General features: G+C 62.4%; 56 protein-coding genes, 2 tRNA genes and 1 riboswitch (2 of these 59 running past the window's edge). Of the genes, 31 read left to right on the top strand and 27 right to left on the bottom strand.

What is annotated here, in order from left to right; genetic code table 11:
• Both I6E58_RS11085 and I6E58_RS11080 read right to left on the bottom strand, forming a co-directional pair.
• Positions 1-801: the 5' portion of a BMP family protein gene (locus I6E58_RS11085; RefSeq protein WP_197133562.1), read on the bottom strand. It extends 339 nt beyond the left edge of the window; the window shows 801 of its 1140 coding nt (coding positions 1-801); its start codon is at positions 799-801; the stop codon falls past the left edge of the window.
• 88 nt (positions 802-889) lie between these two features.
• The gene (locus I6E58_RS11080) at positions 890-2011 is read right to left on the bottom strand and encodes a mannose-1-phosphate guanylyltransferase (RefSeq protein ID WP_129073140.1); all 1122 of its coding nucleotides are present in this window, start codon (positions 2009-2011) and stop codon (positions 890-892) included.
• Positions 2012-2100: 89 nt separating this feature from the next.
• Between I6E58_RS11080 and I6E58_RS11075 the strand changes: the two genes are divergently transcribed.
• The 6 genes from I6E58_RS11075 to I6E58_RS11050 all read left to right on the top strand — a co-directional run bounded on the left by I6E58_RS11075 (position 2101) and on the right by I6E58_RS11050 (position 7353).
• Entirely contained in the window at positions 2101-3234 is a 1134-nt protein-coding gene (locus tag I6E58_RS11075; protein ID WP_197133770.1) for a glycosyltransferase family 1 protein, read from the top strand.
• Between the two features lie 25 nt (positions 3235-3259).
• Complete coding sequence (locus I6E58_RS11070; protein WP_197133560.1) at positions 3260-3706, top strand: MerR family transcriptional regulator; 447 nt, start codon at positions 3260-3262, stop codon at positions 3704-3706.
• A 241-nt stretch (positions 3707-3947) separates the two neighbouring features.
• Positions 3948-4331, top strand: a complete 384-nt coding sequence (gene sdhC / locus I6E58_RS11065) for a succinate dehydrogenase, cytochrome b556 subunit (protein WP_256386366.1) — start codon at positions 3948-3950, stop codon at positions 4329-4331.
• 2 nt (positions 4332-4333) lie between these two features.
• On the top strand, positions 4334-4780 hold the full coding sequence (locus I6E58_RS11060; protein WP_129073137.1) for a succinate dehydrogenase hydrophobic membrane anchor subunit: 447 nt from the start codon (positions 4334-4336) through the stop codon (positions 4778-4780).
• A complete protein-coding gene (gene sdhA, locus I6E58_RS11055; RefSeq protein WP_197133558.1) occupies positions 4781-6595 on the top strand; it encodes a succinate dehydrogenase flavoprotein subunit in 1815 nt (604 codons plus the stop codon). It begins immediately after the preceding gene.
• On the top strand, positions 6595-7353 hold the full coding sequence (locus I6E58_RS11050; protein ID WP_197133556.1) for a succinate dehydrogenase iron-sulfur subunit: 759 nt from the start codon (positions 6595-6597) through the stop codon (positions 7351-7353). The genes sdhA and I6E58_RS11050 overlap by 1 nt, the downstream gene beginning before the upstream one ends.
• A 184-nt stretch (positions 7354-7537) precedes the next feature.
• On the opposite strand, the gene I6E58_RS11045 is transcribed toward I6E58_RS11050, so the two are convergent.
• Together I6E58_RS11045 and ptsP are read right to left on the bottom strand one after the other, a co-directional pair.
• Positions 7538-9211, bottom strand: coding sequence for a sigma-70 family RNA polymerase sigma factor (locus I6E58_RS11045; RefSeq protein WP_197133554.1), 1674 nt, complete (start codon positions 9209-9211; stop codon positions 7538-7540).
• Positions 9212-9877: 666 nt separating this feature from the next.
• A complete protein-coding gene (gene ptsP / locus I6E58_RS11040) occupies positions 9878-11467 on the bottom strand; it encodes a phosphoenolpyruvate--protein phosphotransferase (RefSeq protein ID WP_231595514.1) in 1590 nt (529 codons plus the stop codon).
• 111 nt (positions 11468-11578) lie between these two features.
• Here ptsP and I6E58_RS11035 point away from each other — a divergent pair, with 111 nt between their 5' ends.
• The 9 genes from I6E58_RS11035 to ribH all read left to right on the top strand — a co-directional run bounded on the left by I6E58_RS11035 (position 11579) and on the right by ribH (position 19918).
• Positions 11579-12691 carry a YihY/virulence factor BrkB family protein gene (locus I6E58_RS11035; protein ID WP_197133548.1) on the top strand — a complete coding sequence of 371 codons (1113 nt, stop codon included), beginning with the start codon at positions 11579-11581 and terminating at the stop codon, positions 12689-12691.
• A gap of 77 nt (positions 12692-12768) precedes the next feature.
• A complete protein-coding gene (locus tag I6E58_RS11030) occupies positions 12769-13629 on the top strand; it encodes an exodeoxyribonuclease III (protein ID WP_197133545.1) in 861 nt (286 codons plus the stop codon).
• Between the two features lie 12 nt (positions 13630-13641).
• A complete protein-coding gene (gene trpS / locus I6E58_RS11025) occupies positions 13642-14652 on the top strand; it encodes a tryptophan--tRNA ligase (RefSeq protein ID WP_197133542.1) in 1011 nt (336 codons plus the stop codon).
• The gene (locus I6E58_RS11020; RefSeq protein ID WP_197133539.1) at positions 14652-15218 is read left to right on the top strand and encodes a GNAT family N-acetyltransferase; all 567 of its coding nucleotides are present in this window, start codon (positions 14652-14654) and stop codon (positions 15216-15218) included. Before trpS ends, I6E58_RS11020 begins: the two co-directional genes overlap by 1 nt.
• A gap of 19 nt (positions 15219-15237) precedes the next feature.
• Complete coding sequence (locus tag I6E58_RS11015; RefSeq protein ID WP_197133537.1) at positions 15238-15993, top strand: HAD family hydrolase; 756 nt, start codon at positions 15238-15240, stop codon at positions 15991-15993.
• Between the two features lie 145 nt (positions 15994-16138).
• A riboswitch (FMN riboswitch) is annotated at positions 16139-16293 on the top strand.
• 100 nt (positions 16294-16393) lie between these two features.
• Complete coding sequence (gene ribD, locus I6E58_RS11010) at positions 16394-17530, top strand: bifunctional diaminohydroxyphosphoribosylaminopyrimidine deaminase/5-amino-6-(5-phosphoribosylamino)uracil reductase RibD (protein WP_197133534.1); 1137 nt, start codon at positions 16394-16396, stop codon at positions 17528-17530.
• Positions 17531-17532: 2 nt separating this feature from the next.
• Positions 17533-18156, top strand: coding sequence for a riboflavin synthase (locus I6E58_RS11005; protein ID WP_129073122.1), 624 nt, complete (start codon positions 17533-17535; stop codon positions 18154-18156).
• Positions 18153-19445 carry a 3,4-dihydroxy-2-butanone-4-phosphate synthase gene (gene ribB / locus I6E58_RS11000; protein ID WP_197133532.1) on the top strand — a complete coding sequence of 431 codons (1293 nt, stop codon included), beginning with the start codon at positions 18153-18155 and terminating at the stop codon, positions 19443-19445. The genes I6E58_RS11005 and ribB overlap by 4 nt, the downstream gene beginning before the upstream one ends.
• Complete coding sequence (gene ribH, locus I6E58_RS10995; protein ID WP_197125868.1) at positions 19445-19918, top strand: 6,7-dimethyl-8-ribityllumazine synthase; 474 nt, start codon at positions 19445-19447, stop codon at positions 19916-19918. The genes ribB and ribH overlap by 1 nt, the downstream gene beginning before the upstream one ends.
• 57 nt (positions 19919-19975) lie before the next feature.
• On the opposite strand, the gene I6E58_RS10990 is transcribed toward ribH, so the two are convergent.
• Positions 19976-20635: an alpha/beta hydrolase gene (locus tag I6E58_RS10990; RefSeq protein ID WP_197133530.1), complete on the bottom strand. Its 660-nt coding sequence runs from the start codon at positions 20633-20635 to the stop codon at positions 19976-19978.
• A gap of 111 nt (positions 20636-20746) precedes the next feature.
• Here I6E58_RS10990 and I6E58_RS10985 point away from each other — a divergent pair, with 111 nt between their 5' ends.
• The 5 genes from I6E58_RS10985 to I6E58_RS10965 all read left to right on the top strand — a co-directional run bounded on the left by I6E58_RS10985 (position 20747) and on the right by I6E58_RS10965 (position 25283).
• The gene (locus I6E58_RS10985; RefSeq protein WP_197133528.1) at positions 20747-21238 is read left to right on the top strand and encodes a hypothetical protein; all 492 of its coding nucleotides are present in this window, start codon (positions 20747-20749) and stop codon (positions 21236-21238) included.
• A 195-nt stretch (positions 21239-21433) separates the two neighbouring features.
• The gene (locus I6E58_RS10980; protein WP_197133526.1) at positions 21434-22456 is read left to right on the top strand and encodes a hypothetical protein; all 1023 of its coding nucleotides are present in this window, start codon (positions 21434-21436) and stop codon (positions 22454-22456) included.
• Between the two features lie 10 nt (positions 22457-22466).
• Positions 22467-22847: a YidH family protein gene (locus I6E58_RS10975; RefSeq protein ID WP_129073118.1), complete on the top strand. Its 381-nt coding sequence runs from the start codon at positions 22467-22469 to the stop codon at positions 22845-22847.
• Positions 22844-23212 (top strand): DUF202 domain-containing protein, encoded by a 369-nt coding sequence (locus I6E58_RS10970; RefSeq protein ID WP_197133524.1) that lies wholly within the window; start codon positions 22844-22846, stop codon positions 23210-23212. The genes I6E58_RS10975 and I6E58_RS10970 overlap by 4 nt, the downstream gene beginning before the upstream one ends.
• 199 nt (positions 23213-23411) lie before the next feature.
• Positions 23412-25283, top strand: coding sequence for an ABC transporter ATP-binding protein (locus I6E58_RS10965; RefSeq protein WP_197133522.1), 1872 nt, complete (start codon positions 23412-23414; stop codon positions 25281-25283).
• A 96-nt stretch (positions 25284-25379) separates the two neighbouring features.
• On the opposite strand, the gene I6E58_RS10960 is transcribed toward I6E58_RS10965, so the two are convergent.
• The 5 genes from I6E58_RS10960 to I6E58_RS10940 are packed head-to-tail and all read right to left on the bottom strand — an operon-like array spanning position 25380 to position 29730.
• Entirely contained in the window at positions 25380-26180 is an 801-nt protein-coding gene (locus tag I6E58_RS10960) for an RNA methyltransferase (RefSeq protein ID WP_129073114.1), read from the bottom strand.
• Position 26181: 1 nt separating this feature from the next.
• Positions 26182-26781 (bottom strand): hypothetical protein, encoded by a 600-nt coding sequence (locus tag I6E58_RS10955; protein WP_231595513.1) that lies wholly within the window; start codon positions 26779-26781, stop codon positions 26182-26184.
• A complete protein-coding gene (locus I6E58_RS10950) occupies positions 26778-27362 on the bottom strand; it encodes an isochorismatase family protein (protein WP_197133520.1) in 585 nt (194 codons plus the stop codon). Before I6E58_RS10950 ends, I6E58_RS10955 begins: the two co-directional genes overlap by 4 nt.
• A 37-nt stretch (positions 27363-27399) precedes the next feature.
• Positions 27400-28824 (bottom strand): D-alanyl-D-alanine carboxypeptidase, encoded by a 1425-nt coding sequence (locus I6E58_RS10945; RefSeq protein ID WP_197133517.1) that lies wholly within the window; start codon positions 28822-28824, stop codon positions 27400-27402.
• A gap of 45 nt (positions 28825-28869) precedes the next feature.
• On the bottom strand, positions 28870-29730 hold the full coding sequence (locus tag I6E58_RS10940) for a hypothetical protein (RefSeq protein WP_197133514.1): 861 nt from the start codon (positions 29728-29730) through the stop codon (positions 28870-28872).
• 306 nt (positions 29731-30036) lie between these two features.
• Between I6E58_RS10940 and I6E58_RS10935 the strand changes: the two genes are divergently transcribed.
• Entirely contained in the window at positions 30037-30219 is a 183-nt protein-coding gene (locus I6E58_RS10935) for a hypothetical protein (protein WP_197133511.1), read from the top strand.
• Between the two features lie 97 nt (positions 30220-30316).
• On the opposite strand, the gene I6E58_RS10930 is transcribed toward I6E58_RS10935, so the two are convergent.
• The 14 genes from I6E58_RS10930 to I6E58_RS10865 all read right to left on the bottom strand — a co-directional run bounded on the left by I6E58_RS10930 (position 30317) and on the right by I6E58_RS10865 (position 44040).
• Positions 30317-30389, bottom strand: a tRNA-Thr gene (locus I6E58_RS10930).
• Positions 30390-30468: 79 nt separating this feature from the next.
• Positions 30469-32037: an alpha/beta hydrolase gene (locus tag I6E58_RS10925; RefSeq protein WP_197133508.1), complete on the bottom strand. Its 1569-nt coding sequence runs from the start codon at positions 32035-32037 to the stop codon at positions 30469-30471.
• A 16-nt stretch (positions 32038-32053) separates the two neighbouring features.
• The gene (locus tag I6E58_RS10920; RefSeq protein ID WP_129073109.1) at positions 32054-33595 is read right to left on the bottom strand and encodes an alpha/beta hydrolase; all 1542 of its coding nucleotides are present in this window, start codon (positions 33593-33595) and stop codon (positions 32054-32056) included.
• Positions 33592-34758, bottom strand: a complete 1167-nt coding sequence (locus tag I6E58_RS10915) for a DNA polymerase III subunit delta' (RefSeq protein ID WP_129073108.1) — start codon at positions 34756-34758, stop codon at positions 33592-33594. Before I6E58_RS10915 ends, I6E58_RS10920 begins: the two co-directional genes overlap by 4 nt.
• 9 nt (positions 34759-34767) lie before the next feature.
• A complete protein-coding gene (gene tmk / locus I6E58_RS10910) occupies positions 34768-35397 on the bottom strand; it encodes a dTMP kinase (protein ID WP_197133505.1) in 630 nt (209 codons plus the stop codon).
• Between the two features lies 1 nt (position 35398).
• Complete coding sequence (gene topA, locus I6E58_RS10905; RefSeq protein ID WP_197133502.1) at positions 35399-38335, bottom strand: type I DNA topoisomerase; 2937 nt, start codon at positions 38333-38335, stop codon at positions 35399-35401.
• A gap of 82 nt (positions 38336-38417) precedes the next feature.
• The gene (locus I6E58_RS10900) at positions 38418-38807 is read right to left on the bottom strand and encodes an Rv3654c family TadE-like protein (RefSeq protein WP_129073105.1); all 390 of its coding nucleotides are present in this window, start codon (positions 38805-38807) and stop codon (positions 38418-38420) included.
• 26 nt (positions 38808-38833) lie between these two features.
• Complete coding sequence (locus I6E58_RS10895) at positions 38834-39133, bottom strand: TadE family type IV pilus minor pilin (RefSeq protein WP_304610996.1); 300 nt, start codon at positions 39131-39133, stop codon at positions 38834-38836.
• Positions 39134-39233: 100 nt separating this feature from the next.
• On the bottom strand, positions 39234-39494 hold the full coding sequence (locus I6E58_RS10890) for a DUF4244 domain-containing protein (protein ID WP_231595512.1): 261 nt from the start codon (positions 39492-39494) through the stop codon (positions 39234-39236).
• 103 nt (positions 39495-39597) lie between these two features.
• Positions 39598-40515 (bottom strand): type II secretion system F family protein, encoded by a 918-nt coding sequence (locus I6E58_RS10885; protein WP_197133496.1) that lies wholly within the window; start codon positions 40513-40515, stop codon positions 39598-39600.
• Positions 40512-41609 (bottom strand): TadA family conjugal transfer-associated ATPase, encoded by a 1098-nt coding sequence (locus I6E58_RS10880; protein ID WP_307842108.1) that lies wholly within the window; start codon positions 41607-41609, stop codon positions 40512-40514. The genes I6E58_RS10885 and I6E58_RS10880 overlap by 4 nt, the downstream gene beginning before the upstream one ends.
• Before the next feature lie 162 nt (positions 41610-41771).
• Complete coding sequence (locus I6E58_RS10875; RefSeq protein WP_197133493.1) at positions 41772-42194, bottom strand: organic hydroperoxide resistance protein; 423 nt, start codon at positions 42192-42194, stop codon at positions 41772-41774.
• Positions 42194-42685: a MarR family winged helix-turn-helix transcriptional regulator gene (locus I6E58_RS10870; RefSeq protein WP_197133490.1), complete on the bottom strand. Its 492-nt coding sequence runs from the start codon at positions 42683-42685 to the stop codon at positions 42194-42196. Before I6E58_RS10870 ends, I6E58_RS10875 begins: the two co-directional genes overlap by 1 nt.
• A gap of 86 nt (positions 42686-42771) precedes the next feature.
• Entirely contained in the window at positions 42772-44040 is a 1269-nt protein-coding gene (locus tag I6E58_RS10865; protein ID WP_197133487.1) for a response regulator transcription factor family protein, read from the bottom strand.
• Positions 44041-44132: 92 nt separating this feature from the next.
• On the opposite strand from I6E58_RS10865, the gene hxlB reads away from it, so the two are divergent.
• From hxlB to acs, 3 genes are all read left to right on the top strand, one after another.
• Positions 44133-44717 (top strand): 6-phospho-3-hexuloisomerase, encoded by a 585-nt coding sequence (gene hxlB, locus I6E58_RS10860; protein WP_197133484.1) that lies wholly within the window; start codon positions 44133-44135, stop codon positions 44715-44717.
• Positions 44718-44776: 59 nt separating this feature from the next.
• Complete coding sequence (gene hxlA, locus I6E58_RS10855) at positions 44777-45400, top strand: 3-hexulose-6-phosphate synthase (RefSeq protein WP_129073096.1); 624 nt, start codon at positions 44777-44779, stop codon at positions 45398-45400.
• A 339-nt stretch (positions 45401-45739) separates the two neighbouring features.
• A complete protein-coding gene (gene acs, locus I6E58_RS10850) occupies positions 45740-47704 on the top strand; it encodes an acetate--CoA ligase (RefSeq protein WP_197133481.1) in 1965 nt (654 codons plus the stop codon).
• A 79-nt stretch (positions 47705-47783) separates the two neighbouring features.
• Here the strand turns inward: acs and I6E58_RS10845 are convergent, their stop codons facing one another.
• The 3 genes from I6E58_RS10845 to I6E58_RS10835 are packed head-to-tail and all read right to left on the bottom strand — an operon-like array spanning position 47784 to position 49921.
• The gene (locus tag I6E58_RS10845; protein ID WP_197133478.1) at positions 47784-49301 is read right to left on the bottom strand and encodes a UDP-N-acetylmuramoyl-L-alanyl-D-glutamate--2,6-diaminopimelate ligase; all 1518 of its coding nucleotides are present in this window, start codon (positions 49299-49301) and stop codon (positions 47784-47786) included.
• On the bottom strand, positions 49298-49759 hold the full coding sequence (locus I6E58_RS10840) for a RidA family protein (protein ID WP_129073093.1): 462 nt from the start codon (positions 49757-49759) through the stop codon (positions 49298-49300). The genes I6E58_RS10845 and I6E58_RS10840 overlap by 4 nt, the downstream gene beginning before the upstream one ends.
• Positions 49760-49921: a hypothetical protein gene (locus tag I6E58_RS10835; RefSeq protein WP_197133475.1), complete on the bottom strand. Its 162-nt coding sequence runs from the start codon at positions 49919-49921 to the stop codon at positions 49760-49762.
• Between the two features lie 54 nt (positions 49922-49975).
• On the opposite strand from I6E58_RS10835, the gene I6E58_RS10830 reads away from it, so the two are divergent.
• The 7 genes from I6E58_RS10830 to I6E58_RS10800 all read left to right on the top strand — a co-directional run.
• Positions 49976-52528, top strand: a complete 2553-nt coding sequence (locus I6E58_RS10830; protein ID WP_197133472.1) for a transglycosylase domain-containing protein — start codon at positions 49976-49978, stop codon at positions 52526-52528.
• Positions 52525-53493, top strand: a complete 969-nt coding sequence (locus tag I6E58_RS10825) for a metallophosphoesterase (RefSeq protein ID WP_197133468.1) — start codon at positions 52525-52527, stop codon at positions 53491-53493. The genes I6E58_RS10830 and I6E58_RS10825 overlap by 4 nt, the downstream gene beginning before the upstream one ends.
• Positions 53494-53521: 28 nt before the next feature.
• Positions 53522-53595 (top strand) — tRNA-Pro (locus I6E58_RS10820).
• A 206-nt stretch (positions 53596-53801) separates the two neighbouring features.
• Positions 53802-55343 carry an adenosylhomocysteinase gene (locus I6E58_RS10815; protein WP_197133465.1) on the top strand — a complete coding sequence of 514 codons (1542 nt, stop codon included), beginning with the start codon at positions 53802-53804 and terminating at the stop codon, positions 55341-55343.
• Positions 55340-56698, top strand: coding sequence for an amidohydrolase family protein (locus tag I6E58_RS10810; protein WP_231595511.1), 1359 nt, complete (start codon positions 55340-55342; stop codon positions 56696-56698). Before I6E58_RS10815 ends, I6E58_RS10810 begins: the two co-directional genes overlap by 4 nt.
• Positions 56691-57167 (top strand): cupin domain-containing protein, encoded by a 477-nt coding sequence (locus tag I6E58_RS10805; protein WP_197133463.1) that lies wholly within the window; start codon positions 56691-56693, stop codon positions 57165-57167. The genes I6E58_RS10810 and I6E58_RS10805 overlap by 8 nt, the downstream gene beginning before the upstream one ends.
• Positions 57168-57256: 89 nt before the next feature.
• Positions 57257-57671: the 5' portion of an ABC transporter substrate-binding protein gene (locus tag I6E58_RS10800; protein ID WP_197133461.1), read on the top strand. Its footprint extends 434 nt past the window's final position; the window shows 415 of its 849 coding nt (coding positions 1-415); it begins with the start codon at positions 57257-57259; its stop codon lies beyond the right edge, outside the window.

Raw genomic sequence — 57671 nt, 5'->3', positions numbered from 1 at the left:
GATGGGTCCACCGACGGGAAGCAGAACGTCTGCACCCTGGTCGATCAGGTTCTGAGCTGCGGCGCGCGAGTCGGTTCCGGGAGCGAAGCTACCGATGAACGTTCCGTCCTGAGCTGCAGTGTCCCAACCACGAACCGTAACGTCGGTTCCCTTTTCAGCGTTGTAGTACTCGACGCCCTGAGCTGCACCATCCATGAAGATGGAGACGGTGGGGAAGTTCATTCCGCCGTAGGTACCTACGACGCCTGACTTCGAGTAGCTTGCCGACGCGTAGCCAGCGAGGAACGCTGCGCCAGCGGTGTCGAAGAGGATGGGCTTGATGTTGTCGGAGTCAGTCATTCCGTCGAAGTCGTTGTCTGCTGCATCATCGACGATGGCGAAGTTGACGTCGGGGTTTGCCTGAGCAAATTCAACGGTCGCTGCGGAGAGGTTGAATCCAACAGTGACGATCAGGTCGCAACCCTCGGCAATGAGGCTCTCGATGTTGGGCGCATAGTCTGCATCGCTGGTCGACTCGACTGCGTTGAACGTAACACCGAGCTCGTCGGCTGCAGCTTCGATGCCTTCGTAGCCGAGCTGGTTGAACGACTTGTCGTCGAATCCGCCCGAGTCGGAAACCATGCAGGGAAGGAAATCAAGCATTTCGCCCGATCCTGCTTCGGTCTCTTCCGGTGCAGATGCGCAACCGGCGAGTACGAGTGCGCTAGTCGCAACGAGCGCCATGCCGCTGAGTGCGCGGCCGTGAGTGCTGATTCTCAAGGTGTCCTCCAAGATGCTGTCCGACAGAAATTGTCGAAACATAGTGAACCTACGCTACCGAAGAATCAACGGTTCCATTGTGCGAATATGAGCGCCGAAGCCGAATGGTTACAAACGCGAAATCCCCACGTCACAAGACGTCGTTGCGTCCGGAGATTTTTAGAGCATCCACCACAGATTTCACTCTCTGAGCGTTCGCAGTTGTAGTAACCAGCAAAGCGTCCGGTGTATCGACCACGACGATGTTGTTTACCCCAATGAGGGAAATAAGCCGGTCAGTCTGGCTAATCACAACTCCGGTCGACTTATCAGCCAAAACTCGTGCGTTCTCCCCGAGAATGGCCAAGTCAGATTTGCGGCCCCCCGAGTGCAATTTAGCGATCGAGGCGAAATCCCCCACGTCGTCCCAATCGAAGTCGCCGGGAACCACCACGAGCTTGCCTTCTGCTGCTGCCGGCTCGGCCACCGTGTAGTCGATCGCGATCTTGGCGAGATGTGGCCAAACGGCATCGACGACAGCACCCCGCTCAGGGGTGTCCCACACCTCGGCAAGCGCAGTGAGGCCCTCGAGCAACTCCGGCTGCGCTTTACCGAGTTGTTCGAGCAGAACGTCGGCGCGCGAGATGAACATGCCACCGTTCCACAAAAAGTCGCCGCTGGCGACATACGACTGGGCCGTAGCGAAGTCGGGCTTTTCGACAAACGACTTGGCCTTGATCGCGCTCGGCGCACCCTCAATCTCCAGAGCGTCTCCGCAGTGGATGTAGCCAAATCCGATGGCGGGCTCGGTTGGGGTGATGCCGATCGCCGCAATGAACCCGGCGTTCGCGACTGCAATCGATTCGCGCACGCTGCGCTTGAACCCACGGATGTCGCGAATCACATGATCGGCCGCAAACGATCCGATAATCACGTTAGGTTCGCGTTTGAGTAGGATCGCGGCCGCGAGCCCAATGGCTGCGGACGAGTCTTTCGGTTCGCTTTCGAGCACAACGTTGGGGTCGCTGAGCTCTGGCAGCTGCTTCTCGACAGCGGCACGATGCGCACGCCCCGTGACAACCATGATGCGATCCGAACCGGAAAGCGGAGCTAGTCGATCCCATGTGTCACGCAGCAGGGTCTGGCCTGACCCGGTGAGGTCATGCAGAAACTTGGGGGCATCCGCGCGGGACAGCGGCCAGAGACGCGATCCAATGCCGCCGGCCGGGATCACGCTGTAGAAGTTGTCGAACGATCCCTCATGTTGGTTCATGTATCAACCATAGACTTCAGCGCCCGTTAACTCGCCGGATATCCGCGCCTCGTACCGTGAGCATCACGAGACGAACTGAGGTGCTGATTGTGCGAATCGTCATTGTGAGTGAGAGCTTTCTCCCCACCGTCAACGGAGTCACGAATAGCGTGCTCAAAGTGCTCGATTACCTGAGCGCGGAGGGCCACGACGCAATCGTCATTTGCCCCTCGGCCGGAGCGCCACGATCGTACGCGGGCTTCGCTGTTCACGCTGTTCCCGCGCTGGCGTACCGCCAGTTCCCGGTGGGACTTCCGAACCCGCAAGTGCACAAGCTCATAGCCGACTTTCGGCCTGACGTCGTTCACGCGGCAGCACCGTTCCTGCTTGGCGCGCAGGCCATCTCCTCCGCTAACCGCCTCGGCATTCCAACCGTGGCTATTTTTCAGACGGATGTGGCGGGGTACGCCCGCCGCCACCGTCTCGGGCAAGCGACGAAATTGGCCTGGCGCATTGTGCGCTGGATCCACGATGGAGCGCAACTGACACTCGCCCCCTCCAGCACTGCCATGGCCGATCTGAAAGCAATCGGCCTCACGAAGCTCGAGCGCTGGGGCCGCGGGGTCGACCTGGCGATGTACCACCCCGCGAAAAAGCTCTCCCCCGCCACCGCCCGATTGCGCACGCGGCTCGCCCCTCACGGCGAAGTCGTCATCGGTTACGTCGGGCGCATCGCTCCGGAAAAGCAGGTCGAGCGACTTCGCACTCTTCGCGGACTGACCGGAGTGCGCGTGGCGATCGTAGGAGACGGATCTTCGACTGCGCTCGTGAAAAAGGAACTTGCTGGCATCCCCGTTACTTGGCTCGGCAAGCTCGGCGGTGAGGAACTGGCGACGGCTTACGCCGCCTTCGATATCTTCGCCCACACGGGCACGGAGGAGACCTTTGGCCAAACTTTGCAGGAAGCTCACGCTGCCGGTTTGCCCGTAGTTGCCCCTCGCGCCGGCGGGCCGATCGACTTGATCGACCACGGAAACAACGGCTTTCTGTTCGAAGCCGACAACGATGGCGAGCTGCGCGCCTATGTGGAGGCGCTCGCCATCGACCCAGGACTTCGGGCACGCATGGGTGAGGCCGGGCGACGGACTGTGCTCAACAAATCGTGGAGCGGCATCTGCGCTGAGCTGATGGGGCACTACGAGTCGACGATCGCTGCGGTGCCTGTGTTCGCGCCAAAATCTTGACCTAGAGTGCACTCTAGGGAGAACAATGAACACTGCAATGACAAACCACACGGAGCAAGTCCTCAGCATCGGCGAAGTCGCGGAGCACACCGGCGTAACGGTGCACACGCTGCGTTATTACGAGAAGGCCGGACTACTAGTAGTACCCCGCCTCTCTAATGGCCAACGGCGCTACCGCGAGATTGATGTCAAAGCTGTCGAGTTCATCGGCCACCTTCGCCGCACCGGCATGCCCATCCGCTCGATCCTCGAATACGCAGATCTCGTGCGCAGCGATCACGACACCGCTGCCGAACGAATGCGCTTGCTCGAGCAGCATCGCGACAACGTTGCCCGCGAATTGGCCGAGCAGGAACGACACCTTGCTGGCATCACCGCGAAAATTGGCTTGTACCGTGCGGCTCTCAATGAGCACGACACTAGCGACGAGCGACGCGATGTAGCTCTCCTCACCGCGGGGGCCTCTTCGTAAATTGCATGGTTCGCGCTCATCGGTGCTTCTTAAGTTCCGCAATATTCACGAAAACCTTCGTGATTTCTTGCTATTTAGGGTCGACTGGGAAGCGGGCGTCAGTGAGCGGGAATAGAATGGGAAGGTCCGCTTCGCGGACACTCATCGGTCGCGGTGGACGCGACCCAAGACCGCAAGGAGGGTCCTCGTGCCAGAGAAGTCGGCGAGCAACCTAGTGGCGGAGCCGCAGACGCCGCCCAAGATTCGCTCACCCAAGAGACCTGCTGGCACCCTGTACCGGGGTAAAGAGGGCATGTGGTCGTGGGTGCTGCACCGTATTACGGGTGTGGGCATTTACTTCTTCCTCCTCGTGCATATCTTGGACACTGCACTCATCCGCGTAAGCCCTGAGGCTTACAACATCGTCATCGAGTCCTACAAGACGCCGCTCATGGGTCTTGCAGAGATCGGCCTTGTGGCAGCGATCGGCTTCCACGCGGTCAACGGCCTGCGCATCATCCTGATTGACTTCTGGGCTTTCGGCGCCAAGCACCAGCGCACCCTGTTCTGGGTCGTCGTAGGTATCTGGCTTGTGCTGCTCGCCGGATTCATTCCCCGCCAGCTAATGCACGTCTTCGGAGGTTGAGCATGAGTCTCATCGAAGCCCCCCGCACTCCAACCCGTGGCCGTCGTACCGGCGGAATCAACTGGGAAAAATGGGGATGGATCTACATGCGCGCATCTGGCGTCGTTCTTGTGGTTCTCATCTTCGGCCACCTTCTTGTCAATATGTTCTTGGGCGAGGGAGTCAAGGCCATCGACTTCGCATTCGTCGGCGGCAAGCTCTCTGACCCGTTCTGGCGAGTCTGGGACGGCCTCATGTTGTGGCTTGCTCTCATTCACGGCGGCAACGGAATGCGCACGCTGGTCAACGACTATGCAAGCAATCCCAAGGTTCGCAAGATTCTGCTCATTGGAATCGCCGCATCGACCATCATCCTGATCACGCTGGGAACCCTCGTGATCACCACCTTCGACCCCTGCCCAGCCGGTGCTGACCCAGCCCTGCTTGCCAGCATCTGTGAGGGACGCTAATTGTCTACGATCAACACCGGCGATATCGCCGACGGAACCGTCATTGACGGAGTCCATTACCACCAGTTCGACATCGTCATTGTGGGCGCCGGTGGCGCCGGCATGCGTGCCGCTATTGAAGCCGGCCCGCACGCTAAGACCGCAGTGATTTCGAAGCTCTACCCCACTCGCTCGCACACTGGTGCAGCGCAGGGCGGTATGGCTGCTGCCCTCGCGAACGTTGAGGACGACAACTGGGAATGGCACACCTACGACACCGTCAAGGGTGGCGACTACCTCGTCGATCAAGATGCTGCTGAGATCCTCGCCAAAGAGGCAATCGACGCGGTAATCGACTTGGAGAACATGGGTCTCCCGTTCAACCGCACCGAAGACGGAAAGATCGACCAGCGTCGTTTTGGTGGTCACACCCGCGAGCACGGCAAGGCTCCTGTTCGTCGTGCCTGCTACGCGGCCGACCGCACCGGTCACATGATCCTTCAGACGCTGTACCAAAACTGCGTCAAGCTCGGCATCAACTTCTTCAACGAGTTCTATGTTCTCGATCTGGTCATGACCGAGGTCGACGGCATCGAACAGCCCTCTGGCGTTGTGGCGTATGAACTCGCCACCGGCGAGCTGCACGTGTTCCAGTCGAAGGCGATCATCTTCGCCACCGGTGGATTCGGCAAGATCTTCAAGACGACATCCAACGCCCACACCCTCACCGGTGACGGCGTCGGAATCATCTGGCGCAAGGGTCTCCCCCTTGAAGACATGGAGTTCTTCCAGTTCCACCCCACCGGGTTGGCCGGGCTCGGCATTCTGCTCTCTGAAGCTGCTCGAGGCGAAGGCGCTATCTTGCGTAACGCCGAGGGCGAGCGTTTCATGGAGCGCTACACGCCGACGCTCAAGGACCTCGCGCCGCGGGACATCGTTGCGCGTTCCATGGCCACCGAGATTCGTGAAGGCCGCGGAGCTGGCCCTGACAAGGACTACCTGTTCCTTGACATCACCCACCTCGAGCCTGCCGTCATCGACGAAAAGCTGCCGGACATCACGGAGTTCGCTCGCACCTACCTGGGTGTTGAGCCGTACACCGAACCCGTACCCGTACTGCCGACTGCGCACTACGCCATGGGTGGCATCCCGACCAACGTTCAAGCAGAAGTTCTGCGCAACAACACGGATGTCGTCAAGGGTCTCTACGCCGCTGGCGAGTGTGCGTGTGTTTCGGTTCACGGTTCCAACCGTTTGGGCACCAACTCGCTGCTCGACATCAACGTCTTCGGAAAGCGAGCCGGTAAGTCGGCCGTCGCGTACGCCAAGACCGCTGAGTTCGTACCGCTGCCGAAGGACCCCGCCGGGGGCGTCAAGCGCATCCTCGACATGGTTCGCGCCGGTGATGGCACCGAGCGCATTGCCGTAATCCGTAAAGAGTTGCAAGACTCGATGGACCGCAACGCGCAGATCTTCCGCACGGATGAGAGCCTCGAAGAGGTCACCAACCTCATCCAGAAGCTGCGCGCTCGTTACAAGAACATTCAACTGCACGACAAGGGCAAGCGGTTCAACACCGACCTGCTCGAAGCCGTGGAGCTTGGCTTCCTGCTCGACCTCGCCGAAGTACTCGTGTACTCGGCGCGTTCGCGCAAGGAAAGCCGCGGCGGTCACATGCGTGAGGACTACCCCAATCGTGACGACGAGAACTTCCTCGTGCACACGATGGCGTACCTCACGGGCGACCCAGAATCAGAGGAGGCGGGTGACCACATCCGCCTCGACTGGAAGCCGGTAGTGATCACTAACTACCCGCCGATGGAGAGAAAGTACTAATGAGCACTGCCGTCGCTGACAAGAAGCCTGCCGCAGCCGAAGAGATTCCTACCTTCACTGCGACCCTCATCATCCGTCGTTTCGATCCGGATGTTGACGAAGAGCCGCGTTGGGAAGACTTTGACGTCGAGCTATTCGCGACCGACCGTGTTCTCGATGCTCTGCACAAGATCAAGTGGGAACAGGATGGGTCGCTGACCTTCCGTCGCTCGTGCGCGCACGGTATTTGTGGTTCGGATGCCATGCGCATCAACGGCCGCAACCGTCTGGCCTGCAAGACCTTGGTCAAGGACCTCGACATCACCAAGCCGATCTACGTGGAAGCCATCAAGGGTCTGCCGCTCGAGAAGGACTTGATCGTTGACATGGAGCCGTTCTTCGACTCCTACAAAGAGATCAACCCGTTCTTGATGGCAGGCGCCACCAAGAGTGGCAAGGAACGCAAGCAGAGCCCCGTAGAACGTGCTCGCTTCGACGACACCACCAAGTGCATCCTGTGCGCCGCGTGCACGTCGAGCTGCCCCGTGTTCTGGACTGACGGCCAGTACTTCGGCCCGGCAGCCATCGTGAACGCTCACCGCTTCATCTTCGACTCGCGCGATGAGGGCTCGCAGGTTCGCCTCGACATCCTCAACGACAAAGAGGGTGTGTGGCGTTGCCGCACCACCTTCAACTGCACCGACGCTTGCCCTCGCGGCATCCAAGTTACGCAGGCGATTGCTGAAGTGAAGCAGGCCATCATTAGAGGCAAGGCCTAAGCGCCGACTCGTCTTAAACAAGATCGCCCCTGTTGCTACCGCGGTAGCAACAGGGGCGATTTGTTGTGGGCGGCCGTCACCCACGGCGACCGTCCACGCTGAGTATTCGGGTTACTCACTCAAAGAGACTGGTCTACTCGCGAATTATGACGTGGAAGAGCTCAGATCACCCCCGAAATGGGGTTTAACTCAGCAGACGGATGTTCACGCCCTGGTTATTACCCGACGACAGGCTGAGTGGTTTGATGAGGTCGTTGATGAGCCCATCGATCGAACCGAGAAGGCCGCCCAACAATCCGCCGGTGCCGACAAGGCCGCCAAGATAGTCGCGGTCCACTGTTTGCACCAGATCGAGCGAGGATAGCCCGCCGGGAATGCCGGTGACGTTCAGAGTGAACTTTCCGTTGCTTGACACCGTGGTGGTCGCGTAGACAAGACCGCCCGCTTGGAGCGAGAGATGGGCGCCCGGCGTTGCGGTCCCGGTGAGGTTCAGATCGATGTCAGCTGCTACAACCCCGCCGGGTGCAGTGTGGCCCGCTGGAGGTGTTCCGCCGGTGACAGTTCCGACGACCGAGTCCACGAGCCCACCGACAGCGCCGTCGACGACGCCACCCACGAGGCCGCCACCCTGTGAACCGCCAACGCCTGGCGCGACACCGTCGCTGCCATCCGTTACCGCGGTGCCGCCCGTGCCTTGAGTTCCGCCCGCGCCGCCCTCAGCAGCTTCGCCGATTCCGACGGCCGGCACGGTAGGAATAACCAGATTGCTCGGGTCGTCGCGGTCGCCGCCAAGGTTATCCGCGACCCCGGTAGAGACAGAAGCATCAGCTCGAGAGTCATCGGCGAGTTGGCTTGTTGACGTGGTGTCGGTGCTCGCGGACTCCGGCGAAATCGGGGCCAGCGCCACAAACGATCCGGTGAGCGCGATTACTGCCGCGAGTGAGCCTGCGATGGCCACAGGAACAGCGCTCACGCCGACACTACCGGCCACGACGGCCGTTCCGGCACCGGCAACGACGGTTACTGGCATGGCCGGCGCTGCTGCTGCGGTGAGCGACGCTGCGCCGCCGTGCCCGAAGGCACTCAGGAAACCGCCTCCAGCAACGCCGCCCAGCAGCATCGGGATCATCACGAGTGCTAGGCGTGAACCAACTTCGTCAACTTCTTCACACACAATCGCGCAGCGAGCGCACGACGCGAGATGACTACCAATCTTCTTGGCGTCGCGGGCATTCAGGCTTTTGCGAGCATGTTCGCCAAACTTAGACATCGCCCAGCGGCAGTCGCCGGATGCTGTCGCGTCGTTGATGTGAGCCTGCAACCATGCTTTGCGCAGGCCTTCTCGCGCACGGTACGACAGCGCAGCGACGCTGTTAGCGCTCATTCCGAGTAGCGGAGCTACTTCGTGAGGGTCCATGCCCTCCACTTCGGTGTACCAGAGCACCGACTGCCAGCGCTCCGGGAGTTCACGGAAGGCTTTCGCGGTAAGGCTGTGATCGAGGGCGATCGCAATGGGATCGTCGAGAGTGCTCGGATCTTCGAAGTCGGCGATCTCATCCACTTGAACTTCACGGGAGGCAGCGCCCCATGTCGACGCAAGGTTGCGGATCGTCGTATAGAGGTAGGGGCGAAAAGCTCCCTGCGGGCCGCCACCCGCCAGCACACGCTGGTAAATACGCGCGAACGACTCAGACACGAGATCGTCCGCGTCTATCGACGTGTACTGACGGGCAACACATATTCCCGAGCGGTAGTGGCGACTCCAGAGCTCGGCAAAGGCGTTTTGTACCCCCGTACGCGCCTGTGCCAGCAGCTGCTCGTCCGAAGTGGTTAGCTTCGAAGCCACGATTCCGCTCATCCCCCTGATCCATTTCCCGGGCCTCTCTTTGTCCCTTTGGAGTGAAGGTCGTAGACAAACAACCCTCTTACCCAAAGAGACCGAGTTACCCGTTCTCTATGACGCAGACTATCGAATTTTCTCAGAAAACTGTGCCCCCACTAGGGGGGAACAGGTCGTTCTTGCCCTAACAACGCCGGGTTCTAGCGCGTTATCGGGCGGCGTCGACCGTTGTCGCCGCGGCGCGAGCTGTAGACCACCTGCGCCCCCTCTGGTACCCGCTTTCAGCCCAGCGGTCTCGGTAAAACGATTCCGACGTTGACGCAGTGAGGGGTGCACCCACGAACCAGTTTCTGTCGTGCGCCCAACAAATCACACGCTCTAGCGATACCAGCAGTGCGAAGTTCGTGTACCCCGGTCAGGGCGACGAGTGTGTCGCGCCCCAATCCAGCAAAAAGCGTGCACGCTCCCAGAAACTCTGACTCGTCGGCCGGAAACTGGACCACTTACACCGCCATCACGCGTAAGCGTTCGACGGAGACCTCCGGCCACCCGGTGGCAATCCAGCCGCCAATGAATAAAAAACTTTCGTTGCTGCGAAAACTTCGCTGTGCTTTCGCACATTAAGGACGTACTGCCACGATTCCCGAGGGGATCGTGGCAGTACTTCAAAGAGGTACGAACGAGTTAGGCAGCGTTGGCCGCAGCCTCACGAGCGGTCGGCCCGGTCGTCGCGTTGATGGCGGCAGCCGCGCGGGCCTTGGCCTGCTCGAGCGTGACTGTCAGCAGCTCAGCACGTACGTCGGCGAGCGCAGCGGGCGTCATCGAAAGACTTGTCACTCCGAGTCCCACGAGCACGATGGCGAGCTGCGGGTCAGCTGCGGCTTCGCCACAGACGCCGACGGGCTTTCCGGCAGCGGCGCCGGCATCTCCGAGCATCTTGACCATGCGAAGCACGGCAGGGTGCCACGGGTCTTGGAACTTGGCGAGGGTGCCGAGCATCCGGTCTGCAGCCAGCGTGTACTGGGTGAGGTCGTTGGAACCGATTGATACAAAGTCGCTGCGTTCGGCAACCTGGTCGGCGAGAACGGCGAGCGAGGGAACCTCGGCCATGACTCCCACGGTGTTGAGGCCCAGTTCGCGGCCCAGGGCGACGAAGTATTCGGTCTCTTCGGCATCCGACACCATCGGGGCCATGACCCAGAGGTCGGCGTCGGTGGCATTCTGCGCGTTGACGAGAGCAGTGAGCTGGTCGCGCAGGATGTTCTCGTTGACACGGAGCGAGCGAAGGCCGCGCTGACCGAGGGCGGGGTTCACTTCTTCACCCATGTCCATGAAGCTCAGCGGCTTGTCGGCACCGGCATCGAGGGCGCGAACGACGACCTTCTTACCCGGGAAGTGCTGCAACATCTCGGTGTATTCCTTGGTCTGCTCGTCGACCGTCGGCGCGGTCTTGGCATCGAGGAACATGAGCTCGGTGCGGAACAGGCCGACACCTTCTGCGCCAAGCTCAACAGCCTGAGCCGCTTCCGACGGGGTGCCCAAGTTCGCGAGCAGAGGAACGAGAGTTCCGTCCGCGAGCGCACCATCAGTGATGGGTGCGTTTGCTGCGGCGGCGAGCTCCGCGATGCGAGCCTCAGCGGCGGCAACCTGCTCGGCGGTCGGTTCGGTCGTGATGGTGCCGGCACCGGCATCCACGATTACCTCGGTGTCATCAGCGAGATCAAGGGCTTCGGCAACACCCATGATCGCGGGAATTGCCTTCGAACGTGCGAGGATCGCGGTGTGGCTCGTCGGGCCGCCCTGGCGGGTGACGAGCGCAAGTACCTTGTCAAGCTCGAGCAGCGCAGTGTCGGCCGGAGCGAGGTCGTCGGCAACGAGCACGAAAGGCTCGTCGCGCTGCGGAACGCCCGGAGCTTCTACGCCACGGAGGCGAGCCACGACGCGCTGGCTGACGTCGCTGAGGTCAGTGGCACGTTCGGCCATCATGCCTCCCAAGGAGATCAGCATGTCGCGGAACGAAGCGAACGCTTCGAACACAGCGCGCTCGGCAGCTTTGCCGCCGTCAATCAACTCGTTCACGCTGTCGAGAATGGAGGGGTCTTCAGCCATCAGAGCTGTGGCGGTGAGAACCTCGTTGGCTTCGGCATCCGCTTTCTCTGCGCGAGCGCGCAGGTCAGCAGCGACAAAAGTAAGCGCTGATGCTGCGGCCTCTTTCTCAGCGGCAGCATCGCCGGAATGGCGAGCATCTTTCGGTTCCGGAAGAGGGTCAGGCATGCGCACGACCTTCCCGATGGCTACCGATCGTCCAACTCCGACACCTTGAAGTTCCATGTGATGTGACCTCTCCTCTGCAGAACGCACTGTCAGCCTAGCTATTCTTGATGAATGCAGCTTGCGCAACGACTCAAACCAGCCATTGAGTGGGTACTCCAGCTCCGCCCGGTACGGGTATTTATGCACTATGCCGAGAAGCTCGGGCCGCTTCTCTCGTCAGGGCTTTCGTATCAGGCGATCTTCGCCGTGTTTGCCGCGATCTGGGTCGGTTTCGCGGTCGCCGGATTCATCGTGCAGGGCGACCCGGTACTGCTGGAAGCCGTCTACAACTTCATCTCGACCAACATCCCGGGGCTCATCGGTGATGGCAGCGGTAATGGCGCAATCACCCGTGAGACGCTTGCTGACACCAACATTCTGGGCATCACAGGTGTCATAGCGGCATTTGGTTTGGCATTTACGGCCTTGGGGTGGATCGCCTCTGGACGAAGCGCGGTTCGGTCGATGTTCGGCCTCGAGAGCTCGGAGACGAACTTTCTCATCTTGAAACTCAAGGATGCCGGGCTCGCGATCGGTTTTGGTCTCGCCGTGCTTGTATCGGCGGGCGTCTCGGTGCTCAGCTCTGCCGCGTTGAATTGGATTCTCGGTCTCGTGTCGATCGGCGAGGATTCGACGGCCGGCCTCATCGCCACCCGTGGTGTCGCCCTCGTGATCGTACTCATTTTGGATACGGCGACACTCGGCATCTTCTATCGCGTCATCTCCGGCATCAAGATTCCGTTCCGGATACTCGCTCAGGGCACGATCATCGCCGCTGTTGCGCTCGGCGCCCTCAAATTCGGTGGTGGCTTCCTTCTCGAAGGCGCCACCCGCAACCCGCTTCTCGCCTCCTTTGCCGTCATCATCGGTTTGCTGATCTGGTTCAACTTCATCTGCCAGATCATCCTGATTGGCGCAGCATGGATTGCCGTTGCCGCCGACGACGCCGACCTTGACATCAGCGGTGAGAAGCGTGCAGAGGATGCGCCGCGTGCCGTCACCGCGACAAAGGCTGCGGATGACGCTAAGGCCAACAAGGCCGCGAAGAGTGGGCAGAAGGCCAGCAAGAAATCGAGCCGATCGCCCGAGGCGACGCCCGAGGAACAGGGCGAACTCGACAAGGCCAACGAAGTGAAGTTCAAGCGCACTTTCAAGCGGATGATGAAACGCAACAACAAGCGCTAGGCATCGGCGAGCACAGGCGTGCGCCAGAGTCGCTACTCAGTGACGACACGGTCGGTGGGCCTCGGTAGTCTTGTGGCATGGCAACACGTCTTCGCATCGCATCCGTCAACGTCAATGGTGTTCGCGCCGCCTACCGCAAGGGCATGGGCGACTGGCTGGATGCCCGGGACATCGACATTCTGGCGCTGCAAGAGGTTCGGGCCGCTGACGCTGACATCGAAGGGTTGCTCGGCGATGGCTGGAACATCCTGCACGATGCCGCGACGGCAAAGGGTCGCGCGGGCGTCGCTGTGGCCTCACGCAAGGGATCGGCGGCATCCGCCCCTCTTGCTCACCGCGTTGCGCTCGGCGCCGACGATTTCGATAGTGCCGGTCGTTGGCTCGAAGCCGACTTCGATGTCAACGGCACGACCGTCACTGTCGTCAGCACTTACGTTCACTCGGGCGTCGTTGATACCCCCAAGCAAGTCGAGAAGTACAAGTTCTTAGAGGCCATGCTCGTGCGCCTGCCCGAGCTTGCCGCCCACAGCGACCACGCCCTGATCGTCGGCGACCTCAACGTCGGTCACCGCGAACTCGACATCAAGAACTGGCGCGGCAACCGCAAAAAGGCGGGCTTCCTCCTAGAGGAGCGCGCCTACTTCGACCGCTTCTTCGGCGCTGCTGGCGAGACCATCGAATGCGTCGACGGCACCGCCGGCCCCGGCCTCGGCTGGGTGGATGTCGGCCGCCAGTTCGCCGGCGAAGTCGAAGGCCCGTACACCTGGTGGTCGCAGCGCGGCCAAGCTTTTGACAACGACACCGGTTGGCGTATCGACTACCACGTCGCCACCCCCGCGCTTGCAGCCACCGTTGCGGATTACCGCATCGACAAGGCCGGCGCCTGGGATGAGCGCTGGAGCGACCACGCTCCCGTCGTTGTTGACTATTCGATCTGAAAGAATTAGCCCATGAGCACCACACCTCGCCTGTTTTCAGGCATGCAGCCGTCTGCCGATTCGCTCCACGTGGGCAACTACATTGGCGCGCTCCTGCAATGGCGCGAGATGCAGCAGAACTACGACGCCGTGTTCTGCGTTGTCGACATGCACGCCATCACCGTTCCGCAAGACCCCGCGCTGCTACGCGCTCAAACCCGTCGCACCGCCGCGCAATATATCGCCGGCGGCATCGACCCTGAAAGCTCTGTGTTGTTCGTGCAGTCGCAGGTTCCCGCGCACGCTGAACTTGCGTGGGTGCTGAACACCATCACCGGCTTCGGTGAGGCTTCGCGCATGACGCAGTACAAAGACAAGTCCGCCAAGCAGGGATCGGATGCCGCTTCGGTTGGCCTCTTCACCTACCCCATCCTGATGGCCGCCGACATTCTGCTCTACGACACCGCCATCGTGCCGGTCGGCGAAGATCAGCGTCAGCACATCGAGCTCACGCGCGACCTGGCCGCACGCTTCAACTCTCGATTCGGCGACACCTTTGTGATGCCAGAACCGCAGATTCAGAAGGCCACGGCCAAGATTTATGACCTGCAGAACCCCGAGTCGAAGATGAGCAAGTCAGCGACGACGGATGCGGGCGTGCTGTGGTTGCTCGATGAGCCGAATAAGACGGCTAAGAAGATCAAGTCGGCCGTGACCGATGATGAGCGCGAGATTCGCTTCGACCGCGAAGCAAAGCCGGGCGTCTCGAACCTGCTCACGCTGCACTCCACGTTCAGCGGAACATCCGTGGCCGACCTCGAAGAGCACTTCGCGGGCAAAGGCTATGGCGACCTCAAGAAGGAAGTTGCCGAGGTCGTGGTGGCCGAGTTCGCGCCGGTGCGTGAGCGCACCCTCGAACTGCTCGCTGACCCCGCCGAGCTCGACCGCATGCTCAGCAAGAACGCTGAGCGCGCGAACGAGATGGCTCAGAAGACGCTCGACCGCGTCTATGACCGCATCGGCTTCTTGCCGCGGGTGCGCTAATGCAGGTCTTTAATCTGTCGAGCGAACGCCTGACGTTGGATGCCCTCACTGGCGACGATGTCGAACTCATGACCGCCTACTGCCAAGACCCGATCTTTGAGCACACGCTCACGATCCCGTGGCCGTACGTTGCATCGGATGCCGAATTCTTCATCAACAACCTCGTGACGCAGTGGTGGGAAGACGACGACGAATACACCTGGGCGATCCGCGAAACCGGCAAGCCCGAACTGCTCGGCGTCATCAGCTTTCGCCTCTACAACGACACCATCGGCTATTGGATGGGCGAACCCCACCGCGGCAAGGGCTTCATGAAAGAAGCCGTCGCCGAGGTCAGCCGCTGGGTATTCTCGACCGGTCGCCCCGAAGTGCGCTGGGAAGCCCTCGTGGGCAACAAAGCCTCCGCTGCCATCGCGAAGAGCCTCGGCTTCATCTACACCGGCATCGAACCCGCCTCGAGCGAGTATCGCGGTGGCACGCATCCGCCGTCGTGGTGGGCAACGCTCACTGCTCCGGATGAGAACCCCACGTATGAGGTCGAGTCCGGCCAGCCCTGGCCGGTTTAGCGCCTACGGGAATGGCTGAATGACCATCACCGTTGCCCTCTTTGACCTTGACGACACCCTGTTTGCTCACCGGGCATCCGTGGATCTCGGCATTCGTAACCACCGACGCTCGCTGGGGGCTGCATTCGCTGCCGGTCCCAGCGCCGACGGCAGCACGGTGTGGCCCGACGATGCGTCGGAGAGTGTGCGTTGGACGGCGCTTGAGGAGTTTCATTACCACCGCTACCTCAGTGGCGAACTGACCTTCGAAGGCCAACGCCAAGCCCGCGCCCGCGGGTTCGTCGAGCCCTATGGCATGCCCCTCACCGATGCCGAGTCCAGCGTCTGGTTCGACACCTACTTCGAGGCGTACCGCGACGCGTGGCACCTGCACGACGACGCCCTCGCCTGCCTCGACTCGCTGGAGGCCCGCTCCCCCGCCACCCGCCTCGGCATCATCACCAACGGCGAACTCGACTTTCAGACCCGCAAGGTCGAGACCGTCGGCCTCACCGACCGCATCGAGCACCTTGTCGCCAGCGGCGAATTCGGACACACCAAGCCCGACCCGCGCATCTTTCACCACACCTGCGAACTCTTCGGCGTCGAGCCCGCCAACGCGGTCTACATCGGCGACCGGCTAGCGACGGATGCGCTGGGAGCCGCGAATGCCGGACTCACCGGAGTGTGGCTCGACCGCGAGCGCAGCGCGACCACCGACCAGCGTGAGGAAGCTCGTGCGGCTGGCGTTAGTGTCATCCACTCGCTTGATGAATTGGACGGGCTGCTCGACTGAGCTGGCCGCACGCTTCGGCTGCGGCCGTAGCGCGAGGACTCGCCCGAAACAGTCGCGCCAGTCCCTCCCGCCTCGCGTAACAAACTGAGAGGTTGGGGCGGGAATAGTTCGCGGCGAAACGCGTTGAGTAGACTAAGCAAAGCAAAACGTGCTCCGGGGCTCGGTGAGAATCCGAACCGGCGGTTATAGTCCGCGACCCGCGCCGAAGTGAAAACTTCGAAACGGTTGACCTGGTGAAACTCCGGGACCGACGGTAATGAGATCGCAAGATTTCTCAGTCCGGATAAGAGGAAGCACGAGCCGAACCATCTGTAGTGCCCGAAATATGGGCGCCCAGAATGGACCGGCGGGTTTTTCGAACCCACTTTCCCGGAGCGCGTCCCACGAGACGAGAGCCCGGATGACCACACCACAACAGCAGGCACAGCTGGAGAAGCTGATGCGCCATGCGCTGTCGTTGGCGAACCACGGGCCGATCACCGGCGGCAACCCTCAAGTGGGTTGCGTGCTCGTGGATGCCGACGGACAGATAGTGGCTGAGGGTTGGCACCACGGGGCGGGCACTCCGCACGCCGAGGTGGATGCTCTCGCCAAACTCGATGGCATCGCCGCAGGCCTCACCGCCATCGTCACCCTCGAGCCCTGCAACCACCACGGCCGCACCGGTCCCTGCGCTCAAGCCCTGCTCGCTGCAGGTGTGAGCCGCGTCGTTTACGCAGTGCCTGATCCCGGGGCGCATTCCGCTGGTGGCGCCGAACGACTCCGCGCTGGTGGCGTCGAAGTGATCGCCGGCGTCGCTCAGGCCGAGGCCGAGGAGTTTCTGCACTCGTGGCTGACGGCTGCGCGACTGCAGCGTCCGCATGTCACCGTGAAGTGGGCATCCACTCTCGACGGTCGCGCTGCGGCCGCCGATGGCACAAGCCAGTGGATCACCGGCACCGCCGCCCGCCAGCACGTGCACGAGCAACGAGCGCGCGCCGATGCGATCGTCGTGGGCACGGGCACGGTGCTCGCCGATGACCCGAGCCTGACCGCGCGGGGCGACGCCGGCGAACTACTCGAGTCGCAACCGCAGCCGGTGGTGCTCGGTCGGCGCGAGATTCCGGCGGCGGCGAAGCTGCGCCAACACCCCGCAAAACTGCGTCAGATTGACGGGCGCGACCTCGACGCCGCGCTGAGCGAACTGTTCGAGGCGGGCATCCGGCGCGTCTTCGTAGAAGGTGGCCCCACTATCGCGAGCGCCTTCATCGCTGCGGGGCTTGCGGATGAACTGCTCATCTACCTGGCTCCGAAACTGTTGGGCGGCCCCAAGGTGGCGCTCGGCGAACTCGGGGTCACGACCATGGCTGAGGCCAAAGACCTCAGCATCACTGAACTTCGCCCACTGGGCAACGACGTGCTGATCGTCGCCCGCCCGGCGGCCAGCATGACAGCAGCCGCCCGCCCGGCGGCCAGCACGAACGCAGCCGTCCAGCCGGCAACACAGCACACGGCAACACAGCACACGGTCGCCCCGGCGACAGAGACGGACGCGTAACCATGTTTACCGGAATCATTGAAGAGCTCGGCGATGTCGTCGAGCTGGCCGCGACCGATGATGGCGCCCGCCTCACGGTGCGCGCTCCGCAGGCCGTATCGGATGCCGGCCACGGTGACTCGATCAGCGTCAGCGGCGTATGCCTCACCGTTGTCGATCAGGGCGCCGACTGGTTCACGGCCGACGTCATGGGCGTCACTCTCGACATGAGCACGCTCGGCTCGCTCGCTGCGGGCGCCCGGGTGAACATCGAGCGCGCTATGCAGGTTGGCGATCGTCTCGGCGGTCACATCGTGCAGGGTCACATCGACGGCACGAGCACAGTTCTGAGCGTCACCGATGAGGGCAGCTGGAGCATCCTGCGTTTCAGCCTCACCGAAGAACTCGCACCGCTCGTCGCCCGCAAGGGTTCCATCGCGGTGCACGGCGTCTCGCTCACGGTGAGTGCTGTGGGCCGCGACTGGTTTGAGGTCTCGCTGATTCCCGAAACCCTCACCGCTACAACGTTGGGAGCGCTCGCTGTGGGCGACTCCGTCAACATCGAAACCGACATCCTCGCCCGCCATGTGGCCCGGATGGCCGAGTTCACCGACGCTGATCAGCGCCACGAAAGGACCGAGTCATGAGTCTCGCCACCATCCCCGATGCCATTGAGGCGATCCGCGCGGGTCGCCCCGTCATCGTTGCCGACGATGAGGGTCGCGAGAATGAGGGCGATGTCATCATCTCGGCCGAGCTCGCCAGCCAAGAGTGGATCGCGTGGATGGTGCGCCACTCGTCCGGCTTCATCTGCGCCCCGATGACCAACGAAATCGCCGATGCCCTCGCGCTTCCGCCGATGGTTGCTCACAACGAAGACCCCCGCGGCACGGCGTACACCGTCTCCGTGGATGCCGCCAACCGTCTCAGCACCGGCATCAGCGCCTCCGATCGGGCCCACACTCTGCGGGTGCTCGCCGATCCCCTCTCGATGCCGTCGAGTCTGCATCGCCCCGGCCACATCATGCCGCTGCGGGCGGTCGATGGTGGAGTGCGCGAGCGTGACGGCCACACCGAGGCATCCGTCGATCTGATGAAGCTTGCCGGGTTACGCCCCGTCGCCGCGATCTCGGAGATAGTGCTCGACTCGGGCGAGATGATGCGGCTGCCCGAACTGATCGAGTTCGGTGCGCGCGAAGACGTGCTCGTCATCACGATTCTGGACCTCATGCACTGGCTCGAAGAGAACCGTTGCGACACCATCCCGGCACCGATCGAACCGATCCCCGAGATGAGTCGCGTGCAGTTCGAGGTCGAAACCACCATCCCGACCGTGCACGGGTCCTTCACCGTGCGGGCCTACCGCGACAACTCGACGGGTGCAGACCACGTTGCGTTCATCGCGCCCGGAACCCTCGAGCGCATCGGCGACGGCCCCACTCTGGTGCGCGTGCACTCGGAGTGCCTCACCGGTGAAGCGTTCGGTTCGCTCAAGTGCGAGTGCGGCCCCCAGCTCGATAGTGCGCTCGAGACCATCCAACGCGAAGGTGGCGCTGTGATTTACTTGCGCGGCCACGAAGGTCGTGGCATCGGCCTCATCAACAAGCTGCGCGCCTACCGCCTGCAAGAGGATGGGCTCGACACTCTGGATGCGAACCTGGCCCTGGGCCTGCCCGCTGACTCCCGCGATTATGGGGCTGCCGTCGGCATCCTCAAGGATCTTGGAATCTCGTCGGTCAGCCTGCTCAGCAACAACCCCGAGAAGAAGCGTCAGCTTGAAGAGCGCGGCGTGATTGTCGGCGATCTCGTGCCGCTCGTTGTCGGCGTTGGCGCCGGCAATGAGGGTTACCTCGAAACCAAGCGTGACCGTATGGGTCACCAACTCCCCACCACCGCCGTGCTCGCTGAAGCACGACTTACCGCGAAAGGCCTCTGATGAGTGGCGCAGGATCCCCCGAAATCGTTACCGATGCAACTGGCCTGAAGGTCACGATCATCGCTGGTCAGTGGCATGAAGTCATCACCAATGGTCTGCTCGCCGGTGCCCACCGCGCCCTCAATGCGGCCAACGCCGAGGTGACCGAGGTGCGGGTTCCCGGCAGCTTCGAGCTGCCCGTCGCGAGCAAAGCAGCCCTCGATGCTGGGGCGGATGCCGTTGTTGCTCTCGGCGTCATCATCCGTGGCGGAACACCCCACTTTGAATACGTGTCGGATGCCGCCACCAGCGGTCTCACGCAGGTCTCGATCCTGACCGGCAAACCAGTGGGCTTTGGCGTGCTCACGCTCGACGACGAACAGCAGGGCCTTGATCGTGCCGGGCTAGAGGGCTCAAAAGAGGACAAAGGCGAAGAGGCTGCCAACGCCGCTATCGCGACCGCGGTGCTGTTGCGTCAGCTTCGCGGCGAGTAACCGCCGCACGCTCCCCGCGAGCGCATCCGGGAATCAGCGGTATCGCACTCGTCAGTTCTAAACCGCACGAGCCAGAAGACTCGCCACCGTCTTCGGCTCACTGATAAACGGCGAATGGCTCGTCGTGATTTCGACGGCGTCGTCGCAACGATGCGCCATCTCCCGCTGAAGCTCAGGGTCAAGAGCGCGGTCCCGGGTGCAGACGACGTAGGTCGACCGAGTGGAATGCCAGCCAATGTGGCTGGGGACTCCGCGACCGTGCCCCGGAGCTTGACGGCGCAGCAGGGTTGTCGCCCACTCGCTGACCTCTTCCGAACAATCTCCGTAGAGGTACTCCCCCGCCTTCGACGGATCGACCCGGGTAGAACCGTCACTAGCGGTGATGAGAGCCGTCTTTATCAGCGGCTCCGGGCCACCAAGCGAAGCGCTGCTCTCTCCGCTGTCCGGCACGAACGCCGCCACGAATACGAGGTGATGCACGCCCCGCAGCCCGGTGATCACCGATCCACCATAGGAATGTCCCATAACAACCGGCGCACTCGCACAGGCATCGACTGCGTCCTGAACAACCGCGGTATCGGCCCCAAGCGACCCACGGTGCAGCTGCGGTGCAACGACTCGGATGCCATTCTCCCGAAGTTCGCGCGTGACGAGCGACAGGTGCGCTGGCTGGTGCCACAGACCATGCACCAGGATGACCTCCCGCACTTGTTCCATCCCGCGAGCGTAGAGCGTACGAGCGAGAAAACTCCTACAACGAGCGCTATCGGGATGAAACTGTTTCAGAATCCCTAGCCGCTGCCTCAAAACCCGGCCTAGGCTGGCGGTATGCGAAACTCACCACGAATGACGCAGTCTGCTCGATCCCTCGCCGCGCTGGTGATTCTCGGCGTCGCGATTGCGGTTTCCGGATGCACGCCCGGAAGCCCCACCGACGCAGATTCCACTCCGACGCCGACGTTCATCCCGGATGAGGCGAGCGCGTCAGCTTCGGCGGATCCCACGAGCGATCCGATCGAAAGTACGGCACCCGGCAGCGAAGTCGCGTTCCAAATGGTCGACAAGTTCACCCTGTATGAGGACGGACCAGGCACCGTAGTGCTCACAGGCAAAGCCCTCACCGGTGTCTTTCGGGCGGGTGATGGACTTGAAGTTCTCGGCGGTGGCCCCGATACCGGCATCGTGATCCTTGAAATTCGGATGGGGGTGCCGCTCGCCGCAGTCGATTCATTGCCCGCTGGCGAATACGGCAGCATCCTCGTCAACGGCAACTGGGACGATTACGACTTCGACGAGAAGTTTGTGCGGCCGACGGAGTAGTTACGCGACGAGTTTCCTCGGCGGCGACTTCGGCGCACACCCCGCGTTCTCGCTATCGCGATTGAACGCAAACGTAGAACTGGCCCGCACACTTGCGATCACCAGAAATTGATGAAAGCTTTAGTATCCATCGGTCGGGCAAAGAGGGCGCAGCGAGCTGCTGCGCCAAAGCGGGCGTGTATCTGAGGGGGTCACTTGACCAAAAGTACGATGTGGGCACTTTGCGGAGCGGCAAGCGGCGCGGTGTTCGTATTCGTCGCCGGCATCCTCACGATCCAAGCGTCGGGGCTTGCAGCTGGGGCGCAGTACGCCCTCAACAATTCCGTGCAGTCGATCATCACCCCACGCGTGCCGTACCTGATGATGGGCGCCCTAGCGCTACTGGGTCTGGCCGCTATCTTTGCCCTCACCGTCGCGATGCGCCACCGTTCGCGAGCTTCGCAGTTGGCGTTTGCCAGCAGTTTCAGCGCTGCGACGCTGCTGCTCGTCATTGCGTCCTTCGCTCTCGGCGCCACGGGCATGACGCCGGCGACTCCAATGATTGGTGTAGCACCCGGATGGCAAGGCTGGCTCAATCGCGGCGGGAGTAGCTCCGCTGTTCACTTGGTATTCCTCCTCGCTGTTGGACTGCTCTGGATGCGGTCGCGAAAACCCCAACGCGCACCTCACGACGCAACAGCATCGCCACCACAACGTGTGAACACTCTGCTGAGAAGTGCAGTGTGGGGACTGCTGGGGATGCTGATGGGAGTGCTGTTCATCTCCGTCATCGGCATGCTGAGTGCTCAAGTCGCAGCACGCAGATTGGGCGTTGTCCTCGATCTCAACAACATGGTGACCGCCATTGCCTCGTCAACTGTGGGATACCTGCCGATGATCGCGATAGCGCTACTGAGCGCTCTCATGGTGTTCGCGCTGACCGTGGCAGTGCGAAACAGGCTCCGGAAATTTCGGGTGGCCTTAGTGGTGGGGTTCAGTGCTGCGACCATCGTGTTGCTGGCGGCCTCCTTCATTCTCGCTCCGCTGAGAGGACCGAAGGCCGGTCTGTCGATAGGAATCGAGCCGGGATGGCTTGGCTGGCTGGCGGAGGGCAGCTCCACGCCGGCGGTGCATATCGTCGTGCTTGTGGCCGTTGGAGCGTTGTGGGCATCTTTAAGAACTGCACGATCGACGCCGAAACAATCGGAGTCGGCCGCCAACGCTAGAATCGGGGCATGAAGGATCGCTCGTGACCGAACCAGTACAGCCACCTCCTCGCCGCTTTCCGCGTCGTGTCTACGGCGTCGGCACTGAGCCGGATGCCCGCTTCAGCTTGGCAAACGAGCGCACGTTTTTGGCGTGGATCCGCACCGCCCTCGCGCTGATCGCTGCGGGTGTCGCGCTCGAGGCATTCGTGTTGCCGATCGCTCCGGGATTCCGGATCGGGGCATCCGTGTTGCTGATTTTGTTGGGCGTTCTCGCGCCGATTCAGGCCTGGTTTGGCTGGATGAAGGCCGAGCAGTCGCTGCGACTCGGGCGCCCGTTGCCCTCCCCTAACCTTGCTGGCCCCATCGGTGGCGGCGTTGTTGTGGCCGGGCTGCTGCTTGCGATCGGTATCCTCCTCCAGTGACGCGCGCCTTCGACCGTCCATTCGATGCCGGCCTGCAAGCAGAACGCACCGCCCTCGCCTGGCAGCGCACCGTGTTGTCGTTTGCCATCGCCGCGCTCGTCTCCGCACGACTGCTGCTCAACACTGTCAGCATCGGCAGCTACGCCGTGGCCGCTCTTGGCCTCATCATGACCGCCGTGCTGTTCTGGGTGGGGCATCGTAGATACCGCACCGTGCATACGAAGCTCGTCCAGGCATCCACCGATCGCATTCGCCTCACGAGTGCGGCGCCGCTCTTCCTCTGGGCGCTTGCCGTCTTCGTGCTCGCCGTCGTCGGCGCGGTATTCGCTGCACTCGGTATGGTCCCGACTGTTCAATCCCTGTAGCTGCGGCTAAGAGCTTTGTGCTCGTTCCGGACTCCCCGGCGACCTCCCCGCGCAGCAGCTCCCGCAACACGGTTACACCGGATGTTGTACGCAGCGCCCAGACAGAAGGCTTAGTGTTTTAGAGGCTGATTGCTGATGCCGATGCCGCTGAACACTCGCGGCACCTTCGCCCTCCAGTTTTGGGACAACGAGAAACTTCATGAGCTCGACTTCACACACCGCTGCACCGCGTCGCGGACGTTCTGGATCACGCGACAACCCCGACGACGGCCCCCGCGCCAAGTTCAGCGAACTGCTCCCCTACCTCTTCGAGCACCGCAAGGTCATGATCTTCGTGATCATCCTCAGCATCCTCGGCGCTGGCGCTTCGCTCGCCCAGCCCCTACTCGTCAGCCAGGTCATCACGATCGTTGAGGCCGGCGAATCGCTCGGCACTCTCGTGTGGCTACTCATCGGCCTCGTCGTAATCTCGGGCCTCATCAGCGGCTACCAGCACTACCTTCTGCAGCGCACCGGCGAGGGCGTCGTACTCTCCAGCCGACGTCGACTGGTGAGCCGGATGCTCAACCTCCCCATCTCGGAGTTCGACCGTCGCCGCACCGGTGACCTCGTCTCCCGTGTCGGCAGCGACACGACTCTGCTGCGCGCGGTGCTCACGCAGGGACTCGTCGAAGCCATCGGTGGTTCGATCACTTTCATCGGTGCGCTCATCGCGATGCTCATCATCGACCCCGTGCTGCTCGGCCTCACCGTGCTCGTGATCGCCATCGCGGTCGTCACCGTCACAACCCTGTCGAAGCGCATCCGTGTGGCCAGCCAGCGCGCTCAGCGCAAGGTTGGCGACCTGGCCGCCGCCGTGGAACGTGCGATCTCCGCCGTGCGCACACTGCGAGCGTCCAACGCCACCGAGCGTGAAATCGAAGCCGTGAACGAAGACGCCCTCGGCGCCTGGAAGATGGGCATCAGCGTCGCCAAGATCTCAGCGCTTGTTGTTCCGATCGCCGGAATCGCCCTGCAGGTCTCGTTCCTCGTCGTCCTCGGTGTCGGTGGCTACCGCGTGGCCAGTGGCGCCATCGAGATCGCCGACCTCGTCGCGTTCATCCTCTTCCTCTTCCTCATGATCATGCCGCTCGGCCAAGCCTTCGGCGCCGTCACCGCCGTCAACCAGGCACTCGGTGCGCTCGGCCGCATCCAAGAGATCATCAAGCTGCCCAGCGAGCTCGAGTCCGATGCCAATGTTGTTTCCGTTGCCAGCATCGAATCAGATGCCGCAATCACTTTCGACAATGTCGAGTTCTCGTACCCCCGCGACTCGGTGCTCGTGCAAGCCGAAACGGAACTGGCCGCGCTCAAGCACGCCGGCACCGAATCCGATGCCAAAGAAATCGACCTCACCGTTCTGCGTGGAGTCAGCTTCACCGTGAAGCGCGGCGAACGTACCGCCATTGTTGGCCCCTCCGGCGCCGGCAAGAGCACCATTCTGGCCCTCGTCGAGCGCTTCTACGACCCGACCGGTGGTGTTGTACGCCTCGGCGGCGACGACCTCCGTGCCCTCAACCGTGAAGAGTTGCGCGCCCAGATCGGCTACGTCGAGCAAGATGCGCCCGTGCTCGCTGGCACCATCCGCCAGAACCTTCTCATCGGGGCCCCCAATGCCACCGACGAGGAATGCACCAAGGTCATCGCGGCTGTGAACCTCACCGGCGTGCTCGACCGCAACCCTGCCGGTTTGGATGCTGCCGTCGGCGAAGACGGAGTGATGCTCTCCGGTGGTGAGCGTCAGCGTCTCGCGATCGCCCGCACGCTGCTCGCCGCTCCCCCGATTCTGCTGCTCGACGAATCGACCTCCAGCTTGGACGGCCTCAACGAGCAAATGCTCCGCGAAGCCATCGACGCTGTGGCCGAGAACCGCACCCTCATCGTGATCGCGCACCGTCTCTCCACCGTCGTCGACTCCGACCAGATCGTCGTGCTCGACAAGGGCAAGGTTGTGGGCGTCGGAACCCACTCCGAGCTCGTGAAGTCGACCCCGCTCTACAAGGACCTCGCCAAGCACCAGCTGCTCGTTTAGCGGCTCGCGGGTGCGCTGCTTCGGCAGTGCGCCCGCCCGCTAACGCGCTGTCGCTGCTGCCGCTCGGCTCTCCGCTACTGAGCGGGTGCGCTGCCGCTATTCCACCGCGAGCGCGAACATCGCGACCGCGGCGGTCGCCGCAACGTTGAGCGAGTCGATGCCGTGCCGCATCGGAATCTGCACGATCGTGTCGGCAGCATCGATCGCGTCGCGGGTAAGACCGTGGCCCTCGGTGCCGAGCACGAGCGCGACCTTCTCGGGAGCATCCGCCGCATAATCGCGCAGCGACACCGCACCATCCTCGAGAGCGAGCGCCGCAATCTGAAAGCCGGATGCCGTGAGCAGCGCCCGAGTGTCTGTCCAGTTGCCGATGCGTGTCCACGGCACCTGCAGCACGGTTCCCATCGAGACGCGGATCGCGCGGCGGTAGAACGGGTCGGAGCACTGCTCGGTGACGAGTACGGCATCCGCCCCGATCCCGGCGACGGACCGGAAGATCGCGCCGACGTTGGTGGGATCAACGACGTTTTCGAGAATGACGATGCGGCGAGCATCCGCCAGCAACTCGCTCGGAGCAGGAAGCGGCGGGCGGTGCATCGACGCGATAACACCGCGGTGCAGCACGTAGCCGGTCAGCTCGGCGAGCAGCGACCCGTCCCCCGTGAAGATGGGAACGTCGTCGCCCACGAGCTCAACGATCTCGTCCACCGAAGTACCGAGCGCGAGCACCGAACGCACGTGGTGACCGGAGCGCAGAGCGCGCTGCAGCACGAGTGTCGACTCGGCGAGGTAGAGCCCGTGCTCGGTGCCTTGAGCTTTGCGCAGCGCGACGTCCGTCTGATGGGAGTAGTCAGCCAGACGCGGGTCGCTGAGCTCGGTGACGGGGATGACGGGCACGCTACAGCGCCCGACTCACGCGAATAAGAATCACAGTACGGCCATCGGCACGCTGCCCACTCGCCGCCTCGAAGCCGGGGCCGGTAACCGATTCAATACCCTCGTAGAGCAGGAGGTTGTCGAGCCCCAGCGCATCGGCTTCCGCAGCCCACGAGAGCGTGGGAGCCACCCGGTAGTCACCGGAGCGCAAGGGATCAGCAGCGCCATCGGGCAAAACCACCGTGGCGTGCAACAGACCCGCGACATCCTCTACGGTGGCGAACTGAACACTCTCTACCTCGACGCCCTCGGGCAGAGCGATGCTGGAAAATTCTGCAATTTGCTCGGGGGAGACATCACTGCAGGTACCCTCCGAGGCGTCGCACAGCAGATCGTTCGTCGGCCACAACGATGTGAAGAGCACGGCACCGCCCACAAACGCCAGCCCGATTACTAGCCCAATACCCACGAGGAGGGCAAGAAGCCGCAAACCCAGCCCCTTGCTGGGCGGAAGAACATCAGACTCGGCGACAAAACCGGGAAGGTGAAGCTCGTCGCCGTCGGCGCTGTCATCGCTGCCATCGACACCGGCGCTGGGCTCCGGCGCGGACGAGCTGATCACGCGTCGCTCGAGACCAGTGCGATGCCCGTCTCTGCCATCGTCGCGAGAGCCGCTGCGCTCGAGTCGGGGGCAACGCCGGCGACGAGGCCGGTCAATACTGACACGTCGCGGCCGCTGCCCGCCGCATCCAGAGCAGAGGCAAGAACGCAGTAATCGGTGGCTATCCCGGCTACATCGATGGTGTCGATGCCAAGGCGGGTCAGCAGCGCGGGGACGGTTTCGCCGTCGTCGGTCGTGCCCTCAAAGATCGAATACGCCGGAACGCCCTGCCCTTTGCGAACGTGCACGTTCACTAGAGAGGTATCGAGGGCAGCGTGGTAGTCAGCGCCGGGCGTGCCCGCTACGCAGTGGACCGGCCACGTGTCGACAAAGTTGGGTTCGGCATCCGTCGCGAAATGACCACCGTTGCTGTTGTCGGCGTCATGCCAGTCGCGGGAGGCAATGACTACGTCGTAGCGGTCAGGATTCGCCCGCAGGTAATCGGTGATTCCGGCCGCAACAGCGGCACCGCCTTCGACGCCTAAAGCGCCGCCTTCGGTGAAATCATTCTGGACATCAATAACGAATAGCGCAGCAACCACGCTGCCAGTCTAAGTCGCGAGCGCCGAGAGAACAGCGCTAGTAGTCAGAGAGACCATTGCCGCAGGCGTAGACGCCAGCGACAAGGTTATCGATCGCTGTGCGGGCATCGTTGGAGATGCCCTCTCCGATGGCGTAGAACGCAAAGGCGAGTTCCGTGCCGTCTTTGGCTGTGAGCACCCCGCCAAGAGAGTGCTCTTGGTTGGTCCAGCCTGACTTTGCGACGACTTGCCCCTCCACCGCAGCAGCATCGCCTTCGAAGCGGTTATAAAGGTCCCCGCTCTTGCCGCCGATCGGGAGCATCGAAAACGCAGCTCCGAGCGCTCCGCTATCTTCCGAACCCTTAGCCATGAACTGGGCGACGAACAGAGGCGGCACCTGGTTCTTCGGGCTCAGCCCTGAGCCATCAGTAATCGTGATCGTGGCGGCATCCTCGAGTCCGGCATCCGTCAACGAACTTTGAATCGCCTGGTCGAGTGTGTTTGCAGCACCGCTCAAGCCCAGTTTCTTAGAAACAAGACGAGCCAATGCCTCTGCAAGCGAATCGTCGCCGCTAATCAGCATCTGTTCCACCAGCACGTCCACGGGCTGAGATTTCACTTCGGCAAGAACAGTGGTACCGACGGCAGCTCCCGTGGAGAACGTGACAGCGGGAAGCCCGGCAGCTTGAGCGAAGGCTTCCCCGGCGGTCTTCACCGGATCGGTGCCACGCGGGCTGACCGCAATGGTGGCGTCGGCACGATCGCCGTCTACCATCAGGGCCGTCACGGACGAGTGGTAACCGCCGGTGCGCTCACGCTCAGGCCAATTCGAGTCCCAAGCATCGGAGACGTTCCAGAGAGAGGCATCGAGCACGATCTCGGTGATCGGTACGCCAGGGTGCAGTTCTTCGTAACGAGTCATCGCCTGCGAGGCGAGATCAGAAATTTGCGGGGCATCACGATAGTACGAAGCGTTTGTCGTCGCGAGGGTGGGATCGCCGCCGCCGACCAACACGATCACGCCTGGTTGCGAGCCATCGATCACGGTGGTGCTGATGCGAGCATCCGCACCCAAAGTCTGGAGCGCGGCAGCAGCAGTGAACGCGGTCACGATGTGAGCGGGGCTCGCAGCATCTTCTGCCGAACGATCCCACAGCACCTCACCGGAGGCGGCATCCGTCACCACTCCTGCCAAGGAAGGGAAGGTGTCGACGCTGGCAAATGCATCGACCGAACAGGTACGAATCCCGACAGCGTCGGGGGTAACATCCGGTTGGCTCCGCTGTTCGACAGTGACTTCGTCTGGGGTGACATCAACTGCCGAGTCAACAGAGCCAACCGAAATTCCGGCGAATACTGCTACTCCTGCGAGTAGGGCGAATAGTACGGCGGCCACCGTCACCGTGGATGCGGTGGGGTGCTCGGCAATAAACGCGCGTATTCCTCCTGGCGCTTTCGGCTCGCTGCTGGCTGAATCAGTCACCCGGTTATAGTACCCGGATGCACGGACTCGGTGCCTGCGCGCGGCTTAGCAGTACGTCCATCGTGCTGCTGCGCGGGTGAAACTGTAGGGCTCATCGATTCCGCCGTGGGTCATGGCAAAGGCGATGCATACGCCGCCGGTGCTGGCACCGGGCTGGTAGAGCGATGCACGATGTGCACTGGATTCCCACCACTTGGAAGCGACGGTGGCTCCGCTGTTTCCCGAACCTCCTGCGAGGTTTCCGTCGCAACCGCGAGCAGCGACTCCGTCAGAGCGAGTGGTGCCGTTGTGGCCCCAGCCGTCGAGCGGGTTCGAGCTGGGTGATTCGGCCATCCAGAACAAACGCTCCTCCATGCAGGAGTCGTAGCGAAAGTTTGAGAGCGGAATCGGCTGCAAGCAGTTGGCGACGCGGATTGAGTTGTACGCGTAGGCGAACGATGAAAGGTCACCCGAGGTAGTTCCGGCAACGCCCTGCGATGAACTGCGGCTAGGCGCACCGGATACGCCACCGCCGACGTTGCTCGGGCACGCTTGCCCGGCAGCCGCATACGCGGTGCGGATTTGAGCGACGGATGCTGAACCGCCGGTAACCGATTCGACAACGATCGGCTTCGGCTTGGGCACGGCCTTCTGAGCCAAGTGCTCGGAGTCAGAGGTGAGCGACTTTGCTTCGGCCTTCAGTTCGGCAGCGAGGGATTCCTCGGTGATGCGCTCGACACTGGCTACGGCCACGATTTGGGGCTCTTCTTCGATCGGGCCGGTGGCCGTCGATGCGAACAACGGTGAACGAGCGGTCGCGTTAGCGGTTGCGCTTTCGGTGAGTCCTGGTCCGCCTCCCCCGACGAACGGTACAACGCCGACAATCACGACAGTGACTAACGCCGTTAAGAACGGAACTCTCCCCATAAAAAATCGCCCCCCAGACGAATAAACAGGAAGCAGACCCCTCTGCTTCCTGTTGCCAAAACTAGGGGCGAAATCACAGTTAAACAAGGGAAAACCCCCGGGAACACGCGGAAATACCCGTTAAAGGGGGGTCTGGGTGACGGGTCTATCCTCTGTTTAGGGGACACCGCCGTGGCCCGAAATGTCGATTGAAAGGGCTCTTGTGAACGCCGGCCGCGTCGTCAATCGCAGCCGCCACGACTGACGTTTGCTATACATCCTCATGTCCTTGATACTTGAGCAAATACCAGAAGTTGGGGGGATGCTGTGCCGCAATTGACGAGCGACCAGTACAGCACCCTCTTTGTGCTGTCGGTCACCGCCGCGACCGTCGCTCACGTCATCGGCGCGGGCATAGTGCTCGTTTTCGGGATCGCACTCGGTGTCTTCGGTCTGGGCTTTCTGACGATAGTTCTTCTGAACAAGCGCGCCCTCGGCCCCGAGGAATAAGCAGACGCGACGAACCCTGTCTAGCTGGGGCGTCGAACCCGCCGCGATTAAATCGAGGCTGGGAAGAATGCGTTGGCGAAACGCGTGCGGAGAACGGAGCCGCCTATCAGAATCGAACTGATGACCTTCTCATTACGAGTGAGATGCTCTACCGACTGAGCTAAGGCGGCCGGCCACATTTTCATGAGGCACAGCAAGAAAGCTTAGCCGAAGTTTCAGGCTTCTATGACCGACCCAGCAAACTTGACCCTACGCGCCACAATTCGGGTCGGCCTTCGGCACTACTCCGTTGATGAAATAGGCGTCAACAGCCCCATCTACACAGCCCACACCGCCGTTGTACGCAGTGTGCCCCTCACCGTTGTAGGTGATCAGCTGAGCGCTCTGCAGCTGCTCGCTAAGCGCTACGCCCCACTCGTAGGGCGTTGCAGGGTCACCGGTAGTGGAGATGATGAGCACGGGCGGGGCGCCCTCCCCCGTCAGCTCGGTGATTTCCGGCCCAATGTATTGGTACGGCCAGTTGAGACAGGTGAGGTCGCCGGTCGGTGGAAAGTCTCGGTACGTCGTAGGCGAGGCTTGACGCATGAGCTCCTGTTGTTGCACGAGCACCGCAGGATCGGTCTCTACCGGATAGTCGACGCAGTAAATCGCGATGAATGCCTCAAGCGAGTTGTCGGTGTACGACCCGTCGAGATCGCGACTGTAGTAGAAATCCGCGAGGAAGAATGCGGTGTCTGTCTCCCCACGCGCTGCCTCGGAGTACAGGTCGTTGAGGAACTGCCACGAATCTTGGGAGTAAAGAGCGGTGCTCATTGCAATATCGAGCACACCGGCATCCATCATTCGTCCGTCGGCGGCCGCCACCGGGTTTGCGTCGTAGCGATCATAAAGTTCTCGGATGGTCGTGAGAGCTGCATCCACACCGCCAGTGAACGGACAGTCATCGAACATCTCGGGGCACGCCGCGAGGTAGTTCTCCAGAGCGCGCTGGAACCCCGCCGTCTGCACTAAACCAACATCAAATACTGAGATCGAGGAGTCCGTAGCGCCGTCGAGCACAATGCGGCCAACGTTCTGGGGAAAGTTTTCGATGTAGTAAGAACCGATATCGCTGCCGTAGGAGTAGCCGAGATATTGCAGCTTCTCGTCGCCCACAATGGCGCGCAGCATGTCGAGGTCGTGCACTGTGCTCTGGGTATCGATGAACTGCAGGATCGGGCCGGTGTTGTCGAGGCACGCCTGGCCAAAGTCGATGGCTGACTGTTCGCTCTCCGCAAGCCAAGCGTCACTGCCGATCGCGGAATCGGAGATGCCAAAGATGAAGTCGTCGAGGCCTTCATCGTCTAGACAGGTTACGGGTGTCGAACGACCAACGCCGCGTGGATCCCAACCGATAACGTCATAGTTTTCGCGCAGGTTCGCGCTGACAGCAAAGTCAACGTCGTCGTGGATGAGGTCGAAGCCCGATGCGCCTGGCCCACCCGGATTGACGAAAAGCGAGCCCATGCTCTCGCCGGTCGCCTCGTGACGAGCCATGACGATCTCGATGTCGGTCTCTGGGGAGGGATTGGCCCAATCCATCGGTGCCGTCGCCGTGGCGCACTGAGCGCCGTTGTCGCAATCCACCCACGAGAGAACTTGCGAGTAGTAGGGGGCGAGCTCCTCTGAGACCGTTTCGCCGGTGGGCTCCGATTGCTCGCCAAGAAAGTTGGCGAGAATATTGGTGCAACCGCTGAGCAGCAGGGTGAGAGCGAGAGCCGGCACCACGAGGGCGAGCCTGCGAGCGCGGGAGGCGGGGGCAGCAGCGTTGAAGTTCACGGCCCGAGCCTAGCCGCTAGCAGTTCGGGTCGGTGGCCGGAACCTCTCCCCTGAGGAGAAAGTCTTCCACGGCACCATTCACGCACTCGTTCGACTTGTTGTAGGCCGTGTGGCCCTCGCCGTTATACGTGATCAAGTGCCCGGTTTCGAGGTTGTCCGCGACCGTGACCGCCCAGGAGTACGGCGTCGCCGGATCGTTCGTTGTGCCAATCACGAGCATGTCGGCGGCACCCGGCGCTGTGATCGCAGCGCGGTCCCGCTTGGCCTCGACCGGCCAGTTGGCGCAACCGGGGTCGCCGTATGACATCTGCGGCCCGAAAATGGGAGCCGCGGCTGCCAGAGCGGCAGCCTGCTCACGCATGCGTTCGTTGTCAGCGGGCTCGCGGGCATCCAGACAATTGATGGCGATGAACGCTTCCGTCTGGTTCTCGGCATACGTGCCATCCGCGCTGCGACCGTTGTAGTTGTCTGCCAGATCGAAGGCGATCGAGGCATCACCCTTCATGACGGTCGCGAAAAGCTGACGCAGGTAGGCCCAGTTGTCCGGGCTATACAGCGGCAGGATGATCGCCGTAAACATCGTGCTGCTGCCGAGCTTGCGGCCATCGGCATTCGAGAGCGGGCTCTGATCGAGCCGGTCAAGCAGCGTGCGAACCGTCGCGCGAGCCTGATCAACAGACCCCGTGAACGGGCAATCGCTGGCTCCAGCGCAATCGACGAGAAAGGCATCCAACGCCCCCTCGAAGCCTTGAGCTTGCGCCTTGGTCGCCTCGAATTCGGATGCCGCGGGATCAACCGCTCCGTCGAGAACGAGTCGCCCGGTCTTGTCGGGGAACAACTCGGCATAGACCTGACCGAGAAGCGTTCCGTACGAGTAGCCCAAATAGTTGAGCGTGTCGTCGCCAAGCGCAGCGCGCAACATGTCGAGGTCGCGGGCAGCGCTCAGAGTATCGACGAAACCGAGAAGCGGGCCTGTCTCTTCGCTGCAGCGCTGAGCGAACTGAGCCGAAGCGTCGGTAGCGGCGGCAATCCACTCGTCGCTGCCCTTCTCCCCCGGAGTGATTCCATAAATGTAGTCATCGAGCTCAGCCGGATCGGAGTAACAGGACACGGGCGTCGAGCGGTTAACCCCGCGAGGATCGAAACCGACCACATCGAAGCGCGACTGCAGCGCCTCACTCGTCGCGTAATCCACACTGTCAGCGATGAAATCGAAACCGGAACCGCCGGGGCCGCCGGGGTTCACGAGCAAAGAACCGATGCGGTCGTTGCCGCGCGCCGTCTGACGCACGAGCGCCAAATCGATTGTGTCGCCCTCGGGCGCATCCCAGTCGACGGGAGCGATCGCGGTCGCGCACTGCAACTCGTCGCCGCAACTGTTCCACTCAAGAACCTGTTCGTAAAACTTTTCGAGCCCCGAACCAACACCCTCTTCGGTGGGCGTCGACGTAGTCGAGGATTCCGGAGGCATAAACCATGACACGCAGCCGCTCAGCAGCAACGAGGTTGCCACCGCAACGGCTGTTACGGCGCTAGCGCGAGTGCGGCGACGGCTCATGCTCCACGCCCCGACACTGCCACCTTCACGAGCATCGCCTCGAGCGCGAGCGCCGGGGCGACATTGCTCTCGATACGGCGACGAGCCTCAGCGATGCCGTCCATGATGGCCAGCGTCGCGGGTGCTGTGGTGCGGTTCGCTACCGCAGTGAGGTTGTTGACGATGCTGAGGTTAATGAGTTCTCCTGGGGCGCCGATCTGGGTCAAAAGAATGTCGCGATACAGCGACAACAGGTCGACCATGATGCGGTCGATGCCGTCGCGCAAGCTTCGTGTTGCGCGCCGCTTCTGGTCTTCTTCGAGGTTCTTGAGCTGAACGCGAAGAGCGGGAGGAACTGTTCCGCCGGGAGCGACACCGAGCGAGCGCAGAGCGCTTTCACGTTCGCTCGCATCTTTCTCTTCGGTGATAGCAGCGGCATCCGCCTTCGCGAGATCGAGAAGCGACGTTGCCGCGATCACGGCGTCAGAAACGGTGCGGATGTTGAGCACGGTCGTGAGCGCCCGTTCGCGTCGTTCGCGGGCCTCCGCATTGGTGGCAAGACGGTGCGCCATGCCGATGTGGCTTTGTGCTTCTCGCGCGGCCCGCAACGCAATGTCGGGTGCAACGCCATCGCGATCCTGCAGCAGCTGGGCCACATCTTCGATGGCGGGCGTGCGCAGGCGAACGCTGCGTACGCGCGAGCGGATCGTGGGGATGAGGTCTGCTTCGCTCGGCGCGCACAGAATCCAGACGGTTCGCGGCGGCGGTTCTTCGAGCGCCTTCAGGAGAACGTTCGAGGTGCGCTCGACCATGCGGTCGGCATCCTCAATAATCATCACGCGGTAGTGGCCGACCGACGGCGAAAACTGCGATGATGCCACGAGCTTGCGCACCTCATCGATCGAGATAATGACGCGTTCGGTGCTGAGCACCCCCAGATCGGGATGCGTACGGGCGAGAACTTGCTTGTAGACCGACTCTTCGGTTTCATCGCCCCGCGTGCCCAGCAGAGCAGCGGCGAAAGCGTAGGCGATATTGGAGCGGCCCGAACCGGGCGGCCCCGTGATCAACCACGAGTGCGTCATAGACGATTGGCCTGAACTGCCCAACGCCGACGATGAGGCCGCAGCCTCAAGAACGGCGATCGCTTCAGCTTGGCCCGTCAGGCCTTCCCACAACGACATGCGCTCAGTCTAGGCGGGTTGCGGGAGGTGATTCTGGATGCGCTCCCGGATGGCCGTCGCGATCTCAGAGATCTCGAGGGCGGCATCCATCACCAGGATACGTTCGGGTTCTTTCGCCGCTCGTTCGAGGAACGCGTCGCGCACTCGAGTGTGAAATTCTTGCTTCTCCGCTTCGAGGCGATCGTAGCGAGTGCGCGCGCTATCGAGGCGCTTTCGAGAGTCGGCCGGGTCGAGGTCGAGCAACACCGTTACATCGGGCAGAAGACCCTCCGTGGCCCACAGGGAGAGCTCCCGTACTTCGTCGGAGCCGAGCACTCGCCCCGCCCCCTGATAAGCCTCCGAGGAGTCGATATAGCGATCCTGCACGACGATCTCGCCGCGTTCGAGCGCGGGGCGCACAACGGTAGCGATGTGGTGGGCGCGATCGGCGGCGTAGATGAGTGCCTCAGCGCGCGGGTCCATTGCCCCACGGCGGTGGAGCACAATCTCGCGAAGTTCGAGGCCGAGGTCGGTGCCGCCGGGCTCGCGAGTAACAACCACGGTGTGACCGGCCTGCGTGAGCCAATCGACGAGAAGCTGCGCTTGCGTGGTCTTACCCACGCCGTCGCCGCCCTCGAGGGTGATGAAAAGACCGGGCACGCTACTCCGTTTCGGGAGCAGCCGACGCCGCAGGCTTTGCGGCTGGCTTTGCTGCGGCCGGCTTCTTCGCTGCAGGCTTTTTCGCTGCGGGCTTTGTGGCGGCAGTCTTTGTCGCCGCGGCCTTGGTAGCCGTCGCCTTCGCCGCTGTCGTTTTCGCTGCCGTGGTCTTCGTTGCCGTGGTCTTAGCGGCAGGCTTCTTTGCCGCAGGTTTCTTGGCTGCCGGCTTCTTAGCCGCCGGCTTCTTGGCCGCTGGCTTCTTCGCGGCGGGTTTCTTCGCTGCCGTTTTGCGCTTGACCGGTCCCTTGGCACGCTTGTCGGCGAGCAGTTGAACGGCGCGCTCGAAGTCCACGTCTTCCACAGTCTCGCCGCGCGGGATGGTGGCGTTAGTAGTGCCGTCGGTCACGTAAGCCCCGAAGCGGCCGTCCTTGATCTTGATCGGCTTTTCGCTCACCGGGTCAGCGTCGAACTCTTTGAGAGCACTGGATGCTGCGCGGTTGCCGTACTTGGGCTGGGCGTAGAGCTCGACTGCTCCGGCTACATCGATGTCGAAGATGAGGTCTTCACTCGTGAGGGATCGTGTTTCGACGCCCTTCTTGAGGTACGGGCCGTAGCGGCCGTTCTGAGCCGTGATTTCGGCGCCTGACTCGGGGTCGAGGCCGACAACGCGCGGAAGGCTGAGCAGCTTGAGCGCGGTGTCGAGGTCGACGGTGTCGAGGTCCATCGTCTTGAAGATGGATGCCGTGCGCGGCTTCACCGCGGCGACCTTCTTTGGCTTCTTGGCCTTTTTCACTTCGCCGGTCTTGGGGTCGATCTCTTCGACGGGCTCCGGAACGGGCTCGGGTTCTGGCTCAAGCTCAGTCACGTAGGGGCCGAAGCGGCCATCCTTCGCAACGATCTCTTTGCCGTTTTCCGGGTTGACACCGATGACGCGGTCGCCGATAACGGGTGCTTCGATGAGTTCGATCGCCTTGGCGAGCGTGAGTTCATCGGGCGCAAGAGCTTCGGGAATGTTAACGCGGCGCGGCTTCTCCGGGTCGTCACTGGGGGTCTCTAGGTAGGGGCCGTACTTTCCGATGCGCAGGGTCACGTCATCCGACAGTTTCATCGAGTTGATTTCCTTGGCATCAATCTCGCCGAGGTTGTCGATGACGGTGCGAAGGCCCCGGTACTTGTCGTCGCCGAAGTAGAACGACTGCAGCCACTCCACGCGGTTCTGGGTTCCGCCCGCAATGCGGTCGAGGTCGTCTTCCATGCCGGCCGTGAAGTCGTACTGCACGAGATCGCCAAAGTACTCTTCGAGCAAACGGATCACGGAGAACGCGATCCAGTTGGGCACGAGAGCCTGGCCGCGCGGCGTGATGTACCCGCGGTCGATGATCGTAGAAATGATCGACGCGTAGGTCGACGGGCGACCGATACCGAGTTCTTCAAGCTTCTTGACGAGGCTGGCTTCGGTGTAGCGCGGGGGCGGGCTGGTCTCGTGGCCCTTGGCTTCGACGTCGAGAAGCGTGAGCGTTTGGCCTTCCTTGAGCGGAGGCAGTTTCGCTTCTTTGGGCTCGGCGGTGGCGTTGCGCTCTTCGTCTTGGCCTTCTTCGTAGGCCTGCATGAAACCGCGGAAGGTGATGATGGTACCGCTGGCCGAGAATTCGGCAACGGGAGCTTCACCGGCAGCGATCGTGATGGATGCGGTTGATCCCTTAGCGTCGGCCATCTGCGAGGCGACGGTGCGCTTCCAGATCAGTTCGTAGAGCTTGAAGTCGTTTCCGCGCAGTGTCGATTGAAGTTCGCTCGGCGTGCGGAAGGTGTCTCCCGAGGGGCGAATAGCTTCGTGGGCCTCTTGAGCGTTCTTGCTCTTGCTGGCGTACACGCGGGGCTTGTCGGGAACAGCGTCGGCACCGTAAAGGGCGACAGCCTGGGTGCGAGCGGCGGTGATGGCCTGCTGCGAGAGAGACGAGGAGTCGGTTCGCATATAGGTGATGTAGCCGTTTTCGTACAGCGACTGGGCAACGCTCATGGTCTGGCGAGCGGAGTAGCGCAGCTTGCGGCCGGCCTCCTGCTGCAGCGTTGAGGTGGTGAAGGGTGCTGCGGGGCGACGCGTGTATGGCTTGGTCTCGACCGTTTTTACGGTGATGGTGGTGCTCGGCATCCGCAGCGCGTCTGCAAGCGTTTGAGCGGCCTTTTCGTCGAGGGCTACGGCTTCGCCCTTGAGGTTTCCGCGGTCATCGAAGTCGCGGCCAGCGGCAACGCGCTTGCCATCGAGGCGCACGAGCTTGGATTCGAAGCCGTTGGTTTCGCTGTCGGGCGAGAGTTGGGCGATGAGGTCCCAGTAGTTGGCGGTGATGAAAGCGAGTCGTTCGCGTTCGCGCTCAACGACGAGACGAGTAGCGGCGGACTGCACGCGGCCGGCGGAGAGCCCGGGGCCAACTTTGCGCCAGAGCACGGGAGAGATTTCGTAACCGTAGAGGCGGTCGAGGATGCGGCGGGTTTCTTGAGCATCAACGAGGGCCGTGTCGACGTCGCGGGTGTTGTTGATGGCCGCTTCGATGGCGTCTTCGGTGATCTCGTGAAACACCATGCGCTTCACGGGAACTTTGGGCTTCAGCACTTGAAGGAGGTGCCACGCGATGGCTTCACCCTCGCGGTCCTCATCAGTTGCGAGGAAGAGTTCGTTCGCTCCGCTGAGCGCTTTCTTGAGTTCGCTGACGGTTTTCTTCTTAGCGTCGGAGACGACGTAGTACGGCTCGAAGCCGTTGTCGACGTCGACCGAGAACTTGCCGAGCGAACCCTTTTTGAGCTCGGGTGGCAGGTTGCGAGGCTCGACGAGGTCGCGGATGTGACCGACAGAAGAGAGCACGTCGTAGTCGTCACCGAGGTACTTGGCTATCGTCTTGGCCTTAGTGGGCGACTCGACAATGACAAGTTTTTTGGTGCCAGACACGGGACTCCTTGGATGATGACGCACTTGACCGGTGGCAGCGCCACTGTCAGCGACACAATACACACACCGACCGCTCACTTGCCTAATTCGCCCCGGTTGGGGGTGGGCCTGCTGTGGCGCTCGTTGTGACCAGTATGCCGAGGATGCGGCGACTTGCGGTAACTGTCACGATACGCCCATCTACGACGCACTCCTTTATATGGGCGTCATTTACGCCTGCGAGTAGCTCTGCGTTGTCGCAGGGGTAGCCAGCCACCAACCCACTCGCGGTGTCGGCTGCGGCGAGCGCCGCGGCATCCGTTGCTGCGGCGAGCGCGTGTCGAACGCTGAGCGCCCAATAGAGGGGAACAACGAGTGCGGTGATCACAATCACGGTCGCGACAAGGCCGACCATGAGCAGTGTTCCTGCGCCGCGTTCGCCGCCTGTTCGCGCGGCTAGACCACTTCTCCACCGCAGCTGCCCCTTGGCCACACCTCCACTCTCACTGGCCGGGCACACTATTTACCTCCCGCGAGCGCACAGCTGCTGGCGCTCAACGTAATCGGCAAGAGTCCAAGCAGCGCGTTGCGCGCAGGAGCCGTGACAGTGGCGCACACAAGGTTGTCGCGCTGGTGAGAGCTGAGCCGTGCTGACGCGACGAGAGCGGATGCGGTGGCTGCGACGGTGCCGGAGCTTTCGTCTCGGGCCAGGCTGCGTGCCGACGCGGCTGCCGCATCCTGCAGGCGCACTTGCAGCCCGGCAAGTTGCACTCCGTTGAGGCAGCAGACCAGAACCAGCGCCACAGCGGGCATCGCCAATGCGAATTCCGCCGTGACGCTGCCGCGCTCCCCGTTCAGCGCGAGTGACGACGTCCGCCTGTGCTCCGTCACTCGCTGACGTGTGCGGTAGCGCCTGCGCTTACGCGGGGATGGAAAGAGCACTGCGCACAATGTCGGTGAGCATGCCGCGCACTTCTCCCGAGCGCAATACGACCACGAGCAAGCCAGCAAAGCCAACCGCGGCAAGCGTCGTGATGGCATATTCGGCGGTGGCGGCACCGCGCTCAGAGCGGAGACGACCCTGCAGCCGCCGCGAGAGCGCGGTTACTCCGCTGAGTCGCGAGCGCTGTGCGCGCCCCGGTTCGAGGGCGGGAAAGTGGATGAGGTGTGGGTCGTTCATGAGGTACTCCTTCATGCGCTGTACGCAGTCTGCGGCCGAGTGATTCAAGCCTGCCGCGAACAGCACCCGGATGGCGCAGCGGCGACTGATGTGTGGAACACCGCTAGAACCCTTCGACAGTGGAGGAGATAACCGCGACCATGAGCGGCAGCACTCCGAGCACCATGAACGCGGGCAGCACGCACAGCCCGAGCGGGAGCATGAGTTGCACCGAGAGTGCAGCGGCGGCGGTGCGAGCATCCGCATCGGCAGTCAGCCTGAGCTCATCAGCTTCGGCCCGCAGCAGTTCAGCCGCGGGCACGCCCGCCTCGTGGGAAAGCTGCAGCACCTCGTCGAGGTGATCGCCATCACCGGGCAACGAGAAACGCTCGAGCGCCTCCGTCACGATGGCGCGCGCCGGAACCAGCGAGCCCCCGCCCGAGACCGCGACAGCCATAAGCTCGCACTCCAACCCTGGCGCTGCCCGCTTCGGGGTGGCGGAACGCACGAGCCGCCGATTCCACCGCACCGCGGTCAGGATCAGCCCGCCACCCACCACGAGACAGCCCCACCCGATAGGCGTCGTGAACAGCACCCCGAGGGTGTCGAACCCCAGCAGCGCCCCGAAGATGAGCCCCACAGCGGGCAGCGCCAGCACCATACGCGCGGTCGACACCGGAGCCGCTAAGGCGGTGGCGACTTCGCGCTGGCTGTGCACGAGCATCCGCAACGCCCTCGCATGGGTACGCAGCGCTCCCGCCAGCGGCGCTCCCACTTGGCCCGCCACGAACCACGCTGCGGCGAGAGAGTTCCACGCTTGCCGATCCAATACTGCCAACCCCGCGGATGCCCGAAAGATACGTTCTGGTGCCCCTCCCGGTTCGCCGCTCTCCACCGCTACCGCCGCGGCAACGGTGCTCTCGGCGCGGCCGCGCGCAACGTGCTGCCAGGCCGAAGTGGGAGTCAACCCTGCGTGCAGCAGGACGGCCAGTCGCTGGGTTGTGCTGGCAACATCGGGCAGTTGACTCGGCACGGCTTTCATTCGATTTCGGCGACCGTGAGCCGGTCGTTGGCGTCGAGTTCGAGGCGGCCAAGGTGGGTAAGTCTGCGGCGGCCGTCGACGCGATCGATGTGGAGAACGGCTCCGATCGCGCTAACGGCTTGACGGGCGATAGCGGTTGCGTCGAGGCCGGCGAGCGCACCAAGCGCTTCGAGGCGGCTGGGCACGTCGCGGAGTGAATTGGCGTGCAGTGTTCCGGCTCCACCGTCGTGACCGGTGTTGAGGGCGCTCAGGAGTTCGCGAATTTCGGCGCCGCGACATTCGCCGACGACGAGCCGGTCGGGGCGCATCCGAAGGGCTTCGCGTACGAGCGCGGAGAGTCCGTATCCCCCGGCGCCTTCGAGGTTGGCTTGCCGGGCTTCGAGGGAGACGAAGTGGGGGTGTTCGACACGCAGCTCCGCAACGTCTTCGATGGCCACGATCCGTTCGCTTTCTGACGCGGCAGCTAGAAAGGCGCCAAGAAAGGTCGTCTTTCCGGCACCGGAAGCGCCGGAGATCAAGACATTCTCACGCTGTTCAATGAGCGCCTGAATGCGCTCGCGAGGCACGTCATTGAAGAATCCCGCGAAGTCCAACTCAGCGAGCCCCAACGGTTCTCGGCTGGGCACTCGAATCGAGAGCAGTGTTCCGCTGGCAGAGATCGGTGGCAGGACGGCATGGACGCGCACCCCGCCGGTGAGCCGAACATCCACGCACGGAGTTGCTTCGTCGATGTGCCTGCCGCCGAGGCTGATGAGACGCACGGCAAGCGCCCGGAGGTCACCCTCAGTCATGCCGACATCGCCGATGGGTTCGAGGCCCCCACCGCGGTCGATCCACATGTTCTGGGCGCCGTTGACGAACACATCGGTGGTGTTCGGGCGCCCCACGTACGGTGCGAGTGGGCCGAAATCGTGTAGAGCGCCGGCAGAAGCAGAGACTGATCCAGAGGCTATTGCCGAACGCACGGCCGCAGCCCCGACACCCACGCCACCGCGATTGCCCAGCCGCAGCCCCTGAGGGGCATCAGGTTCGGCGGTGAGCCGCCGGCGGGCAACGAAAGGAACAGGGTCAGAGAGGCGCGAAGAATCAGTCACTCCGCCACGGTAGAGATCTCACGCGACCAGAATCGGTGAACACCGCTCGCCCGAAACAAAACACTCCCCCTCGCCGTTGGGGAGGAGGAGTGCTTCAGGTCAGACTCGAGACCCCGTAACCGCTCAGCGGGCAGGGGCACGTCACACGAAGATCAGCGCAGATTAGTCCTGAGCGACCGTGATGGTGACCTCAATGTTGCCGCGCGTTGCGTTGGAGTACGGGCACACCTGGTGGGCGGCATCCGCGAGCGCCTGGGCCTGGTCGGCTGCGACGTTCGGAATGATCACTTCGAGGGTGACGGCGAGTTTGAAGCCGCCGTCTTCGGTGGAAAGAAGGTGAACTGCGCTGCCGACGGAAGAGTGCTCGATGGCAACTTTCTGGTTGCGGGCGACCAGTTGCAGTGCCGAGTGGAAGCACGCGGCATAACCGGCGGCGAAGAGTTCTTCGGGGTTCGATCCGTTGCCCGATCCGCCCATCGCCGTGGGCATGGCGAGATCGAGGTCGACGTTGCCGGATGTTGTCTTGACGTGACCGTTGCGGCCGGCGCCGGTCGAGAGTGCTTCTGCGGTGTAAAGAGCGTCCATTAGTTCTGCCTTTCGATGACATGAACTCCACCAGCGGATGCGGTGGAGAGGTGGGAGGTGACGGCGTGGAGCGTCGACAGGGTGGCGGTAAATTCGGGGAAGGTGATGTTCGTGGCATCCGCAATGCATTCGGGGATGTGCGCCAATTGCTCCCGCATGGCGAGGCCCTGTGCCGTAGCGGTCACGACGACACGGCGCTCATCCGCCACAGATCGCTCACGCGAGAGAAAGCCGCGTTCTTCGAGTCGCTTAACAAGCGGCGAGGTTGTCCCAAGATCGAGCATCAGTTCTTCGGCAAGTTCGCTGATGGTGACCGACCGCTGTTCCCAGAGCACAATGAGCACCAAGTATTGGGGGTAGGTGAGCCCCCAGGGCGCGAGCAGCGCGGTGTAGCGACGATTCATCGCCCGCGCGGCCGCGTAGAGCCCGAAGCAGAGCATGCTGTCGAGGGCAGACGACTCCGCCTCGTTCCCGCTCTGTTCGTCATCCATTCCATAAGCCTCGCACACAAATAATTTGTGCACAAAGTAAAACCTGTGGTGCGCAGCGCATTCCCAGCCTGACTCCCCTGCACCCCTCAGCGATAGGCCGAAACCAGCTCCGCTCGATTCGAGACCCCCGCTTTGCGCAGCAGATTTGCCACGTGAAACTTCACCGTGTTCTCGCTGATCGAAAGCGAGTGAGCGATCGTTTTGTTGCGAGCGCCGGATGCGAGCAACTCAAGAACGTCGTTCTCGCGTTCCGTCACCTGCCACTGCGCCTGGGGAGAACGGTCGAGCCCTTCCGCGCTGAGCGGGAGCACGACGGCCAGCTCCGACCCCCAGCCCGCTGTACCGCTGACAGTGAGCCGCCCGTTGAGGGCAATCGCGCGCTCACTGAGCTGCCGCACCGCCGGATCGTCAAGAGAAACCGTGCCGGGCCCGTCATCCCGAATTCCAATGAGCAAATTCTCTCCATCGCAATCCCACTGAACCCGCAGTCGGGCGACTCCCGGTTGATTGACCAAGGACTGAACGGCGCCGCGGACGATCGCCCGGCCCGCATGCGCAACTTCACCGGGCAAGGCACGCCCGTTTTCGGGAGGATCAACAAACTGAACGTCACACTCTCCGAATCGAACGAGGGGGCGCAAATCGGCTTTCAGCCGTTCGAACGCTTTCGCCACCGGCTCTTCTGCCAACCGCCGATCCCGCTCGGAGACCGCGCGCAAACGCACCAATGCACCGACGGCAAGTTCGGTCGCTTCTTGGCGGGCAGTGGCATCCGCGGCATCCCGTGAGCGCAACGTCGTCAGCAGTTGTTCCAACGTCGTGGAGTGAGCATCGGTGAGATCGGCAATCACTTGAGCACGGTCCTGCGACGCCATTCGCGAGTCCCGCAAATAGTCGGGGCTTGCCACCGCAACCTGCTGCTGGATGCTCACCGCAACGAGTCGCCACAGCGAACCGATCGTAGCGAGCGCTTCATCCTGCCCCACCGAACTGTCGACGAGAACGGGGTCCGTCAGCACGAGCAGGGCACCGGTGGGAGCAATCCACACCGCTGCTGGCCGCTCCTGACGCGCCACGGTGACAGTGAGATCCCAAGCCGGATGCCCGAGTTCGGCGACCACCGCTCGCACGCTATCGAGTTCGGCAATACTCACGTGGTCGGTGATCGTGGGGTCTCCCGCTTTCTTTTGTGGGCGCCCCGTGCAGTCTTCCGTGAAGATCAACAGCGAGGTGTGGGTCACGAGCGGCGCTAGTACCGCCGAGAAGCTGCTGGCGATCTGCAGCAGCGGACTCGACACCACTGAATGAACCGCGTCGATAAGGGGAACGGAGTGCGCCGGAGCAGCGGAGGTCATCCCTCATTTTAGGCACGCCCTACCCGTTCGGATAGCACAAACCGGCCAAAAGGTGGGCTAGTTGCCATCCCGAAGAGTGGCACGGTGGAGTAATGGCCAGCGACAGTTCCCCCTCCACCATCTCCGACGCCCTCCCCTTGGTTCTTGCCGAAAATGCCGCAATGGGCACGGCGATTATCAATGACAGCGCGCCTGCGGTCGACTCTGCTATCGCGCTGATGAGCTCCGCCAATCGAGTGTTCGTGCTCGGCGCGGGCCGCTCCGGCCTTGCTCTTCGAATGTTTGCGATGCGCCTTATGCACCTCGGACTCACCGTGCATGTTGTTGGCGAGGTGACGACCCCGGCGATCGCCGCCGGTGACGTACTGTTCACCGCGAGCGGCTCTGGCACCACCGCCGGCGTCGTCCGTTCTGCAACCACTGCCATCGCCGAAGGAGCGCAGGTGATCGCGGTCACTACAGACCCGACATCCGCTCTGGCCACCATCGCCACCATCAGCATCACGATTCCTGCCGCGCAGAAACAAGATCACGCAGCCACTCTGACTGCTCAGTACTCCGGCGGCCTCTTCGAGCAAGCCGTGCTCCTGCTCGGCGACTCGATGTTCCACGTGATGTGGAAGAACTCCGGCGCCACAGCCGAGGAACTGTGGCCCCGCCACGCCAACCTCGAGTAATCGCTCGACTCGCCACCTCCCTTTCCCCTCATCAACCTCCCCTAAAGAAAGAGAAAAACATGAAGCTTCAAGTTGCAATGGATGTACTCACCACCGAGGCTGCCCTCACACTGGCGGCCCAAGTGGCCCCGCACGTCGACATTCTCGAGCTGGGCACCCCGCTCATCAAGCACGAAGGCGTGAGCGCGATTCGCGCCATCAAGGATGCTCACCCCGACAAGCTCGTCTTCGCCGACCTCAAGACCATGGATGCCGGTGAGCTCGAAGCGGACATGGCATTTGCCGCCGGCGCCGACTACGTCACCGTTCTTGGTGCGGCCGGAGACAGCACCATCAGCGGTGCCGTCACAGCGGCGAAGGCTCACAACAAGGGCATCGTCGTCGACCTGATCGGCGTCGCCGACAAGGTGACTCGCGCCCAAGAGGTCACAGCACTCGGCGCCGTATTCGTCGAGATGCATGCCGGTCTCGACGAGCAGGCTGAACCTGGATTCACCTTCCAGACCCTCCTCAACGACGGCGAAGTCGCCAAGGTGCCGTTCTCGGTTGCCGGCGGCATCAACGCCAGCACAATTGCCTCAGTACAGCGCGCGGGAGCGACCGTTGCGGTGGCTGGCGGATCAATTTACGGAGCTTCTGACCCCGCAGCCGCAGCCGCAGAGTTGAAAGCCGCCATCGTCTAATCACGAGAACGTACTAAAAGGGGGCGCCTTCGGGCGTCCCCTTTTTTGCGTTAAAACGCGAAGCAGCATCGGCTGAAGTAGCGACCACTCAGCGGGCATCGCTTAGAGAGCAACAGGCATCGCTTAAAGAGAGAGGGGCGGCGCCCAGTGGGGGGAAAGGGCGCCGCCACAGCGGCCGACGATTGGGGGGAATCGCATGGGCCGCTTCGCTGGACTCGCGCCCAGCGACTTTCAGTGTAACGCAACGGTATGTGCCCGCAACGGAGGATTTAGAATCGGTGGAATACTTTCAGAAAGAACGTGGTCGAGAACCGCAATCACACGATCGAAGAGGATCACATGACGAGTAATTCTATTGACAGTCTCTTACACGAATCACGACGTTTTGCCCCGTCAGAGGCCTTTTCTGCCGCTTCAGAAGCGAGCGCTGACCTCTACTCCTCGGCCAAGGCTGACCGAGTTGAGTTTTGGGCCGACCAGGCACGGGAGTACGTGCACTGGCACAAGCCATTCACAGAAACACTCGATTGGTCTACCCCTCCCTTTGCCAAGTGGTTCGCCGATGGTGAACTCAACGTCGCGTACAACTGCCTCGACCGCCATGTGCTCGCCGGCAACGGTGACCGCATCGCCATCCACTGGGAGGGCGAGCCCGGCGACAGCCGCAGCATTACGTATGCCGAACTGACGGCAGAAGTAAAACGTGCCGCCAACGCCATGGCCGCTCTTGGCGTCAGCCAGGGTGACGTCGTCGCCATCTATATGCCCCTCGTTCCCGAGGCTGTCATCGCGATGCTCGCCACGGTTCGCCTTGGCGCAGCCCACTCTGTTGTCTTCGGCGGCTTCAGCGCCGAGAGCCTGCGCAGTCGCATCGACGATGCGAGCGCCAAACTTGTTGTCACGGCCGATGGCGGCTGGCGCAAGGGCAAGGTGTTCCCCCTCAAAGCGGCAGTGGATGCCGCACTCGCCAACGGGGAATCCAGCGTCACGAATGTGTTGGTCGTCAAGCGCGGCGACAACGAGGTCGAGTGGACCGAGGGCCGCGACCTGTGGTGGCACGATCAGATTGAGGCAGCCGAGCCCGAGCACGAGGCTCAGGGATTCCCCGCCGAGAACCCTCTCTTCGTGCTCTACACCTCGGGCACCACCGGCAAACCGAAGGGCATCCTGCACACCAGTGGCGGTTACCTCACCCAGGCAGCATTCACGCACAAGAACGTCTTCGACCTCAAGCCGGAAACCGACGTGTACTGGTGCACGGCCGATGTCGGCTGGATCACCGGCCACACCTACGTCACGTACGGCCCCCTCGCGAACGGTGCTACACAGGTGCTCTACGAGGGCACGCCCGATAGCCCGAACCCCGGTCGCTGGTGGGAGATCATCGAGAAGTATCGCGTAAGCATTTTCTACACGGCGCCCACCGCCATCCGTTCCTGCATGAAAGCAGGCCGCCAGATCCCCGAGAAGTACGACCTCACCTCGATTCGCGTTCTGGGTTCGGTGGGCGAGCCCATCAACCCCGAGGCGTGGATTTGGTATCGCGACGTGATCGGCGCCGGAAAGACTCCGATCGTCGACACCTGGTGGCAGACCGAAACGGGCGCGATTATGGTCTCCGCTCTGCCCGGGCTGACGACGCTCAAGCCGGGTTCAGCGCAGGTTCCGATCCCGGGAATCAAGATCGACATCCTCGGTGAAGACGGCACGCGCGTTGACCCGCCCAATGGTGGCTTGCTCGTCGTTTCCGAGCCCTGGCCCGCCATGTTGCGCGGCATCTGGGGTGACCCTGAACGCTTCAAGGAAACGTACTGGTCGAAGTTCCCCCAGCTCGATGGCGATCGGTACTTCGCGGGCGACGGCGCTCACGTTGATGAAGACGGCGACATTTGGCTGCTCGGCCGCGTGGATGACGTCATGAATGTCTCCGGTCACCGCCTCTCGACGACTGAAATCGAGTCCGCTCTCGTCTCCAACCCGATCGTGGCCGAAGCCGCCGTAGTCGGAGCGGCGGATGAGGCCACCGGTCAGGCTGTCGTGGCCTTCGTGATTCTCAAGTCGAACCAAGAGCACGCTCAGACCGCCGCCGAAGCAAGCTCGCTCCTGCGCCAGCACGTCGCGAAGGAGATCGGCGCGATCGCACGTCCGCGCGAAATCTTCATCGTCTCGGAGCTGCCCAAGACGCGGTCAGGCAAGATCATGCGCCGCCTGCTTCAGGATGTCGCGGAGGGTCGCGAAATCGGTGACACCACCACGCTCGCTGACACCACGGTGATGCAGATCATCTCCGACAAGCTCAAGTAGCCCTCGCGCTAACGCTGAAGGCCGGGCTCCCTCACGGGACCCGGCCTTCGACGTTGGTACGCATCACTCCTGCGTTCTGCTACTTCGCGCGCTCCTTGAGCAAGCGAATGGCGGTGTCGATGTCGCTGAACGGCACACGCTCATCACCGATGATTTGATACGGTTCGTGACCCTTGCCCTGCAAGAGCACCACGTCATCCGGATTCGCGGCGTCAATCGCGTAGGCGATGGCAGTCGCCCGGTCGCGAATTTCTACGACACGTTCCGGATGCTCGAACCCGGCCCGAATGTGCGCCACGATCTGGTCGCCATCTTCGTTATGCACGTCGTCGTCGGTGACCACGATCAGGTCGGAGGCCTCTTCAACGATGCGCGCCATGACCGGGCGCTTACCCGGGTCGCGGTCGCCGGTGGCGCCGAAGACCGTCACGATGCGGGCGTGACCCGATTCGCGTAGCGCCGTCACTGCTTGCTGCACCGCGTCGGGGGTGTGGCCAGCATCCACGACGACCAAAGGAAGTTGATCGTTCTCGCGGAGACGGGTCATGCGTCCCAGCACCGGCTGTAGCGGAGCCAAAGCCTCGGCGATCGCTTGCGGCGCGATGCCCTGGGCCCACAGCACCGTCGCGCACGTGAGCAGGTTGTCTACGTTGAAGCGGCCGATGAGACCGCTGGCGACGTGGTGGCTTTCGCCCTCGATCACGAGATCGAATTCGAGTCCCTCGGTCGTAAGCTGCACGTTGTCCGCACGAACACTCGCTTCGGCGTGGCCGCGCGAGGTCATTCCGATCGCGCGCACCCCGGCCGGAACCGTGTGGTGAAAGTGGTCGAGCGCAGCGTCGTCGTCAAGGTTCAACAGCGCCGTCTGGATGCCCGGCAACGTGAAAATCTTGGCCTTCTGAGCCGCGTACTCCTCCATCGACCCGTGGTAGTCGAGGTGGTCGCGCGTGAAGTTCGTGAACGCCACGATGTCAAAGGCCACACCATCAACCCGGCGCTGTTCGAGCGCATGAGAGCTGACCTCCATGGCAACGTTCTGTACGCCGGCTCGGGTGAAGTCATCCAAGAACTGGTGAACAGCCGTCACCTGCGGAGTCGTCATGCCCATGTTGATGCGACGCGAACCGGTGATGCCAGCGCCGAGAGTTCCGATCGTGGCCGACGGCGTGCCGAGCTGGGCCCACGCCTGCGTCAACAAGTGCGCAGTCGAAGTCTTACCGTTGGTGCCGGTAATGCCCACCATCACCATGGCTGCAGATGGATGCCCCAGAAAGACATCCGCCTGAGTACCGACCACGTCGCGCAGGTTCGCGATCGCGTACACACGTTTATCGAGGGCAACGCCCTCCGCCGCCTTCGCGTCCACAAGAACTGCAACAGCACCCTGGGCTAGAGCGGCGTCAATGTACGGCAGAGCCGATGATGCGCTCGTGCCAATGGCAACGAACACGTCATCCGCGCCCGCCTCTCGGCTGTCTTGCACGAGTCGTCGAGCCTCAAGAACGACTCCGCTGTGCGCTGGGTCCCACAGACCGAGGTCTAGTGATCGCAGCGGCGCATTCTCCCCGGCCTGGCCGGGGAACCACACTTCGATCACGCGAACTCGAAAACGAACTCGACTTCAACCGGAGCGTCGAGAGGCAAAACAGCAACACCAACAGCGCTTCGAGCGTGCTTACCGATCTCGCCGAAAATTTCGACGAGAAGCTCAGAAGCTCCGTTGATTACGCCGGGCTGACCCGTGAAGCTGGGGTCGGAGGCGACAAAGCCGACGACTTTAACGACGCGCGTGATGCGGTCGAGTGATCCGATAGCGCCCTTGGCGGCAGCGAGGCCGTTCAAGACGCAGGTCTTGGCGTATTCGTGGGCTGCCGAAGCATCCACTTCAGCACCGACCTTGCCGGTGGCGGGCAGAGCACCATCGACCATCGGGAGCTGGCCCGCCGTGTAGACGAGGTTTCCTGACACCATTGCTGGCAAGTAGGCAGCAAGAGGCTTGGAAGTTTCTGGAACGCTCAAACCCAATTCTGCGAGCCGTGCATCGAGCTGCGACATCTAGTTGCTCTCTTCCTTGATCCGTTTGAAATAAGCGACCGGGCCCCCTTCAGGGCCAGTACCGACTTGCACAAGTTCCCAACCCTCGGAACCCCAATTGTTGAGGATCGCGGTGGAATTGTGCACCATCAGTGGTGTCGTGAGGTACTCCCATTTAGGCATATTTGCGGCTCCCGTTCAGCATGGCGTTATCAATAATCCCCTACTGTTGATCATATGTCTGCCCTAAAAACTCCGCGTCGCGGCATCCTTTCGGCTATTGCCGGACTGATCGGCTTCAGCGCCCTCTCTGGTGTGCTTGTGACCGCCATGGTTGCGCCCGCGCTCGCCGTGACCGGCATCACTGCTTCAAGCACCATCGGCATCTTCGATGGACTCCCCGATTACCTCGAAATTGATCAGCAGCCTGAACGCAACGCGATCTACGCGAAGTACACCGGTCGCGGCAGTGTCGATGGTTACTACCAGATCGCCACGATCTACGACCAGAACCGTCAAGAAGTCAGCTTCGACGAAATTTCGCCCTACGCCGTCGAAGCGGTAGTTGCTGGTGAAGACCGACGTTTCTTCGAGCACGGTGGCGTTGACCTCACCTCGCTCCTTCGTGCCGCAGTCGGCAACGTCGTGTCCTCGGGCATCGAGAGTGGTGCATCCACCCTCACTATGCAGCTCGTCAAAAATACTTTCATCTCGGCCGCCGAATCTCTGCCCAACGAAGACGATCGTGCCGCTGCCTACGAGAACGCGATTCGTACGTCGTTCGACCGCAAGCTCAAAGAAATGAAGCTCGCGATCGGTCTCGAGAAGCGATACACGAAGAAGGAAATCCTCACCGCGTACTTGAACATCGCGAACTTCGGTAACGCTACTTACGGAATCCAGGCCGCTGCGCAGCGCTATTACAGCGTCGATGCGAAAGATCTGAACCTTGAGCAGTCCGCGAGTCTCATTGCCATCGTGCAGGAGCCGAGCATCCGCAACCTGTCAGACCCCGAATACTTCGCGGCCAACCAAGACCGTCGTGACGTGATTCTCTCGGCGATGCTCGACGTTGGGTCCATCGATCGTGCAGAGTACGACGAGGCAGTAGCGATCCCGGTTGATGAAGAGACCGTCATTCCTTCCTCGCCGAACAACGGCTGCATCGCAGCAAACCAGTTCTCTAAATGGTTCTGTGATTACGTCGTCAAGAGCGTGCCCGACTTTGAGTTCTTAGGAGCCACGGTCGAGGAACGCGAAAGTAACTGGGAAAAGGGCGGGTACAAGCTCTACACGACGCTCGATCTCAACGCGCAGATTGCCGCCCAGCAGGCGACATGGAAGTACGCACCCAACGACGTCACCTCGTTCCAGCTCGGAAGCGCGACATCCACGGTAGAAGCGGGAACCGGTCGAGTGCTCGTCATGGCGGAGAACAAACTCTTCAATGACACCGCAGAAGGCGGCGGCAAGACCAGCACCGCGGTCAACTACAACACGAGCTACGACTACGGCGGGTCCAGCGGCTTCCAGCCCGGATCGACATACAAGGTGTTCACTCTGATCGAGTGGCTCAACCAGGGTAAGGGCATCTACGACCGTCTCGAAGGTACTGCTCGCACGATGGACGGCTCTCAATTCGTCGACTCGTGCAATGGACCCTATTCCGGCCCTGTCGTATTCGGCAACAACGCTAACGAAACCGGAACGTACACAGTCGCTGAAGGTACCGCCGAATCGGTTAACGGTGTGTTCTTCTCGATGGCAAGCCAACTCGATCAGTGCAACATTCGAAACGTTGCGGCCAGCATGGGCGTCGAGCGCGCCGACGGTGACGAGCTCCAGAGCTATCCGTCATCAATCATCGGAACTAACGACGTCACACCGCTGAGCATGGCCTCTGCCTACGCTGCGATCGGTGCGGGCGGGCTCTGGTGCGAGCCGATCATCATCGATAAGGCCATCGACGCCAAGAACAACGATCTGGGCGGCCAAGAGAAGAACTGCCGTCAGGCCATTTCGCCCGAGGTTGCAGCAACCACCGCCTTCGTGCTCACAGAGGTACTCAAGCGCGGAAACGCTGCGTACTCCGACCCCAACGACGGAATCCCGATCTTTGGTAAGACGGGTACCACCGACGGCGCTGTGCACACCTGGATGGCCAGTGGTACTACTCGATACGGCACGGCAACCTGGGTAGGTAACATCTCGGGATTCCAGGACATCAGCGATGTCTACTACGCCGATGTCGACGGTTATAAGCTGCGTCACTACATCACGAACGCCACCGATACAGCGCTTAACAAGAAGTACCCGGGTAAGGCGCTGCCAGAGCCCGATTCGAAGTTGCTCACTGGTTCTGGAACTGACGTTCCCGATGTGAGCCTGCAGTCGTTGGAGCAGGCACGTTCGGTGCTGACCAGTCTGGGATTCAGTTTCGCCGACGGCGGCCAAGTTGACTCCGAATTGCCGGCGGGTCAAGTCGTGAACACGAACCCTAGTGCCGGAACGCAGTCTGCATTTGGCGCCACGGTTACGGTCTACACCAGCAAGGGAAACAAGGTCGAGGTTCCCGATGTGGTCGGAGACGGCAAGTCGACTGACGTGGCGACAGCCCAGAGCATCCTCAATAACGCCGGTTTCAATAATCTGAATCAGGCATGTGAAGCGGTTCCTCCGGGTGACCCCCGCGACGGCTTTGTCACCGCGATGAATCCGGGTGCCGGCTCATTCGCTAAGCCAGACGCCACAGTGACCGTCACGGTCGCGCAGTCCACACCGTGCCCATGAGTAAAGCAATCTCTCCCGCAGCTACCGCACTTGGTGCGGTAGCTGCGGCAGGGGTCGCCGCGTTCGCGTGGGGCGCTCTTGTGGAACGCAATGCGTTCACCGTGCGGCACGAGACTCTGCCGATTCTCGATCCCAGCGCTCGCGATATCACCGTGTTGCATTTCTCCGATCTGCATATGGCCCCGTGGCAAACACGCAAACAAGACTGGGTTCGATCGCTTGCGATGTACGAACCTGACCTCATAATCAACACGGGTGACAACCTCGGGCACACCGATGGCCTGCTTGGCATCAAACGTGCCTTCGAGCCCTTCGAAGGCATTCCTGGTGTTTTCGTACACGGATCGAACGACTACTACGGCCCCCAGTTCAAGAATCCCTTCACGTATTTCACGGGCCCGTCATCGGGGCACACTCCGGTTGAACACCTCGACACCGACGCCCTCAACGCATTCTTCGAAGACGATCTCGGCTGGCTGTCGCTCAATAACCACGCGCGTGCCATCGAATTGCGTGGTTCGCGACTAGAGCTCTTCGGCACGGCTGATGCGCACCGCGGCTGGGAGCGACTCGATCGCCTCCCCGCCAACGTCGAGGAGATGCGTGAGAATGTGGGCTGGGCGGATGACCCGCACGGCCCCGAAACTGTGGCGATCGGCGTCACACACGCCCCTTACCGCCGCGTGCTCGATGCCCTCGTCAACAATGGCGCCGACGCAATTTTCGCGGGCCACACTCACGGTGGCCAAGTTCGAATCCCCGGAATGGCGGCCGCGCTCGTCGCGAATTGTGACATTCCGCGGGAGCAAGCACGCGGTCTCAGCATCTGGCATCACCTGCGTCGGGCGGCGTTCCTGAACGTCAGCGCGGGCCTCGGAACGTCGATTTATGCGCCCGTTCGCTTCGCCTGCAAGCCCGAAGCGGTGGTAGTGACGCTCACTGCCGGAGATATCGGCTATTCTTGATTTGTTCGTCGCGTAAGTGACGGGTGATCGGGGTGTGGCGCAGCTTGGTAGCGCGCTTCGTTCGGGACGAAGAGGTCGTGGGTTCAAATCCCGCTACCCCGACAAACCACTGGCTTTGAGCCGCAGAACTGCGATTCTCAGAGGCAGTCCACTAATCGCTCTCCTTCGGGAGGGCGATTTGTGTTTTCAGCGCTGCACTCCGTGGCGCGGCGCGCTCCGTGGTGCAGTACGGGATCCGCCGTGCGATGTTGGTTCCGGCGAAGAAGCGTCGTTCAGTGGTCCCCCGAATGGTGCCCTACTCTTGACAAGTGGCCGACGTAACACTAATAGCCGAGCGAATCATTCGCCGTTTTGCCCGCGACACCAACCTCTTGGTCGCTGGCCGTAGCGTGCGCATCAGCGCGTCTCCGCCCGAGGCTTCTCAGCTCATCGCCGCTTCTCGCGAACTAACGCGAATGCTCAGTGCGCTGGGTGCCCACGTTGTGCACGCTGGCCGTGACGATGCCGCCGCTGCCTCCGCCCAGCTCCTCGACATCCAGTTGGAAGCCGCTGGCCCCGACTCGGAGATCACCGCCCTGTTCCGCCTCGGCGGCGCTCCCCTGCCCGCTCGCGGCGATGCCGACGGCCGCATCGATTTCGCCGGGGAACACATGCCCGTTTCGCGACTCGTGGCAGAAGGCCTCGGCGAGCGCGGCTCGGTGCAGGGCCTCCGCATCGGTATCGCGATGGTGCTCGAGCCCAAGACAGCCCAATTGGCGCTCTTGCTTGCTGCTGCGGGTGCCGACGTGGCGGTCTATGCGCATCCGGATGAAATCGACGCTTCGGTTGCCGAGGCGCTGCGGGCGCGCGGCGTCGCGGTCGATGGCTCCGAGACACTGAGCGGGCAGGCCGAGCGCGCTGCTGCGCTGGCTTTCCTTGAACGCGGCTTCGACATCCTGCTCGACGATGGTTCACACCTCATCCGCCTCGCTCACGAAGATGCTCCGCACCTGGTGAAGAACTGGATCGGCACCAATGAGGAGACGACGAGCGGTTTGACGCCACTTCGTCAGATGAGTGCTCTGGGCATCCTCGGCACCGCCGTGTTTGCGGTCAATGACGCTCACATGAAAACGCGTTTCGATAACCGTTACGGCACGGGCCAGTCGTGTGTGTTCGCGATCGCGGATGCTCTCGACCGAGTGGGGGTGACGGTGCGCGATCAGCCCGCTCTCGTGATCGGTTATGGCCCCGTGGGTGAGGGTGTCGCCGCTCACTTGGCGGCACTCGGAGCCACGGTGCGCGTGGCCGAAGTCGACCCCGTGCTCGCTCTTCGCGCCGCCCATGATGGTTACGAGATCGGCGAGGCTGCCCTGCTCGGCGCCGGCGCCCTCATCGTCTCCAGTACCGGTGTTGCCCACACGATCAGCGCTGACCTGGCTCGCGCCGCACGGGCGGTGGCAGTGGCGGGTGGCGTGCCCGGAGAGCTCGATCTCGATGGACTGCTCACGGGTGACCCCGTGGAACAGCTGACTTCTCTCGCCGCGCACGTTGAACGCGCCGATCCCGCGGGCACCCTCGTGCTCGACCGCGGCGGCTGCATCAACATCACCGCGGCCGAAGGCAACCCGATTGAGATCATGGATCTCTCGTTCGCCGTTCAACTTGCCGCTGTTGAAGAACTTGTTGTCACGCGACCACCCGTTGGGGTCCACGAACTCCCGTCAAACATTGATGACACCGTCGCTCGCGCTGCCCTCGCTGCTCGCGGTGAGCGCATCGACACTCCCGCCGACGCGCAAATCGCGGCAGCCCACGACTGGCGCTCCCGCCGCTACCTCAGCTCTTCACCGAATCAGGAAACCCGATGAGTAACCTCCATACCGCGGCATCCATGCTCACCTCGACCGATGCCGACCACCCGGTGGTGTTGTACACCGCCAATCTCGTTATTCCCATCACCGCTCCCCCACTGCTGAACGGCGCCATTGCCGTGCGCGACGGTCGCATTCTGCACGTCGGCGAGCGCGATTGGGTTCGCCGTTCTCTCGCCGATCGTGGGATCGGTGCGCGCGAGATCCACTGGCCCGGTGTTCTCATGCCCGGCCTCGTGAACGCGCACACCCACCTGCAGTACACCGGCATGGCCGAGGTCGGCCGCGGGCAGTACGAGGGCTTCGACGACTGGTCCACCGCGTTCAACCCCGTGTACGAGCAACCCCACGACTGGGCTGCGGATGCCGCGGCAGGCGCTCAGCTCATGATCGAAGCCGGCACCACCGCCGTCGCCGACATCGTGACCGACGGTGAGGCATCCGCTGCGCTGCACAATGCGGGATTACACGGCATCACGTACTGGGAAGTGATGAGCTGGACCAATGACGACTGGGCCCGCACCGGGCGCCAGCAGGTTGAGGCTGCTCTGGATGCCCTGCCGTCCCCTCCCGGAACCGGGCTGTCGCCGCACGCACCGTACTCGCTCGAGGTCGTGCCTCTGCTCGAAATCCCCGACATCGTTCGTGAGCGCGGAAGCCGTCTTCACCTGCACCTGGGCGAAGCAGCGTTCGAGCGCGAGTTTCACCACGAGCACGGCGACCCGTGGCACGGCCGCGAACTGGGCAGCTTTCGTGAACTGCGCGCCGCGGGTTTCGGCACCGGCGCCACCGAATTCGTCGACCAGCTTGGCGTGCTCGGGCCCGACTGCCATATCGCCCATGGAATCTACATGACCGCGCGTGATCGCGCCCTTCTGCGGGCTCGCGGCACAAGCGTGGCGCTCTGCCCCCGCTCCAACGCCGTTATCGGTCTTGACGAGCCTCCCGTGGCCGCGTATCTGGCCGAGGGCAACGCGCTGGCCATCGGCACCGACTCGCTGTCATCGAGCCCCTCGCTCGACCTCATGGCGGATGTCGCTGAGCTTTCGCGCATCGCTCATTCTCAGGGCCACACGATGCGCGATTTACCCGAGCGACTGCTGCGCGCGGCCACACTCGGCGGCGCGCACGCGATGGGGATCGACGTCGGCCCCGACCGCACGGGTCACCTCGCCGTTGGGGCGCTCGCTGACCTCGCTTTCTTCGACATCCCCGTCACCACCATCGACGACACGATCGCTACGCTCGTCGAATCAGGCGCTGGGCGCGCCGCCGCCACGCTCGTCTCCGGGCGCGTCAGATTTGCCAGCACCAACTTCACGAACAAGACCGGAGTGACCGCTCATGACTGATCCCACTGTTTCTTCCGATGCCGCTAACGTTGCCGGCGATACCCGCCCGGTAACCGCGCAGCTTCTCAACCTCGAGTCGCATCCCGAGGGCGGTTGGTTCCGCCGCACCTGGGCGGGCACCAGCCCGGTCGAGACTCCGAATGGCGCACGCCCGTCAGCCACCTGCATCCACTACCTGCTGGTTCCCGGCGAGCACAGTGACTGGCACGTCGTAGCCAACGATGAAATCTGGCTGTGGCACGGCCCCGGAACGCTGGAGCTTTCGCTCGGTGGCAACGGTGATCTGCCCGACGAAGCACACGCCGAGCGTCTCGTGCTCGGCCCTGATCTCGCCAACGGGCACGTCGCCCAAGTCGTCGTTCCGGCTGGCGTCTGGCAGGCCGGTCGCCTGACCGCGGACACCGAGGTGCTGGTGAGTTGCTTTGTGTCGCCCGGTTTCGACTTCGCCGACTGGCGACTTGTAAACTAGCAAGTCTGCACCCCCTTTCTCCGCCCGAGTACAGCACTACTCGGGTGACGTTTGTTCAACCACCTCACGCACAGCAACAGGAGACTTCCATGACCTCATCACGGCATTTTCGTCGGGCCCTCGTCGCCACCGCAGCAGCAGCTGTTCTGGCTTTAACCGCCTGCACCGCAGACACCACCACTGACAGCAGCACGACCGTCGACGACGGATCGCTGCCCACCCTCACCGCGGGCAAGCTCACCATTGCCACCGGCGAGCCCGCCTACGCGCCCTGGGTCGTCGACAACGAGCCCTCGAACGGCGAAGGCTTCGAAGCTGCCGTGGCCTACGCCTTGGCCGACGAACTCGGCTTCACCGCGGATGACGTTGTCTGGGTTCGCTCGAGCTTCGACAGTGCGATCGCACCGGGCCCCAAGGACTGGGACCTCAACATGCAGCAATTCTCGATTACCGAAGACCGCAAGCAAGCCGTCGACTTCTCCAGCCCGTACTACACGACCACTC

Origin of the sequence: Salinibacterium sp. SWN1162 (assembly GCF_015864675.1) — a bacterium.
Lineage (GTDB): Bacteria > Actinomycetota > Actinomycetes > Actinomycetales > Microbacteriaceae > Rhodoglobus.
This window is presented reverse-complemented; position numbering and strand designations above follow the sequence as displayed.

Bases quoted from the DNA above. Each gene is read 5' to 3' on its own strand.
- I6E58_RS11035 (WP_197133548.1), top strand. From the start codon at position 11,579: ATGCAGCTTGCGCAACGACTCAAACCAGCCATTGAGTGGGTACTCCAG.
- ribH (WP_197125868.1), top strand. From the start codon at position 19,445: ATGAGTGGCGCAGGATCCCCCGAAATCGTTACCGATGCAACTGGCCTG.
- ptsP (WP_231595514.1), bottom strand. From the start codon at position 11,467: ATGCCTGACCCTCTTCCGGAACCGAAAGATGCTCGCCATTCCGGCGAT.
- I6E58_RS11020 (WP_197133539.1), top strand. From the start codon at position 14,652: ATGCAGGTCTTTAATCTGTCGAGCGAACGCCTGACGTTGGATGCCCTC.
- I6E58_RS10940 (WP_197133514.1), bottom strand. From the start codon at position 29,730: ATGGGGAGAGTTCCGTTCTTAACGGCGTTAGTCACTGTCGTGATTGTC.
- I6E58_RS10915 (WP_129073108.1), bottom strand. From the start codon at position 34,758: ATGTCGTTGTGGGAAGGCCTGACGGGCCAAGCTGAAGCGATCGCCGTT.
- I6E58_RS11030 (WP_197133545.1), top strand. From the start codon at position 12,769: ATGGCAACACGTCTTCGCATCGCATCCGTCAACGTCAATGGTGTTCGC.
- I6E58_RS10805 (WP_197133463.1), top strand. From the start codon at position 56,691: ATGACTGATCCCACTGTTTCTTCCGATGCCGCTAACGTTGCCGGCGAT.
- I6E58_RS11015 (WP_197133537.1), top strand. From the start codon at position 15,238: ATGACCATCACCGTTGCCCTCTTTGACCTTGACGACACCCTGTTTGCT.
- hxlA (WP_129073096.1), top strand. From the start codon at position 44,777: ATGAAGCTTCAAGTTGCAATGGATGTACTCACCACCGAGGCTGCCCTC.
- I6E58_RS10835 (WP_197133475.1), bottom strand. From the start codon at position 49,921: ATGCCTAAATGGGAGTACCTCACGACACCACTGATGGTGCACAATTCC.
- I6E58_RS10840 (WP_129073093.1), bottom strand. From the start codon at position 49,759: ATGTCGCAGCTCGATGCACGGCTCGCAGAATTGGGTTTGAGCGTTCCA.
- I6E58_RS10825 (WP_197133468.1), top strand. From the start codon at position 52,525: ATGAGTAAAGCAATCTCTCCCGCAGCTACCGCACTTGGTGCGGTAGCT.
- I6E58_RS10810 (WP_231595511.1), top strand. From the start codon at position 55,340: ATGAGTAACCTCCATACCGCGGCATCCATGCTCACCTCGACCGATGCC.
- I6E58_RS10870 (WP_197133490.1), bottom strand. From the start codon at position 42,685: ATGGATGACGAACAGAGCGGGAACGAGGCGGAGTCGTCTGCCCTCGAC.
- I6E58_RS11050 (WP_197133556.1), top strand. From the start codon at position 6,595: ATGAGCACTGCCGTCGCTGACAAGAAGCCTGCCGCAGCCGAAGAGATT.
- I6E58_RS10830 (WP_197133472.1), top strand. From the start codon at position 49,976: ATGTCTGCCCTAAAAACTCCGCGTCGCGGCATCCTTTCGGCTATTGCC.
- ribB (WP_197133532.1), top strand. From the start codon at position 18,153: ATGAGTCTCGCCACCATCCCCGATGCCATTGAGGCGATCCGCGCGGGT.
- I6E58_RS10875 (WP_197133493.1), bottom strand. From the start codon at position 42,194: ATGGACGCTCTTTACACCGCAGAAGCACTCTCGACCGGCGCCGGCCGC.
- I6E58_RS11070 (WP_197133560.1), top strand. From the start codon at position 3,260: ATGAACACTGCAATGACAAACCACACGGAGCAAGTCCTCAGCATCGGC.
- I6E58_RS10965 (WP_197133522.1), top strand. From the start codon at position 23,412: ATGAGCTCGACTTCACACACCGCTGCACCGCGTCGCGGACGTTCTGGA.
- trpS (WP_197133542.1), top strand. From the start codon at position 13,642: ATGAGCACCACACCTCGCCTGTTTTCAGGCATGCAGCCGTCTGCCGAT.
- I6E58_RS11005 (WP_129073122.1), top strand. From the start codon at position 17,533: ATGTTTACCGGAATCATTGAAGAGCTCGGCGATGTCGTCGAGCTGGCC.
- ribD (WP_197133534.1), top strand. From the start codon at position 16,394: ATGACCACACCACAACAGCAGGCACAGCTGGAGAAGCTGATGCGCCAT.
- I6E58_RS11045 (WP_197133554.1), bottom strand. From the start codon at position 9,211: ATGAGCGGAATCGTGGCTTCGAAGCTAACCACTTCGGACGAGCAGCTG.
- I6E58_RS10920 (WP_129073109.1), bottom strand. From the start codon at position 33,595: ATGAGCCGTCGCCGCACTCGCGCTAGCGCCGTAACAGCCGTTGCGGTG.
- I6E58_RS10985 (WP_197133528.1), top strand. From the start codon at position 20,747: ATGCGAAACTCACCACGAATGACGCAGTCTGCTCGATCCCTCGCCGCG.
- I6E58_RS11060 (WP_129073137.1), top strand. From the start codon at position 4,334: ATGAGTCTCATCGAAGCCCCCCGCACTCCAACCCGTGGCCGTCGTACC.
- acs (WP_197133481.1), top strand. From the start codon at position 45,740: ATGACGAGTAATTCTATTGACAGTCTCTTACACGAATCACGACGTTTT.
- I6E58_RS10890 (WP_231595512.1), bottom strand. From the start codon at position 39,494: ATGAACGACCCACACCTCATCCACTTTCCCGCCCTCGAACCGGGGCGC.
- I6E58_RS11080 (WP_129073140.1), bottom strand. From the start codon at position 2,011: ATGAACCAACATGAGGGATCGTTCGACAACTTCTACAGCGTGATCCCG.
- I6E58_RS10990 (WP_197133530.1), bottom strand. From the start codon at position 20,635: ATGGAACAAGTGCGGGAGGTCATCCTGGTGCATGGTCTGTGGCACCAG.
- hxlB (WP_197133484.1), top strand. From the start codon at position 44,133: ATGGCCAGCGACAGTTCCCCCTCCACCATCTCCGACGCCCTCCCCTTG.
- I6E58_RS10885 (WP_197133496.1), bottom strand. From the start codon at position 40,515: ATGAAAGCCGTGCCGAGTCAACTGCCCGATGTTGCCAGCACAACCCAG.
- I6E58_RS10865 (WP_197133487.1), bottom strand. From the start codon at position 44,040: ATGACCTCCGCTGCTCCGGCGCACTCCGTTCCCCTTATCGACGCGGTT.